Consider the following 56,313-nt stretch of genomic DNA (forward strand, 5'->3'; position numbering starts at 1 on the left):
CCGACCCGAGATCCCCGGCGGCATCCAGGTGTTCACCGCCAGCTTCCCTAGCAGCCACGCCATGCTCTCCGCCGTGACTTACCTGACACTCGGCGCCCTCATGACGCGCGTGGCGGCGGGCGCTCGCCTGAAGGCGTACTTCATGGGGCTGGCCGTCTTCCTCACGGTCGTCGTCGGGCTGAGCCGGGTCTATGTCGGGGTCCACTACGCGACCGACGTGCTGGCAGGCTGGTGCGTGGGGTCGGCCTGGGCGGTCCTGTGCTGGGTCGTGGCCCTCCAGCTTCAGCGACGCGGTCAAGTCGAGAAGCCCGACCATGTCGCGGGCGAGGCCGGCATCGAGGCATAGGACCCCATGCGCCGTTCTTCCTAAACGCATCCTCCGCCTGACTGAAGGGACGGACGCATCCCAGCATTCGTTCAATTAGCAGGACCGCATCGTCCATGCCTGCGGCCAGGCCGTTCGACCATTACGGGCACGACCGAAATGACGCCGTTAAGGGACCCGTAGGGCGGCCCGATCAAGCGGCGCTGGTGGTCTCGGCCCGCCCGGCTTGCCGACTGCCTCCCAAGCTATCAAGGCGGCCCCGAGGCTGATCCAGATATCGGCCATGTTGAAGGTGAACCAATGCACCTCCGCCGGGTGCAGGTCGAGGAAGTCCGTGACGCGGCCGTCCACCCATCGGTCGATGAGGTTTCCCAGTGCACCGCCGGTCATGATGGCGAAACCAACTCCTTCCGACGCTCCGGTCGCGCGGAATGCCAACCGGGCAACGTAGGCCGTCAGCATTCCCTGAAGCGCAAGAAGGACGACCAAGGACGTCGCGTCATGCGCCGGAAGCAGGCTGAAGCTGATGCCATGATTGAACGCGAGCCTGAGGTCGAGCATCGGCAGTACCGCGTGCACGGTTTCGTCGGAAAGCCTGTCGACCGCCAGCGCCTTGGTCCACAGGTCGGTGCCCGCCGCGGTCACAGCGATTACGACGAGGGCGCCGAACCCGGCCCTTTCCCGTATGAGACGCATCGGCTCAAGCCCGGAGCAGGCGAAGGGCGTTGGCCGTCACCAGGACGGTCGCCCCGGTATCCGCCAGGATGGCCGGCCATAGCCCAGTGATGCCTGCGAGCGTCGTCACCAGGAACACGGCCTTGAGCCCCAGCGAGATGGCCACGTTTTGGTGGATGTTGCCGAGCGTCGCCCGGGACAGCGCCACGAGGGCGGCCACGTCCGATACCCGGTCGTTGAGGATGGCCGCGTCAGCCGTCTCCAGTGCCGCGTCTGTGCCGCCGCCCATGGCAATGCCGACGCTGGCGGAGGCGAGCGCGGGGGCGTCGTTGATGCCGTCGCCGACCATAGCGACCGGGCCGACCTCCTTCAACGCGCCGATCTCGGCGAGCTTGTCGGCCGGCAGCAGGTCGGCCCGGACCGATAGTCCCAGGCCCTTGGCGATGGCCTCGCCGGTGCGCCGGTTGTCGCCGGTCAGCATCACGCATTCGACCCCAAGCCGGCGCAGGGCCGCGACGCCGGCGGCCGCATCCTGTCTGGGCTCGTCCCGGACCGCCACGACGCCGAGCGCCTCTCCGTCCCGAACCACGACGACGGCGGTCTTGCCGGCTTCCTCAAGGGCCTGCACCGTCGCTTCCGCTTCCGGCGAGAGGCTGGCCAGCGTCGCGGCGTGGCGCGGGGATGCCACCGCGACCGTGCGACCGGCGACCGTGGCCTGGACGGCCTTGCCGGGAACCGCACGGGCATCGCGTACGGGGCGCAGGGGGATGGCGTCGGCCTCCGTACGTTCGAGGATCGCACGAGCGATGGGGTGGCTCGATCCGGCCTCCACCGTCGCCGCGAGCCCGAGCAGGGTGCGATCCGTCATGTCCGGGGCAAATGGGAGGACGTCGGTGACCCTTGGACGCCCTGCCGTGAGCGTCCCCGTCTTGTCGAAGGCGACGGTGCGGACCCGGCCGATGGTCTCCAAAGCCGCGCCGCCCTTAACCAGGAGCCCGCGACGCGCCCCAGCGGCCAGCCCCGAGGCGATGGCAGCGGGGGTCGAGAGCACGAGGGCGCACGGACAGGCGATCAGTAGGAGCGCCAGCCCACGATAGATCCAGGTGCCCCAGTCGGCCCCTAGCAGGAGGGGTGGACCGAGGGCCGCCAGCGTGGCGAAGGCGAACGCCAGGGGGGTGTAGACGGCGCTGAAACGGTCGATGAACCGGGCGGTCGGAGACTTCGACGCCTGCGCTTCCTCCACCATGTGCAGGATGCGCGCGACGGTGTTGTCGGACGGCATCCGGGTCACCCTGACCTGCAGAGCGCCGTCCGCGTTGACGCTGCCGGCGTAGACCGCGTCCCCGATTTCCTTCGGTCGGGGCACGGACTCTCCCGTGATGGGGGACTCGTCGAGGCTAGACGAGCCGTCCGTGACCTCCCCGTCGGCGGGCACGCGGTCGCCGGGGCGGACCAGCACGGTCTGGCCGATCACCAGGGAAGCGGCCGGCACCTCGCGCACGACGCCGTCCTCCTCGATCAAACGCGCCGTCTTCGGCACCAGGCCCACGAGCGCCTTGATGCCGGCGCGGGATCGGCCGGCCGCGAAGCCTTCGAGCATCTCGCCGACGGTGAACAGCAGGACCACGACCGCGGCTTCCTCGGCGGCATGGATGGCCAGAGCTCCGACGGTCGCGACCGACATCAGCATCTCGATGGAGAACGGCGAGCCGTTGCGCGCGGCGGCGATGGCCCGGCGTCCGTAGAAGGCGAGCCCAAGGAGCGCGCCGGGCCAGTAGGCGTACTCACCGGCTAGGCCCGGTTGGACCTGATCGAGGAGGAAGCCGGCAGCGAACAGGCCGGCGATGGCCGGAGCCAGCAGGCCCTTGCGACTGCGCCAGACGGACGGCTCCGCCTCCTCGTCCTCAATGGCGGGGATGTCCGCTCCGGTGACGTGCGCACGGGCGAGGTCGGCGGCCGTGGGCAGGGTGGCGACGCCGTAGCCGAGACCAGTGATCCGCTCCTCCAGGTCCGCTCGGGGTGTGGCAGCCTCGTCGAGCACAAGGTCGAGGACCTGGGCCGTGTAGTTAACCCGCACGCCCCCGACGCCGGGCAGGCGCGTCACGGCCGTCTCGATCTTGGTCGCGCAGCTCGGGCAGTCCATGCCCTTAACGCGGTAGCGCAGTGCGGTACCGGCGGGGACCGCACCCATGGTTCCTGGCCCTGACATGGCAAGCTCCGTCGACCTGGGCCTCGTGCCGACGGGTCGGAGAACCTACATGCGCCCTGTAGCAACTACAGGGTCAAGGCCATGGCGCACACATCCTCCATGACCATCGGCGATTTGGCGGCGGCGACGAACACCAGCGTTGAGACAATCCGCTGGTACGAGAAGGTCAACCTTTTGCCGGCGCCGGCGCGGTCGGCGGGCAATTACCGCCTCTACGGTACCGAGCACCTGCGTCGTCTGGGCTTCATCAGACGTGGACGGGACCTTGGCTTCACGCTGGACCAGGTCAGGGAGCTTCTCGCTTTAGCCGACGACCGCAAGCGTTCCTGCACCGAAGTCGATACCATCGCCCGCGCGCACCTGGCGGAGGTCGAGCGCAAACTCTCCGACCTAACCCGGCTTGCCCACGAACTGCGCGACGTTATTGGTCAATGCGGATGCGGGTCGGTCGCCGACTGCCGCATCATCGAGGCGTTGTCCCCCCACGGGGAGCTGTCCTAAGGATGCCTGAGGTTCGTTGGGGTCAGGTGGAAATGCGGCTCCCCACCGATGTGGCAGAGGCAGTAAAGAAGGTACACGCAGGCCGGGACGCCCAGCATCACGAGCCAGAACGTATGCCGGGCCGCTTTACGGACATGCGTCCTGACGTGGCGTCTGCGACGCCCACCCTTAGCGCCCCAGTGAGCCGTGGCTCGACCTAACTTCTTACTCATCCGGCCCTCCTACTCGGCGGCCCGGAGGTGCGGTTGGACCGGCATGGGCCGATCCTTCCTTACGACGATCTTCCCTGCGAACTTGGCGTAGAGGGCCGGCAGGACGACGAGGGTCAGCAGGGTCGCCGAGATAAGGCCGCCGATGACGACGGTCGCCAGCGGACGCTGGATCTCGGCACCGGTCTCGGTCGCCAGCGCCATCGGCACGAACCCGAGGGACGCCACTAGGGCGGTCATTGCCACCGGACGAAGCCGGGTCATGGCGCCCTCCAGGATAGCCTCACGCTGCGGACGCCCATCGGCGATGAGCTGCTTGATGTAGGTCAGCATCACGAGGCCGTTGAGCACCGCCACCCCGGACAGGGCGATAAAGCCAACGGCCGCGGGCACCGAGAACGGCATGCCCCGCAGCCATAGGGCCGCGATGCCACCGGTGAGCGCCAGGGGCACGGCGCTGAACACCAGGAGAGCGTCCCGGGCCGAGTTCAGGGCCGAGAACAGCAGCAGGAAGATCAGGAAGAAGCAGACCGGCACCACCACCATCAGGCGCTGGCGCGCCGAGGCCAGGTTCTCAAACTGGCCACCCCAAGTGACGTAGTAGCCGGCCGGGAGCGAGACCCCAGACGCCACCTTGGCCTGGGCCTCGGCCACGAGCGAGCCGATGTCGCGGCCGCGCACGTTGGCAGTGACTACGACTCGGCGCCGGCCGTTCTCGCGCGAGATCTGGTTGGGGCCCTCTGTTACCGAGAAGCTGGCGACCTGCTTCAGCAGTACGGAGGATGCTCGACCGTTGAGCCCGGGAAGCAGCGGGATCGGGATGTTCTCTAGGGCCTCACGATCCTCTCGCACCTTGTCGTTCAGGCGCACCACGATGGGGAAGCGCCGGTCGCCCTCGAACACCATTCCGGCCTCGCGGCCGCCAATAGCCGCGCCGACGACCTCCTGGATGGCCGATGTGCTCAGGCCGAGGCGTGCGGCCTCGGTCTTGTTGATCTTGATTTCTAGGAACGGCAAGCCAGCAGTCTGCTCGACCTTGACGTCGTCGGCGCCCTCGGTCCCGCGCAGGATCGTAGCGACCTGGTTTGCGGCCTTGAGCATCGGCTCGAACTCCTCGCCGAACACCTTAACCGCAAGGTCGCCGCGGGTGCCGGCCAGCAGCTCATTGAAGCGAAGCTGGATCGGCTGGGAGAACTCGTAGACGTTGCCAGCGAGCGCCCCGAGGGCCTTTTCGATCTGCTCCTGCAACTCGGCCTTGGACAGGTCCGGGTCGGGCCATTCCTCCTGCGGCTTCAGGATGACGAAGGTGTCGGACGAGCTCGGCGGCATCGGGTCAGAGGCGACCTCCGCGGTGCCGGTCTTCGAGAAGACGTAGGCGACCTGGGGGAATCGGCTGATGGCCTGCTCCACCTTCAACTGCATCGCCTGCGACTGCGTCAGGGAGGTCGACGGGATGCGTTGGGCGTTTAGCGCGATGCTCTTCTCGTCAAGTTGCGGAATGAACTCCTGCCCCAGCCCCTTGAACAGGAAGCCGGCGCCGACAAGGAGTACGAGCGCGGCCGCGACGAACAGCATGGGCACGCGTAGGGCGGCCCCGAGGACCGGACGGTAGGCAGCCTTGATCGCCCGGACGAAGAGGTTGTCGGTCTCGGTGACCCGGCCAGTGATGACGATGGCGATCATCGCCGGCACGAAGGTGAGCGACAGGACGAAGGCCGCGACCAGAGCGATGATGACGGTGAGCGCCATCGGCTCGAACATCTTGCCCTCGACCCCGGTGAAAGTCAGGAGCGGCACGTAGACGAGGATGATGATGGCCTGCCCGTAGAGGCTCGGCTTGATCATCTCCTCGGCCGAGGCCCGTACGGTAGCGAGGCGCTCCTCCAGTTCGAGCTTGCGCCCGAGCTCCGCCTGTCTCTCGGCGAGGTGGCGCAGGGCGTTCTCGGTGATGATGACGGCCCCATCGACGATGAGGCCGAAGTCGAGGGCACCGAGGCTCATCAGGTTAGCGCTGATGCGGCCCTGGACCATGCCGGTCATGGTCATCAGCATCGCCACCGGGATGACCAGCGCCGTGACGATGGCTGCGCGGATGTTGCCCAGCAATAGGAACAGGACGACGACGACGAGGGCGGCGCCCTCGGCTAGGTTCTTCGCCACCGTCCGGATGGTGGCCTCGACGAGGACGGTGCGATTGAGGACCGTCTGGACCTCGATACCCGGCGGGAGCGTGCGCCGGATCTCGGTCATGCGTGCATCGACGGCGGCGGCCACGGTGCGGCTGTTCTCGCCGATGAGCATCAGTGCGGTGCCGATGACAACTTCCTGCCCGTCCTCGCTGCCCGAGCCGGTGCGCAGGTCGCGCCCGATACGGACCTCAGCGATGTCGGAGATACGCACCGGCACGCCGCCGCGCGTGGTCACGACGACCGAACCGATGTCCTCCATGGTCTCCAGGCGGCCAGCGGCGCGCACGACGTAGCCCTCGCCGTTGTCCTCCAGGTAGCGCGCACCCTGGTTGGCGTTGTTGGCTTCCAGCGCACGGCCGATGTCGGCGAATGACAGGTCGAGGGCGGTCAGCCTCATTGGATCGGGCTGGACATGGTACTGCTTCTCGAAGCCGCCGATGCCGTCGACGCCGGCCACGCCCCGCACGGTCTTCACCTGGGGACGGATGATCCAGTCCTGGACCGTGCGCAGATAGGCTGTGCGTTCGAGCTCTGTCCTCAGCCTCTGGCCCTCGGGGGTAAGATAGCTTTCGTCCGACTGCCAGCCGGGCTTACCGACGGGCGAGACCTTGCGCTCCCCGGGCTTCGCGTAGTGCACCGACCACATGTAGATCTCGCCGAGCCCGGTCGAGATTGGCCCCATGCGCGGCTCAACCCCGGACGGCATCGCCGCCTCAGCCTCCTGAAGGCGCTCAGCAACCTGTTGGCGGGCGAAGTAGATGTCCGTCGTCTCGGAGAAGACGGCAGTGACCTGGGAGAACCCGTTTCGTGAGAGCGAGCGGGTGTATTCCAGCCCCTTGATGCCCGCGAGTGCCGTCTCGACCTGATACGTGATGATTTTTTCGATATCGACCGGCGACAACGAGGGCGCCGTGGTGTTGATCTGGACTTGGTTGTTGGTGATGTCTGGCACCGCGTCGATGGGGAGCTTGGTCAGCGAGAACACACCGAACCCTGCCGCCAGCAGCGACAGAAGCACCACGAGCCAGCGCTGGTGGACAGAGAAGTCAAGGATCTTCGAGATCATGATGGCCGCCCTCAGTGCGCGTGGTCGGCTTCGGCCTTGCCGAGCTCGGCCTTCAGGACAAAGGAGTTGGCCACAGCGACCTCTTCCCCGGGATTGAGGCCGGTAAGGATCTCGAAGGCGTCATCGTCGGCCCTGCCGAGAGTCACGTCCCGGCGCTCGAAGCCCTCCGGGGTCCGCACGAAGGCGACCTTCTCGCCGCCGATGGTCTGGATGGCGGACTTGGGCAGCCGCACCTTGACCTTGTCCTGGGCGATCTCGACCTCGGTGGTGACGAAGGTGCCGGGCCGCCAGGCCATGTCCTTGTTCGGCAGGGCGACGATGACCCGAGCCGAGCGCGTCTCCGGGTTGAGGATGGGACTGACGAACACCACCTTGCCCTCGCCGCGGGCGGCGGCGTCGCCGACGATGGTCACCTTGGCACCCTCGCGGACCTTCGAGAGTTCGGTGGTCGGAACCGCGAGCTCGATCCACACCGAGGACAGGTCGGCGACCGTGTAGACGTCGGCCGGGTCGCCTTCCTTGCCCACGGCGGTGCCGACGTCGACCTTGCGCTCGACCACCCGCCCGGCGAGGGGTGACTTCAATTCGTAGCGGCGTAGGCTCGACAGGTTCGGCGTGGTCTCGTCCTTCCTGGCGGACGTCGCCACCTCGGCGGCGTTCAGGCCAAGGGCCGACAGCTTCTGGCGCGCGAGATCGACCCTGAGCGTCGCCTCCGAGTAGGCGGCCTTCGCGTTCAGGAATGCCGATTCCGCGGAGATCCGCTTGTCCCAGAGGGCCTGCTGGCGGTCGAAGTTCGTCTTCTCCAGGTCAGCCTTGACCGTCGCGGTGAGGAAGTCGCTCTTGGCCTCGGCGACCTCGCGGCTGTCGAGTACGGCCACGACCTCGCCCTTGGCGACCTCCTCGCCGAGGCGCTTGCGCATTTCGGACACGGTGCCGACGACCCGCACGGGAACGCGTGCGATCCGGTCGGCGTCCTGCGCGATGGTGCCGGGCACCAGCAAATGGCGCGAGAGAATCCCGCCCTCGACCATCGCCAGCTCGATGTCCTGCTCGGCGGCCTGCTCGGCCGTCATCTTGATCTTGCCCTCGCCCTCCTCGTCGTGGCCGTTCGCCTCGCCCTCGGCGTGCTTGTGGCCACCGGCTTCGGGCTTGGCCTCTCCCTCGGAGTGCTTGTGCTCGCCGGAAGGCTTGGGCTCGCCGTCGGCATGCTCGTGGCCATGGTCGCCGTGACCGTGCCCATCGTCGGCTGCGGGTGTCACCGGCCTGGTAACGGCCGCATTGGTTGGGGGCGTCGCCCGGGCGTTCGTGAGGCCGGCGGCCGCGAGGGCGCCCTGCACGACCTCGGACACACGGGGGAAGGCACCGCCGATGACGATGCCGATGGCCAGGAAAGCCACGGAAAGGAATGCACGCATGGGAATGGGCCGGGTTCCGACCGGGACGTCGCACGGCCGCTTAGGCGGCGGGAAACGGTCCCGTACTGGGTATTTCGCGAATTAGAGGCAGCCGTGACCCGTGTGGGGCCGGCCGGGACGCGCCACGGACGTGGCGGCGTCGCCTCAGGCGCGAGGCGGCCTGGGTTGGCGGTCGGGCGAGACCGATCCGATGGGTGTGGTCACGGTCGCGTAGGAGGCACGCCCCGTCCCGCGGGGCGGTAGGGCCGGCGTCCCGTCGACGCTGAGTGCCTGATGGCAGCCGCAGGTGGCATGGCAGGCGGGGCAGGCATCGGAGTGATCGACGGCGGCTGCCAGGGTTGGTGCGGACACGGACAGTTCGTGACCAACGGACCGGTGGGCCTCGGCGGAATGGATCGCGCCCGGGACGACGAGCGCCAGGACCAAGACGAGCGAGAGCACTCGCACGGTGGTCGCCCACCAGCAGCGCATCGTCTCGTAGGCCCTGATCCGAGGTCCCGTGGTCATGGTCGCCTTATGAACGATTCAGGGCCACCCGTACATGCCGGATGGCCCTTTGGCAGGGTCGAACCTTAATAGTCGTCGTGGTGATGGTGGTGGTGCCGGCGCTCGCCGTAGTACCGACGTTCCCCATAGCCTGAAACAGCCGTTCATGGAAGCGTGGATGAAGATATCCGGGACGCCGTGAAACAGGTTCACGAGATCCCGGATCGGCAGAACTCAGTGACGCTCGATGATCGTCGTGCGACGCTCGCCGCCGTGATGGTCATCGTGGTGGTCGTCATGGTGGTGATGCTCGCGCACGACCTCGCGGTGTTCATGGCGGTCCCCGTGATGCCCCTCGCCGTGGCGCTCACCATGACCGTCGCCATGGACCCTGACGCCGCCCGGGCCGACATCGATGTGCTGCGCAAGGGCCGCGACCGGCGAAAAGGCCAGGGTCACGATGGCGGCGATGGCTCCGAACTTGGTCTTCATGTTGAGGCTCCCTCTCTCGAATACTGCGCAGGAACGTACGGATCGAGAAAACCGATCCGAATGCTCCCGGTGAAATTCGGGAATATTTGGCAAGGGAGTTCGTGCGACGCGGGATCGTGTGCGCGAAACGACGATCCTGCAGGGCGGCACCCACGCGGGTTACGGCATGGAAGCGCAACAGCTCTTCGTGGTCGGGCGGAGACTGGAAGGACCACGGGAGGGGTGCCCGCCCCGGCACGAGGCCGAGGCGGGCGGTTCACGGCACCGAGGAGGGCACTACCGTACCGTGAAGCCGTCGGGCGGGAGCGGACCGGTCATCCCCCGCCAAGGGCGTAGCCTATGCCGACGGCAAGGAAGGCGAAGACGACCAGGAGGGGAAGCGTACGCATCGGTGCATCCTCCCGGCCTTCCGAGGTCAGCGTCGTCCGCTCACTTCTTGCCGTGGGAGTGACCGTGGGCGTGCCCATCCTTGTCGGAATGGACGGGCTTGCCGTCCTTGCCGACCTCGCGGGCCTCGCTCTCGCGCGGGTCGTCGCGATGGGCCGGGCCACCGGCCACGCCGCCGGTGTTCGGCACGGAGCGCTCGGGATTGTTCGCGTTCCCATGCCCGTCCTCGGCGGCGTAGGCGGGAGCCGAGAGGCCTGCTAGTAGGCCGAGGGTGAGAAGGGCGGCGATGGTACGCTTCATAATTCTGATCCCTGGGGTTCGGCAGCCGGTGCGGCCGCTTCGAGACCTGAGATAGCGACCCTGTTTTACACCCGGACGCCTGGTTCGTGACGAAGTGTGTCAGCGACCGGCGCGCGGCAGGGAGATCCGGACCCGAAGGCCGCCTCCCGACCGATTGGATAGGGCGATGCCGCCTCCCTCCGCCTCGACGATCCGGCGCGCGATGGTCAGGCCGAGGCCGGTGCCGCCGGTGTTGCGGTTCCGCGACGCTTCGAGGCGGGTGAACGGCTCGAAGGCGCGGGCGACCTCTTCAGGCGGGATGCCTGGACCATCGTCCTCGACGGTGAGCACCAGCTCTTCCGGCTCCACGTCGAGCGAAATAAAGGCGCGGGTCCCGTAACGCACGGCGTTGTCGACGACGTTGTCGAGCGCGCGTCGCAGCGCAACTGGGCGCACCGTCGCGAGTGCGCGGCCAGGGCCCGCATAGGCGACCTCGCGGCCAGCGTCCGAGGACGTGTCGGCGATGCTCATGAGGACGCTCGCGACGTTGGCAACCTGGCGCGGCTCCGGGTCCGCGTCGCCCCGAAGGTACGCCAGGGTCGAATCGACCATCGCCTGCATGTCGTCGAGGTCCGAGCCCATCGCCCGGATCTCGCCGCCCTCGGGCAGCCCGTCGAGGCGGAGGCGAAGCCGCGCGATGGGGGTGCGCAGGTCGTGGGAGACGGCCGCCAGGGCCTGGGTCCGTTCCGTCACCAGCCGATGGATGCGGTCCTGCATCGCGTTGAGGGCCCGGGCGATATCGCGGGTCTCGTCGGGGCCGGCTTCCCTCACGGGGACCACCTTTCCGTGCCCGATTTCGGCCGTAGCGCGGGTGAGGTCGCGCAACGGTCCCGCGATCCGGTGCATCAGAACGACGGCGGCGACACCGACGAGGATGGCCATCGCCGTCGCGAGGTAGGCCCACGATCCGAGCCGTGCGAGGCCGGGTGCATGGGCCGAGCGGAAGGTCAAAAAACTCCCGTCCGCCAGGGCGAGCGCACCGCCCAGGTCCTCCTGATGAAGGGCCTCGTGGCCACTGTCCATCGCGAGTGCGAGACCGGGTTCGAGGCTCGGCTCCGACGCGATCATCCGGGACCTGAGCGACCACATCGCCGGGTCGCCGGCCCTGTCAGGGAGCAGGGTCGAGGTCGGCGACCATCCCAGCTCGAAATGCGCGGACGACAGGGCCTTCGCCTCGGCGTCGCGTTCGGTCTGTGGGCGGCGGAGCACCGCCTCGCGCGCCAGGGTAAGCTGGTTGGCGACCTGCCGCGCGAACGCATCGTCCGCCGCGGCGGTCGCGGATTGCCGATAGAGAAGCAGTGCCCCGCCGTGGACGGCGAGGATGGCCAGGAGCAGGACTGCGACCGTTCGGGCTTCCAGGCTGCGGGCCAAGGGTGCCAGGCGTCTCAAGCGCGCTCAACCTTCGAGGCGAGCATGTAGCCGGCCCCGCGCACGGTCTTGATGACCGGAGGCAGGCCCTCGGGCGGTTCGAGCTTGCGCCGCAGGCGGCTCACCAGGGTGTCGACGCTGCGATCCGTGGGGGACCCGAGCCTGGCACGGGACAGTTCGAGGATCATCTCCCGGCCCAGCACGCGCCCCGGGTGTTCGAGGAAGACGAGGAGGAGGTCGTACTCGGCGCCGGAGAGGTCGACGGCCGCCCCCTCGGGATCGACGAGCGAGCGGCTGCGCATGTCGAGCCTCCAGCCTGAGAAGGAGAGCACCTCGGATACCGGGGACGAGGGCGACGAGGGTGCCATGGAGGCGCGGCGCAAGACGGCACGGACACGGGCCAGGAGCTCGGGCCGGCCGAAGGGCTTGGCCACGTAGTCGTCGGCCCCAAGTTCCAACCCAAGCACCCGGTCGGCCTCCTCGTTGCGGGCGCTGACCATGATCACCGGCACCGTGCTCCTCGCGCGCAACGCCCGGAGCAGGTCAAGGCCCGAGGCCCCGGGCAGCATCACGTCAAGCAGGACGAGGTCGACGCCACCGGCAGGCAGGAGGCGCCAGAATTCAATGGCGCTTCTGCAACCGGTGACACGATAGCCCGCCTCGCGGAGAAGGCGGGTGACCAGCAGACGCAGGCCGTCGTCATCCTCGACGAGGAGGACGTGTTCCGAACCATCGGAACCCGCGTTGCCCCCGTTTTCGTGGATCAACGATTCCTCCGTCCTGCAATGGGCGTCACCGTTCCGTCCGCGGGGGCATTCATACACCCGATGCCGGTCAAACGACGTGGGCGGGTGCGAGGATGCAGGCGGTGTCGCTGCTGGTCTCCACCTGCAGGGTGGTGTGGCCGATGCCGAACCGTTCCTTGATGCCGACGGCCGTTTTCATGAGGAACTCGTCGTCGGGCCGGCCGCCAGGCATTAGGAGATGGGCGGTAAGGCATGTCTCCGTGGTGCTCATCGCCCAGATATGCAGGTCGTGGAGTGACGCGACCCCCGGAAGTCCTTCGAGGTGGCTGCGGACGGCGTCGGGGTCGATGCCCGGCGGGACGGCGGCGAGGGATAGCGTGAGGCTGTCGCGCAGGAGGCCCCAGGTGCTCCAGACGATAATGAAGACGATGGCGAGGCTGACGACGGGATCGAGCCAGGTCCATCCGGTGTAGAGGATCACGAGGCCGGCAATGACCACCCCGGCCGAGACGGCGGCGTCGGCGACCATGTGCAGGAACGCGCCCTTGATATTGATGTCCCCCTTGGCACCAGAGGCGAACAGCCAGGCGGTGATGCCGTTCACCAGGATGCCGACCGCCGCGACGATCATCACGGTCTTGCCGGCGACCGGGGCGGGCTCGCCGAAGCGCTGGATCGCCTCCCAGGCGATGGCGCCAACGGCCACCAGCAGGAACACCGCGTTGAACAGGGCCGCCAGGATCGAGGAGCCCTTCATCCCGTAGGTGTACCGCGCGCTCGGGGCGCGCTTGGCCAGCACCGTCGCGATCCACGCCACGACGAGACCGAGCACGTCCGAGAGGTTGTGTCCGGCATCGGCCAGCAGGGCCATCGAGTTCGCCAGCACCCCATAAGTGGCCTCGATGGCGACGAAGCCCACATTGAGGGCGATGCCAATTGCGAACGCCTTCCCGAAGCTCGCCGGGGCGTGGGAATGCCCGGGATGGTCATGGGTCGCATGGGCCTCATGGTCATGCGACCCGTGGTCGTGACCGGCGTGTGCGTCGTTCGTCGTCATGGTCGTCCTGTAGCGGTCTTCGACATTCAACGGGTTTGACCGGGGCTCACTTGGCCGGTGCGGGGAGCGTCGCGACGGCGTCTCTCTGGTGCTCGGTCCAGGCCTGCTGAAGAATTTGGATTGAGGAAGTCACGAAGATCTCGGCCATCACCGCCGCCACGATCAGGTCGGGCCACGCCATGACGGCACCCTTTAACCTTAGAGCCGCGACGACGATCATGAGTAAAGGTCCGCCCTCCGCTAGGTAGGCTTGCACTCGATTTGCGCGCCGTGAATTTTGGGGAGGCTCCTACGTGGCGGGCAGGAGGCTTTTTTTGGAACGTCGGTCGCATCGCCGCAGCCGGCAGTTGGTGATGATGGTGAAGGGGGACGGCGACCGAGGTCTGTAAGTCGTCTGGATGTGCCCGCACGAATGGCGGAAGGGTATGGTGCTGCATCCTCGGCGGGGGCGGTTAAGGGCCAGTTTCAAAGAGCCGTGTGCCCACACTATGGAATCGTCAGAACCGCCTGTCGACGCCAACATACACCCTTTATTGACGTCGGCGGCTGACCTGGGCGCATACTGATGTAGCCAGGGTCATCGATCTCAGCCGCTTGTTCTGCCAGATCGTCCCGAGCCACTGTTTCTAGCAGCCGTCGATAAAATCAGATGTCACAGGGTTCGATCACTGGCTGGATGAAGCGCAAACCTGCGGTGTCTGCATGGCGGAGAGCGTCGCTGCCGGCATCACTTAGCACGGAGACGCCATTCTGTCCGCGCTGATACCGCTTTGGAGCAGCAGGCAGGTTGAAGGCACATCACCTTTCTCACCTGAAGGGATTCGAGATCAACCGCCCTACCGAGCAAGCCAACCGACACCGCCTATATCGAGTTGTTCAACGGCCGCCCACGGGGAGAATGTCTGAACGCCTAGTGGTTCCTGTCGTTGACGGATTAGCGCGAAAGCATCGACGAATGGTGGCGCCAATATAACAAAAATCAACCTCACACGACCTCAGATAGCTTAACGCCAAATAATTCGGTGTCAATCATTTACATCTCGATTAATTTTATCCAGATCAGAAGAGGAACAGAGCTAATCTAAAGTTATGTCGGTCTATAGTTGCACTTTTTCCACCATATTGAGACAAGCCGTTCTAACCCTTGTTTGCCAACCTAACTACGTGCCCCCACCAGGGCGCCGCCGCCTGCGACTAGATGACAAGGTTAGCACCTCATAAAGAAAACAATAGATTTTTACACGTTACCTGACATAAGCTCTTTAGATGCATCTGATACATAGGGCGAAGTTTCATCCAGGTCATGGAGGCGCCGGAAAAGCATAACTAGGCCCAAATTCGGGCCAGGAGGACCCCTGGGCATGGGAAGTGAGCCCGCAGTGCAACGGCCGCGCGACCGCTTTACCGACGACCTGTTCAACCCCGACGGGCTAAGTTACGCCAATGTCGAAGAACAGATCAAAGCCGAGAAAGAGGCAGCCCGGCAGGCCGCAAAGGCTAGGAAGCTTGAGCGTGCACGCGAAGTCTACGCGCGCAATCGTCTGATCCGCCTCGCGGCGGCGGCGGCGGCCGACTGAAAAGAGCAAGCCCGGCAAGCTGTAAAGCTCGCCGGGCTTTTTCCATGCCTGCAGGGCGGCGGCATCGCCTGTCTTGTCACGACTTAGCGACCATCGAACGCTTCAACGGCCGGTTTATGAGCTGTCGAAATCACCCCCCCCTTGGGGTCCCTTCCTTGGGCGGCTTGCTCGATTCGTATTTCCCCGATGGTGTTCATGGGTAAGCCGTGGAGATTGATGGACCTCCCATGGGAGCCCTCAAGGATCATGGCATCATCCCATATTTATTTGCATACCCCGCCAAGGCTCCTGGATGACCGCCAGGGCATACCCGAACACCCTGGGTCTCAGAGTGAAGGCAGACTGAAACTCATGGGCGTGTCATGGGAGAAAACGGACTTCGTATGGGCAAGACATGGGAGGAGGTAGGGTAAGTCTCGCGTTAACCTCAGGCGTTAAGGCTAGGCCCCTGTGAACACTGGTTAAATGCCTAAGCTGGGGGCACGTTTCGAATGTGCGGGCTCGCAGAGGTGCCGGGCCGCGCACGGTCGACACCATGCGGATAAAATGCCCCCCCGAACCAATCGCCCCCCCCAGGGGCATGACTTCCCCTTGGACTTCCATTGGAGGACCAAGCCTGCCTTCATCGCCGCCGCCGGCGTCAGCCTGATAGGCCACCCCCGGGCCCTTGAGGCCCGGAACTCTATAATGACGAGCCTCGTCCGCGCCGCCCTCGCGGGCCAGGGCGGCTGGGTCTCATACTCGCGGTCAAAAAGGTTCTACGAGCCCCTGTCCCGGTACGAAGGGACCGCGTACACGTACGACCGGGTCAAGGCGGCGGTGCAGGAGCTCCTGGACCTCGGCTTGATCGAAGAAGAGCGTGCGCTCCCCGGGCCCGCCTCGCACGGCTGGCAGTCACGCATGCGGGCTACCGACCGGCTCATCGCCGCCTTCAACGACTGCCCTTTCGAGCATGTCGGGCCAAGGGAGGTCATCGAGCTCCGGGACGTCGACGGCGAGCGCATGGCGTACACTGACACGGACAACACCCGGCGCCTGCGCAAGGTCATGGAAGCCCGCAACGAGGCCGCCAGCGCCATCCGCATCGAGATGCCCGAGGGCGACGGATGGCTCCACACGCCGGGGCACGTCCGCGCCCGGTCCGAGAAGACCGGCGGCTGGGTTGGCCTTCGCCCCACGCCAGCGCCCATCATGGTCCGGATCTACGGCCGCGGCCGGTGGGACATGCACGGGCGCCTGTACGGCTGGTGGCAGCAGCTCCCCCAGGCCCGACGCATCGAGCTCCTCATCAATGGCGAGGTGGCGTTCGAGGAAGACTGGAGCGCCTGTCACCCTAGGCTCCTCTACGCCATGGCCGGGAAAGTCCCCGTCGGCGAAATCTACGACGTGGACGGGTACGACCCGAGGCACGTCAAAGCGGCGCTCCTCACCGTCATGAACACGAGGACGACCTACGGCGGCATCCTGTCTCTCATGAAGCGGGAAGAGGACAGCCCAGGCGAGTGGCCGCACTCCCTCGACTACACGAAGGGCTTGATGAAAGCGGTCACGCACCGGCACGAGCCCATCGCCCATTTCCTCGGGGCCGACATGGGGGTCCGCCTGATGCACATCGAGAGCGAGATGTGCGTCGAGGTCCTCAAGAAGTCCGAGAAGGAGAACATACCGGCGCTGCCGGTGCACGATTCTTTCGTGACGCAGGCCTCGAAGGGGCCCCGAGTGACCGCCATCATGGCCGACGTCATGGATGCGACGTGCGCCGAGATAAACCCCTGTCAGACCTCAAGAAAGAGGGGATTCACCCCACATATGGGAGCGCGGGGTGCGCGGGCGGTTGGTTCCGGGTGTTGCGTGGGTTCTTCCGCCTCCGCGTCTCCTGAGGTCGTCAAGACTGAGGCGGTCTCCGTTCCTGTCTCGCCCGTGGCTTCTCCTACCCCTCGGCCCTTGCGCTGGGACCCGGCGGAGAGGCTTGAGGCGATGATCGCGTACCAGATCAAGACCGAGAGGATCTTGATGTCTGAGGAGCGGTGTGAGGGGATTTTCGAGGCATGGGAGCGGCGAGAGGCTAACGCTCGTGCAATCGCGAAATCGGTATGTGCGTACGAGAACGAAGCCGGAATTCGTGCCTTCCCGACGCACATCGTCCCCGACCGTATCGGTCCCAAGACAGCCTCCCTCAAGCGGGGGCGTAGCCCGAGGAAAGCTGGTTCCACGGTCAGGGGCCGGAGGCCTCGGGGATGCCTCAGTGAGGTCAGGGCGTAGCCTTCAGGATAGCCTCAGGGATAGGGGCCGGAGGCCTTAGGAGAGCCTCGTAGGATAGGGGCGTAGCCTCTAGGGTCACCCTATACCTTGCGGGGGCCGGAGGCCTCAGGAGAGCTTCCCAAGCTGTCAGGGGGGTAGCCAACCGAGATGACATTTTCCTTGTCAGGACCGTAGGTTACGTCGCTTCTCCCCTTGTACAATTCGTCTGAATTCGCTATCTTTTAGCTGTCTCCGCATGGGACGGGCGTTGCACCTCAACCCCCGAAACCCCGTCCCCCGCACCACGGAGGACGGGGTTTCTCGTTGTGGCTTGCCAGGGTCGAGCGCACCCTATGAGCATGTCCGCCGGCATCCCCTTGAACCCATCCCTCCCTGCCTCGAAGGCGACCCGTCGTGATGCGGACCGGGCGAGGAAACGCGCCGCCCGTCAGGCCCTTCGCGAGGCAGGCGCGCCTGACCCTCGCCAACTCGATGCGGCTATCGTCGACGCCCTTCGGGACGTTCTCCTGGCCTGCGCCAACGCGGTCGGGAACCGACCGGGGGAGCCCCTGGTGGCTAGCGTCGTGGATGCCAGGGAGGTCCTCCGCCTCGCCCTACGGGGTCTCCGGGGACGCGATAGCGGTGGCGTGCCCCTTCAGACGGAGGCGATACGTGCGGCCTTGGTGGCTCGTCTCGCGCCCCCTCAAGACGGGTCAGGGGCGTAGCCCAAGGGCATCCCTATGCCCAAGGGATGATCCGCACTCCGTCCCTCACCCCTGCACGATTTCATGCAGGGGCATGCCCGTTGGCGGTTTCGATGCCCTGCGTACCCGGAGGCCTCGGAGGGCCTGGGATCGTCCGTTGCACGGCCCCGGGGCAGGATCCCATTCGTGCGCTGGTCCGCACTGCCTCGCCCTCCCTGACCCCTCCTAAGGGGGGGCGACGGGAGGGCATCCCTTCCCGAGAACCCCGCGACAAAGGGCCAGATAGGGGGGGGTGGAGTGGGTCCCTCCTGGAGGGTTCGAAAGCAGGAGTCGCGGGTCCGAAGGCTGGCCCGGCACACACCAGAAATTTTTGGGTACGCACCCCGCGTACCGCCTGGATGATCAGAGGGTTACGGGTGCGCACCGACGTCCGTCTCAGGTACGCAGAGATCCAGTTCGCAGCCGTGCGTACCTTGCGCGGCTACGACCGCAACGCGCGTACGCACTCGGACACCCAAATCTCCCAGATCGGAGCCGCCATCGAGCGCTTCGGGTTCACGCAGCCTCTCCTCGTGGACGAGCACGACGTGGTCATCGCTGGGCACGGGCGCCTCGCCGCGGCCATGCGCATCGGGATGGACGAGGTACCCGTGATCCGCGTCACCGGCCTGTCCGAGGCGAAGCGCGCGGCCCTGGTGCTGGCCGACAACCGGATCGCCCTCAACGCCGGATGGGACGAGACCATGCTCGCGAAGGAGCTCCAGTCCCTCCAGGAGAGCATCGACGCTGGCGAGCTTGAATTCGAGTTGGGTGACCTCGGGTTCGGGGAGCAGGAGCTCAGGGATTACGCGGAGATCCTGGCGCCGCCACCGGAGGCCGAGGAGGCCCGGGACATCCAGGTGACGGACTAGCCCAGCGTGTGCCGGGCGGGTGAGACATGGATGTTGGGTCCCCACCGGTTCACCATCGCCGGGGCCAGTGCCAACGACCTCAGGGCCGCGGACACCCTCATCCTGGCCTGGGAGAGGCAGAACAAGGGAGAGGCCTCCCTCGCCGGCGGAGGCGTGACCTTCAAGGCGAAGGCCACCTCGCTGGGCATCGAGTTCAAGCGCCAGGACACCAAGGCCCAGAAGGCCCGGATGAAGGCTGACTGACCATGGCCGCCGGGGTCTCAGGACGCGCACTGGCCAAGGTCCTCGGGATATCCGAGGGGGCTGTGCGCAAGCTCAAGGACACCCGCCTCGTGGGCGCCAAGCTCCCGGGCGGCCTGTTCGATCCGGACAAGGCTAAAGCCTTGTACTCGGCCAACGTCGACCGGGCCATGCAGCGGGAGCGGCCTGGTGCCCAGACGGCCGTCGCGGCCCATGCGTCCGACGCGGAGCCCTCGGCATCAATGCCGGCCCCCGCCGCAGCGGGTCCAGACGTGACCAAGGCCCGGGCGTTCTGGACGTTCGAGAAGGCGAAGCGCGAACAGATCAAGCGGAAGAAGGACGAGGCGTCGTCCATCGAGAGGGCCCCGACCCTGGCCCTCGTCACGACCCTTGCCCGCGCATTCCGGGACGGGCTGTTCGGGTTCATCGACCGGCACTACGCCGAGATGGCGGCCGAGCTCGGGGTCGACCCTCACGTGCTCTACGAGGTCCTGACCCGGTACCTCCGGAGATACGTCGAGACGTCCATCGACCGCATCAAGGTGGCGCTCAAGTGAGGCTCGCCACCTGCTCCCTAGCGGTGGCGGCCGGCGCCATTCGCCTCCTGGATCCCGATGCCGTCGTCTCCGTCTTCTCCCCGGGGTCGGACCCCCCAGGCCATGGCCTCGCGGCCTCACCTGCGACTGTGCTTCCGTGACGTCGAGGCCCCGTCCCCGGGGGCACGGGATGCGTTCACCGAGCTTCAGGTTGCCGTGTTCCTAGACTTCGTTGCCAGGTCTCACGGCAACCTCCTGATCTACTGTCACGACGGCCTGTCCCGATCTCCCGCGCTGGCCATCGTTGCCCTCGCGGCCCGGGGGCGGGATCCCGTCGAGGCGTGCGCCCTGGTTCGTGCCGCGGTGCCGGAGGCCTCCCCGAACCGCCTGGTGCTGGCATTGGCCGGACGGACCCTCGGTGTCGACCTGGTGGCGGCCGCCTCGGGTTTCACCTTCCGCCGCGGCCCCGTGGGCGCCCTCGGTCGCGAGACCGGCCTGCGCAGGGTTCTGAAGTGAACCTGGCCCTCACACAGCCCCTCGCCAGCGAGGACATCGACCTCTCTAGCCTTCTGGGCTTCGACGGGGCCGAGGCCGTCATCGAGGCCTGGTGCACCGGAGCCGCCCCGGACCCGCGCGAGACGGTGTGGGAATGGGCCGACCGCGACGGCAACGTGATCCTGCCAGCCATCTCGGCGGCCGAGGCCGGAGCCTACGACAGCAGCCGCACGCCGTACCTCAGGGAGATCCTGAGCAACCTGCCCCCATGAGCCCGGTCATGACGACCATCCTCATGAAGGGCTCGCAGATCGGGGCCAGCCAAGCGGGCTTGGTCTTCCTCCTCTACTGCATCGCCGTCGGTGGTGGCCCGACCCTCGTCGTGGCCCCGACCATCGCCATGGCCGAGCTCTACTCGAAGCAGCGCCTCGACCCGATCATCGACGGGTGCGCACCGGCCCGGGCCAAAATCCCCCCGAACCGCGGCAAGAACTCGGGCAACACGCTCCGGCTCAAGACCTTCCCGGACGGCATGGTGCGCCTGACGGGTGCCAACTCGGCGAACGCCCTCAAGTCGATGCCAGCGAAGAACGCCATCTACGAGGAACCCGACGAGTTCGTCCCCGACCTGAAGGGACAGGGCAACGCCGTCGAGATGACCCGGCGACGCCTGACGACCTATGGGCGCCGTGCCAAGGAGTTCGCGAACTGCACCCCGACGCTCTCGTCCCGGACCATCATCGAGCCTCTGTTCAAGGGGGGCGACCAGCGGCTCCACCGCATGCCGTGCCCGCATGGTTGTGGGCATCGGACCGTTTTCTCGAAGGAGCTATTCCGGTTCGAGAAGGGGGGAACACGAGGGCGCGCATTTCGTCTGCGAGAACCCCGAGTGCGGCAAGCCTATCATGGAGGCCCGGCACAAGACGGCTATGATGGGCGCCGGGGTATGGGTGCCCCAGGTGGAGAACGCCCCCGAGGGGATGCCCCGGTCCTACTACCTGCCGGCCTTCTACTCGCCCGTGGGATGGGAATGGGCCGCCATCGCCAAGAAGATCGAGCAGGCCGAGGGTAACTACGAGCTCTCCAAGTCGGTCTGGAACCAGATCTACGGCCTGCCTTGGAGCGACGTCACCGAGACCCCGAACGCCGAGACGATCTGGGCCCGCCGCTCGGGGTACGTCTCGCGTCAGGTCCCGGCCGGGGTCTACTTCCTGTGCGCCGGCATCGACGTCGGCATCGACCACATCGAGATCGGTGTCTGGGGGTTCGGGAAGAAGAACCGCCGCTGGCTCATCGAGCACGTGCGCCTGCGCGGCCGCTACACCGACCCGGAGCTATGGGCCCGGGCGAAGGCTTTCCTCTATCGCCGCTACCTGCACCCGTCCGGGGCCGTGCTGTCCATCCGCAGGGCGGGGGTGGATCGTGGCAAGTGGCCCGACGTCGTCATGCCCTGGGCCATGCGACAGGACCCGGACTGGATCACTGCGTCCCGCGGCTCGGAGAAGATCGACGCCCCCGTCCTGAAGGAGAGCAAGTGGAGGCTCCAGTCGGCGGACGGCACGTGGTCCTCCGAGGAGGGCGTCAAATACTGGACGCTGGGCGTCGGGCATCTGAAATTGGAGCTCATGGGGCAACTCAACCTGCCTCGCCCGGCGCCGGGCGAGGACACCCCCCCGGGATATGTCGAGCTTCCGCAGGACACCGATCTCGCCTTCGTCGAGCAGCTTGTCTCGGAGGAATACGTCGAGATCAAATTCAAGGTCCGGGGCCGGCCGAAGATGGCTTGGCGCCCGATTGGTGACGCCCGTCACGAGGCCCTGGATACCTGCAACATCGCGCGTGCGATGGCGGAGCTCATCGGGTGGTCGACCTGGTCCGATGTCGAATACGGCCGTGAGGACCGCGCCCTCGCGAAGGCCGCCGACGAGATGCGCCTCTTGATGGGGAACCTCGCCCGCGAGCGCCATGCGGCCGGCGATACCCGCCCGGTCGCCGAGGAGGACGTCATGAGCAACATCGTCAGACCCATGATCTACGGTGGCACCGAGGACGCCGAGCCGGCGGGGGCGGATGTGCGCATCCGGGTCATCCAACGCGCTCCGAAGGCGGATGAGCCCCCCCTCAGATTCCGATTTCACCCAATCCCGAGCCCGCGAAGGAAGAGGATCCATTCGCCGGCATCGCATCCTCATGGGGAGGCTGGAGCGAGGAGGAGGGCTCCGGCGGGGGTGCCGGAATTGTCGGTTGCACGCCCGACAGCGACCCATTGCCCATGCCCGCAATGACGCGGACCGCACGGGACCAGGATGGCGACCTCTGACAGATGGCCTTCATCGTGAAAGGAGTGGGTCGGTCGAGGTGGATGGGGAGTGCTTCGGTCACGTGAAGCCGGGCAGCCTTGGCGATCAAGTTCACGCTGTCCACGAGCGCCGCTCGGATGTCGGCAGGGCCGAGCTCGTCCTTCTCGGGTGGGTCGGTTTTGACGGTGATCTGGAACATGCCGGCATCGTCCGACCCCGCCGTGAAACCGACGAGCCATCCCCAAAATCGGGTGCCCGCGGCCCCTTGGATTTTCGATGCATTGTCTAGGAGTAACGGGTAGGTGCGCCCCTTATCGCCTGAGCAATCCTCGGACACGTCCGCGGTCATCGTAGCCCAGGGAAACGGTAACTCTGGCGTGACGATCGCCTTGCCAGGGCGATCTGGAGCTGAATCTATGAGGGCCTGGACGCAGGGGGATCGACGATGAGCCGGCAGACCGACAACCTCCACCACGGCATGCATGGCGGGATGCTGGCTGTCGGCGTCGCTCTCGTGGCGGGCCAGCGTGCGCGTCGTGAAGCGCAGGCATGGGCTCAGGCAGACGCGGATGCCGAGACCGCGGTCCATCGCTTGGGGCAGGCTCTCCTCGCGTCCCGCCGTCGGGAAGCCGAGCTCTCCCGAGATCTCGCCGCGGCTCAGGCGGAAATCCGCGCCCTCCGCCTCGCCCGCCGGCTGTAAGAAATCTGACGTAGGGGGGGTTGTGCCTTTCCCCTGCGGACCGAATCTGGACCATTTGCGGACCACGAAAAAAGGGCCCGCCGGATGACCGGCGGGCCCTTTCGCATTCGGGGAGAGGGGGTGTCAGGCCACCTTTCTACGGCGGCCACGCTCCAGAGCGAGGCTGACCAAATTGGCGATCTCAATGTCCTCAGGATGGTCGGAAAGCGGACGCGTCCACGTCCATTTTGCGGATGTGTCCGCATTTGGCGCGGATGTGTCCGCAACGGGTGCCGGGGTCGTCTCACGACGGGCGTCCCGGGTGAGGGAGGGCAGGCCCTCGATGAGGTCGCCTGAAACGTGAGCCTCCGCCTCGTGCGGGAGGGCGGCAGCCAGCGTCACGAGCTCGGCATGCGACAGGCCCCGAGCCCATGCCAGGATGGGCTCGGGGAGGGTGGACGTGTCCGCCGCTGGCCCCCCGGCGACGAGGTGCCGGGCGTAGGAAACGAGAGGCACGCCAACCTGGTGGCGGGGAGCGGGGCCCCATGCCGGGGACGGGGCAACCGCGGGCGCGGGGGCATCGAGGTACGCCGCGGCCGCATCGGTGGCGGGCAGGACGGGGGTCGTGACACCCGTTGCGGACCGGACCGCACGGAGGACCCAGCGGCCACTCTCGAAGATGAGGGCGAAGACGGTGGCGATGGCGGCTGCGGCGAGGGCGGCGATACGGGCGAGGAAGCTCATGGGCGGTGGTCCTGTGCTGGGGGGTGACGATCTCGATTGTCCGGGTCGCCTCGCAATCGACAAATCAGGCCGGCGCGAAGAGGCTCTCGACGACCGCCCGCGGCAGCTGCTTATGGTGGACGCGGAGAAGCCGGAGAGCGTGACTCGCCTGCGCCACGTCGAGCTCCGGCAAGGCGGCGAGGACGTGCCCATCGAGCGTCGTGCTCTTGCTCCAGCCGATGTCATTTTGGACCATGGCCCGGTCTTGATCGTCCGCGGTGATCAGTCGGACAGCTGCCAGGGCGGCCTCCCGAACCGCGGGCAGGGCGGCCAGATTCTGCTCGGGTGGATGCAGCAGGGCGACCTTGTCCTCGGACCTCAGCACGTTTGCCGCGGCGCGCTTGACCATCGCCAGAAGTCGCATTGCATCCGCGACGTCGAGGTCCGGACGCTGGAGGAGCCCCTGCGCCTCGTCGACGTCAATCCGGCGTGCCCAGGACCATCCGCGCTCCTTGAGTGACCGCGTCGCCTCGTCCCGTGCCCGTGCAACGAGATCGGCGATCCGTTGCGCCTCCGCGGCCGCCGCTGCGGCCCGGGTCGCCTCCCTGGCGGCGACCCGGGCCGGGATGCCGTCGATTGCGATTTGGACGGCGTCCATGTCGTGATCGGGCGCCTGCCAGAACGAAACGTCTCGCCCCTCACACGTGATGCCGAGTGCTGAGAAATCAGTCACGCCCGCGGCCATCGCTTCTTGGCATTCAGGCGTCCGGACGGCTCGGCTGCGGTACCGCAGGCCAACACGCGTGTAGTGCAGCTGCCCGGACTGCCACTCCAGTCCCCACCAAGCGGGCGGCTGCACGTAAGGGGGGGGCGGCGTCGTATGGGCCATGAGCGATCCTCGAATCTGCGGATCTGAGTAATGTAGCAATCCTATTTCGTATCACAACCGAAACCCATCAGGGTCTTTCGACAACACCGGACCACGATTTCGACAACGATTTGAACAACAGCCTGTTGTTGAAACTGTTGTTCAAATGGCAAGAAGCCTGAAACTATCGCTCTGGTTGTATAACATCAAAGGCATAATTTGGGAGACCCTGGAAATTCTCGTATGGGTTGCGATATAATATTCTCGGCGGATTCGCGGAGGATGGGATGGATGGTCGAGTTGACGGAGGGGGACGTCCGAACGTTGCTTCGCGGGGCATGCCGCCGGGCCGGCTCGCAGGACGCTTGGGCACGTCGGACGGGGCTCTCGCCGCAGCACGTGTCAGACGTGCTACTGGGGCGGAGGGAGCCGGCTGGGCAGGTACTGAGAGCTCTAGGGCTCTCGCGACGGGTGAGGTACGTCGAGACGGCCTCAGAGGGCCCAAGCGATTTTGCCGGATCCCAAGATCGAGGTGCGAGGAGTACCTCGATCTCGGGATGACCTACCGCCAGATCGCCGCGCGCGAGGGGTGGGATGAGAAGACCATCGCCACCCACTGCCGCGGCCTCGGGCTCACATCTCAGCCGCGCCAGCCGGTTGTCACGCTGCCAGACGTCGAGAGCGCGCGTGAGGGCCGGGAGACTGTCCGAGAGGTCGCGGACCGGCTCGGCGTGACGATCCAAGCAGTGCATCAGTGCGCGTACCGTCACGGCACGAGGATCCCCCGTCGCCCCTCCCGGATCACATATGAAGTGATGCGAGAGATCGTCCTCTCTCGTGCCCCGATTTCGCATGCTGCCGAGGGTCTGGGTGTCACGCGCGAAACGCTCTACCGCCGCGCCGGGCAACTTGGTCTGCCCGGCGACCGCCGCGGCCGGACGCTGCTCCGCCGCCGGGAGGGGGGGGTCTGATGTGCGATCTCATCGAGAACCTGCAGGGACTCGGGTTCGCCCAAGTCCGGGCCCGCCTGACGCAGGCACGGGCCGCCGCGCGGGCCCTGATCGACGACCCAGAGATCCCGGAGATCCGGCGCGAGCATCTCGCGGTTGCGCTGGATGACGCAGATGCCCGCCTGCTCGACATGGCCCGCAACATCCTGTTCCACCTCGCCGGCGAGATCGAGGCCGCGGGCGAGCCCGTCGAGGAACGCGTTGACCTGGACGCAAACAGGTCACCCGAGGAGCGTGCGGTGGTCGTGGGGATCCTCGACGATCTCCTTGCCGAGGATGGCCCGTCCCCCGATCCGGTCGCGTCCGGGATGCCTCGGCCTCTGCCGCCGCCGCCGCTTCCGCCGGGAGCCCGGGGCGCACCCACCAGAATCTAGACGCCGCATTTCGAGGCCTGGGCGCCCGGCTAGGGGCGCATTTCCCGCAGCCCTTTCACCGACAGGACCACGCATCATGCGTATCAAGACCTTCGACCACCGGCCCGTGCAGGCCATCATTCGCGGCTCGCTCGACCGCTGCTTCGACAACCGCTCGAACGAGTACCGGGCCGCCGTCATCATGGAAGGCTTGTTTGAAGCCGGCTTCGAGATCGTCCCGAAAGCCAGGCCTGCGGCCGCTGCGTTCAATTCTCTTGGGGCGATGCCCGTGAAGGTGGTCGTATTCGAGGAGCCCGACGACGTTTCTGAGGCCCCAACCCTTGCCCCCAGGGATGTCCACACCCTGCCGGGCGGCCGCAAGGCCTCTGTCATGACGCTCAACGAGAAGCGCATCCTCCAGGCTATTGCCCAGGAGAGCTGGGCAAGGCTCTCGACCCGCGAGTTCGAGACGTACAAGCAGTGCCTCAGTGATTGGTCGGAGGGCGAAGCATCGGGTCCCCGCAGCGGCTACCACGAGGCGCTCGCTCTCATCCGTGCCGGTGAGACGTCCGCGGTCGCCATCGCTGCGGCCCTGGGGGGTGACGGGCGGACGGGTGAGGAGGGGGACGTTTGGGCACTCTACGATGCCCGTCACCGCACCCGGGCACGCTACGATTACAAGGCCGACCCCGACCTGCAGCGGCCCATCAACGCCGCCCAGGGTTAGTCATCTATGACCCTGGGCGCTCGCATTTGAGCGCCCAGGGAGCCGCCTTGGTTCAGAGCTTGATCGTAAAACTGGCATGCTCTGAAGCGGAACGCAAACGCACATGCCCAAGACTAATATGTATCCGTATGTTTACGACCCGAGTTACACAAAATACATTTCCAGATATTGGACGCCACCAAGGGTTCAGAAGAAAGCGGAGTGGCAAAACGCTTGCCGAAACGCGTTCTCGGGCCTCGATATCGCGGACCGCGAGTTCGTCCGTGCATCTGCTTTTATATTATCTGATAAAGACGATTCTTGGACCAAGGGTCGCCTGAGACATCGATTCAATCGTCTGCGAGTACGTATAACTACATTGAGAAGTGAATTTGTACGTTTGTATCCTATGACATTCTACCATGGTATACAGAACTGTCCATGGCGGGAGCGGCATTCACTGACACGCCCGCTGGAAGGGCCGGAGCGGCGCCTGAATTTAATTTGCAGGCTCGCACTCCCCGGTTTGTCGAGATGGCTCGGCCGGCCTCTGCGGTACGTCATTGAAAGCGGCAGGCATCACATGCCCGGCGACGCGTGTGTGTGGCCCGACATCATTTGCATCGTCCCCGGCCCGGGGTTCCTTACCGTCATTGTCCGCCGGGGCCTGCATCACCCCCCGCCGTCGAGCACGATCTATCCGATGTCGGCCGTCGGTCCCCAGGAGGGCAGTGACGGCGTATGGCTCGCAAGGGGTTCCTGGATCTCGAAACGACATCGCGACCGGCCGCCGACGGAGGGCTGGTTTGCCTGGTCATACGTGCCCGGTCCGAGCGGTGAAATCGAATTTCTCGTGCAGGGCGGCAGTGCGAAAGTGGCGCTCCGTCGATTTTGGGCGATCTACGATGCGACTGTGGTCGTGCCCACCTGGCATGGCAAGACGCCAGCGGACAGGCACCTGGCCTGGCTCCCTCCCGAGCCAGCCCCCCTCGACCTGACCGCCGAGGACGAGGAGGCCCTGGAGGGGCTAGAGGGCATCTGTGTGTAGCTGTCACCGTGTGAGGACGCGTTCCTCCGGCTGCGTGTCACTCGCGGCCATGCGTTCGAGGATCTGGCTGAGGGTCACCGGGCGGTACGACCACACGTCGACCCCGACATCCTGTGACTGGGTCGTGCCGGGCAAGAGCCCATGCGTGTGCCCGAAGAGGTGGAGCGACCCCCGATAGGCACGCGGCCACGAACGCATGGGGTAGTGGCAGAGCACGACGTGGCGGTCCTCGACGGAGATCTCCCTGATCCCGTCGTGCTGCTCCGCCCAACCGAGCTTGCGATTCTTGCGGTCATGATTCCCGGCGATGAGGATCTTGCGGCCGTTCAATCTCCGGAAAATCTTGCCGGCATACTCGGGCGTCGAGAGCGCGAAATCGCCGAGATGGTAGACCGTGTCCCCGGGCTGGACGGTCGAGTTCCAGGCCTCGATGAGCATCGCATCGTGCTCCTCTATACTGGCGAACCCAGGGCGCAGACCATGAAGAATTGAGGCATGCCCGAAATGGGTGTCCGCAGTGATGAAGTTGGCCATGACGGCCTCCATAAAATGGAGGCCGGCGCGCGCGCTCAGGTCCTCCTCAGGTGACGGGAAGGGGGGCGAATGCCCGGGTTTTTCGCGACATGGGGGAGGCCTCGGGGGCGGGGTGAATCTGGACGATCGCAGCTCGCCGAGAGGTGGGCAAGCGCGACGTTTGCGCAGGGTAAAGAAATCCCTGGCCTCAATTTGGGATCGACTCCCGGCCTCGTTTGTTCTTCATTCGTTCTCATGAGCGAATCGATGGAGACAGTCGTGGACGAGATGGAACGCGCCTATCTGGATGCCTGCGACGGTGACGCGCGGGATGCCCTGCGCCGGGCCCTGGGCGATGCCCTCCAGGAGCTCGCGGCCGTGGACCGACAGGTCAGCCGGGGTTTCGTGCGGGCGGGCAAGCCAGCGGATCTCGCCCGCAAGCTGGGACCTGAACGACGCGCCCGGCAGGGTCAGGGGGCGGTTGGCTGAGCCCTCCCGGGGCCTCGCTTCGTGCGTTCCCTCGTGACCGGTGCCGGCAGCGCGGCCAGCGCGGCCCGCTCGTTCTCGTAGGCCTCCAGCACCGCATCGACCCACAGGGCCATGCCCTCCGACTTGAGGGGTATCCGTTGGCTCCGGTCGTAGTGAAGGCGCGTGACGGCGGAGCGGCGGTCGCGCTCGTCCTCGGTCACTCCGGCCTCGTGGTCCAGGATCGCGGACGCGGCCCCGCCCAGGCGATGGTCCGAGAGGAACGTCGTGATCGCCCGGCGGACGTCATGCAGCGTCCAAGGCCGGATGCCGTGGATCCCGAAATAATCGACCAGCGGCCGCGCGGTGACCGTCGACCCCGTCACCTTCTTCCCCCGCAGCCGGTAGAGGAGCGCGTTCAGGGCACCCTGGCCGACATGGCCGTCCCCCCGGATCGACGGGAAAAGCCAGCGATTCGTCTCACGGTCGGGATCCTCGGCAAGCACCCGGTCGATCACGTACCAGGCGCCCGGGGGGAGGGGGAGCACAAACGGGCGATCTTCCTTCATGACCCCGGCGCTCCATGTCACGGCGCGCCAACCCGGTCCCGGCACGCCGGCGTCCTCGGGGATGGGGGCAACGTCCAACCGTGCGGTCTCCGCGACGGCGCCCGTGCGCTGGCCCGTGAGGACAGTGAACCACAGCATCGCTAGAGTGCCCGGCGCGGTCGCGTGTTCCGTCTGACCGAGTGTCCGGTATCTCTCCGCGACGGCCAGGGTCCGGGCGAGCTCGTCGATCTCGGGCGCGTGCCTGCGCTTGCCCGGCTTGTATCGGATCGTCCACTGGTCTCGCCAGAGCGGCCACTTCTCAGTCGCCTTCGCCATGCCGGACACGCCGCTATGGTTCGACCAGGCCCAGTCGAGCATCTCCCGTCCCTGGCGTACGGCCCGGGCGGCCGCGCTGCGCGAGTTCGCGGCGATGATCTCGTTCCGGATACCCTGCAGGTCGGTGGCCGTGACCTCACGGACGGGGCGGCGGGCGATCCGGTCGAATGCCTTGTGGCGCAGGTACGAAGCGTATGCGGGGAAGTACCCAGGGTCGAGGTCCGGCCGCTTCTCCTCAAGGAACAGATCGACGAGGTCCCGCCATTCCCACGGGCCGTGCCGCCGCCGGTCCTCGTCGCTCTGCCGTTCTACCTCCACCGGCCAAGCCGCGTCCGCCGAGGTCTCGTGGTCGCCGCCGGTCGTGACCATGGCATGCGCGTAGACGGCGACGTCCTGCCGGGGGTCCCGCCCATCCTTCACGTCCAGCCGGGCCCGGGCGGCCGCCTCACGCGCCGCGGCGACCGAGACGGAAGCCATGTCCCCGAGGCGGAGGGTCGACATGCGGAGCTTGAGGATCCAGTTGCCGGCCGCCGGCGTCACGCGGAGCACGAGCCCCGGGAAGGCGTCGTCGCAGAAGTCGATCCCGCGGCCGGGGACGGTCCCGCTATCGATCATCCGGCGCGCCTTCTTCAGGTGCTCCGCCGTCAGCCGCGCCCGCTCCCGTGCGTATGTCCCCCGCGATGCCGCCATGTCCGTCTCCGTGGATACCGCATGGATACCGCACGTCCGAAACGCGGCCGCAAGAGTCCCCGGGAACGGTCCACCGGGAAAAGCCATGCAGGATTAACGGTTTGCGCGGGAAGCGCCGGGGAGGTGGCGAGGCGGAAAGCCCGGGGGATCGTCCTTCCAAGCTGAATACCCGGGTTCGATTCCCGGTACCCGCTCCAATGCCCTGTCCTTAAAAACTCAATACCCCTTCCGACGGAGCGGAGGCATCGTATCCGCTCTCGAACAGGCGTTTGGTTTTAGTTCATCCGCGCTCCTGGCGCTGAGGGAGTGATTGAGGGCTGATAGGTGGAGTTGCACCGGCTCATAGCCGTTGATCACGCCGCATGGAGCACCCGCTGCTGCAGGAGGTCGAAGCCGGCACGTCCGTACATCCGCCGCTTGATCAGCTTGAGGTGGTTGACCTGACCTTCGACGGCCCGTTGCTCCAGGGCTGTGTGATCACCGCCCGTACGGCATCCGAATCCTGGCGCAGGCCGGTAGCGAAGCCGTGCAATCCCGTTTCGGCTGCCGCGTCCAGCCAGGGTTCCAGCCCTGCCGGATCATCCTGCCGCAGCAGATCGGTGAAGGCTCGCACGTGGGTGGCCGTGATCCGAACCTCCGGAGCCGCCTCACACAGTGCGTCGATGAAGGCACGCTCCTCATGGCTCAGCTTGGTCGGATCGCCTGCCAACAGGCGCGTGGTCCGGCGCATCGAGGGCGTGCGACGCAATCGGGAGCGATCCGGTGTGGTCTCTCGCTTTTGAGCGATCCAGCGTCGAACGATATCGACACCGCCACCGAAGCCCCGCGCCCGCAGCTCCCGATGCAAGGCGGCGCCGCTGCGGAGCCCCTCCTATCAGCGGGCTTCGGCAAAGCCGCGATGCCGGTCAAGCTGGCTCGATCCCGGCGCTCGGCGATACGGGACGAACGTGCCGGCGCGCAGATAGCTGCGCACAGTGTTGCAGGTCAGCCCGGTCCGGTGCGCGATCTGCAGGATCGGCGGACCCTCCGCATGAAGACGCAGGACATCGTCGAAGCGCCTGCGGCGGTTCTCGCTCCGTTGCATGAGAGGCGGCGTGGGATGGGCAGGGCTGGCATGATGCCGGAGCGAGACCGAAGCTCGGCAGCCTTCTGGATCTGCGTCTGGTGACGCACGACGACGGAACGGAAGGCTTCGGAGGCGTTGAATGGACCCGAGAAGAGGCATAGCCGCATGTGGGACAGACCGCCTGCGCAGCGGTGGGCCTGGCAAGAAGCAACAGCCCTGACGGATCGAGGGTCAGTTCATCGACGTGCAGCTCATCGGGCACTATCGGCAGCGACGAGTTCGAGATCGGCATCCGACGCCTCCTCGGTCAGGCTGAGGACCAACGTTCGAAAGCACGGTTCGACTCCATCAGTACCAGAAGTGCGGATGAACCTTGATTTTTCCCAGCCACAAAGAGCGTGACGTTCAGGACTGACCTTGCCTCCTGATTGCCCCCGCTCATAACCAGAGTTCATTCTGGTTCTGGTCCTGCCGGGATCGGGTTGCAAACGCGTATGGAGTGAGCCCGCCGAGGCTCGTGTGAGAGCGACATGTGTTGTAGTCCACCTGCTACGCCTCGATGATGGTCCGGGCCGCCGGCAGGCTCCGGAACAGGTGCTCGTTCTGGCACTCGTCGCGCAGGCGCCCGTTCAAGCTTTCGACGAAGCCGTTCTGCTGCGGCTTGCCAGGCGCGATGTAGTGCCACTCGACAGCACGCTCCTTCCGCCAGCGCAGAATCGCGTGCGAGGCCAGCTCGGTGCCGCTGTGCGAGAGGATCATTAGCGGCTTACCCCGGCTTTCGATGATCCGGTCGAGTTCGCGCGCGACCCGCCGTCCAGACAGCGATGTGTCGACGACCAGCGCCAGACACTCGCGCGTGCGGTCGTCGACCACGACGAGGATGCGCAAGCGCCGCCCGTCGTCGAGCGTGTCAGAGCCGAAGTCGAGGCTCCAGCCTGTTCGGCTCCTGGGGCACGGCGGCCGGGGCCCGCGTTCCCAGTGCGCGCTTGCGCACCGACTGCCGCTACTCCCGATAAAGACGGAAGAGCTTCTTGTGGTTCAGCGTGAGGCCTTCCCGCCGCAGCAGGATGAGTAAGCGCCGATAGCCGAACCGGCGGCGTCGCCAGCCAGGCTGCACCGGTCGCCGCCTTTCAAAGCAGCGTACCCGGGCGCAGCAATGCCTGGGCGTTGCTGCTCATTCCTCCGCTCGTCCTATGGATCGAGACCAAACATCTAGTAGATTGCACTGACTCAGACGGATGGTTCAGGGGCTCGGTTGAGGGCATCGAAGATGGCGGCGGCGGGCTTTGTCCAGACGAAGGGACGGGCGCTGCGGTTGTGCTCGGCGATGTAGCGTTTGATGGCAGCCTGCAGGTCGACGATGCCGGTGAAGGTGCCCCTTTGCAGGCGGCGGCGCGTCAGCGCGGAGAAGAAGCCCTCCACCGCATTGAGCCAAGAGGCTGAGGTCGGTGTGAAGTGGAAGGTCCATCGGGGGTGGCGGTTGAGCCAAGCGCGAACCTTCGGGTGCTTGTGGCTGCCGTAGTTGTCGAGCACCACGTGGATCACCTTGCCCGCGGGGACTGCGGCCTCGACGGCATTCAGGAAGCGGATGAATTCACCGTGGCGATGGCGCTGCATGCAGCGGCCGAGGACGTTGCCTTCCAGGACGTCGAGGGCGGCAAACAAGGTCGTCGTACCGTGGCGGGTGTAGTCATGCGTCTGAGCGGCAGGATGTCCGGGACCGATGGGCCGATCGGGACGGGTTCGCTCCAGGGCCTGGATCTGGGACTTTTCATCGATGGACAGCACGACGGCGTGGGCGGGCGGATCCATGTAGAGACCGACCACATCCTCGACCTTTTCGGCGAAGCCCGGGTCGTGCGAGCGCTTGAAGGTACGCACCCGATGCGGCTGCAGGCGGTGCTCTTGCCAGATCCGCTGCACGGAGCGGAGTGAGATGCCGGTCCGCGCAGCGACGGCGCGGCCGGTCCAGTGAGTGACTTCGTCCGGCGGTTCCGAACAGGTCAGCGCCAGCACCTTCGCCACTGTGCGCGTGGAATGCGGTGGGGTGCCGGGTGGGCGGGTCTTGTCGCGCAGCAGGCCCTCGACGCCCTCCTCGGCAAAGCGCTGCTGCCAGCGCCAGACAGCGGGTCGGCTGACGCCAGCCTGCCGCGCCACGTCCTGCACGCTCAACCGTTCGGACGACAGCAGGACGATGCGCGCCCGCAGGATGTGCTTGAGAGGGCGGGATCGATCTCCGGCGATCGTGGCAAGCGCCGACTGGGTGGCGTTGTCGAGGAGCACGCAGACGGTCTGAGCCATCGCCCAGACTCGCATGCATCACGCCCTGCGTGAATCCTCTGACCGCGTCAGTGCACTAGTGAGCGTCTCATTGCCTCTCTCCATCCTGCTGATGCTGCGCCGTGCCTGTCCACTGAATCCGAATCTGACAGCGGCATTGGGCGGCCTCGCCGCCGCCGCGGCTGCCCTCTTGGTGCCGTTTCATCCTCACGATGCCACTGCGACGGATTTAGCCGTGCATCTGGTGGCCTTCCTCATCGTCGTCGGCCTGAACACGAGTTTTAGCGGCCGCCTTCTCAACGGAACGGCCGGGTCCGGAAGCGAGGGCGGTCCCGTCAGCCCGAAGGCAGAGGCTGGTCGATGATTCGGCGGAGGCGACTGCGTTCGAGAGAAAGGCAGCAGATTGGACGATTAGAGCCGTCTTAATCATACTTCCTTACCGTCTGAAGGATCGGACCTTCCGTCCGTCGGCGACACGCATGACCGTGATATCTCCCTCTGCGCAAATCGGCACGCCGACCTACAGCCTCGTCGTTCCCTTGTTCAACGAGGAGGCTGTCCTGCCGCTGCTGCTGCATCGCCTCGACCAGCTTCTCAACAAACTCGATGGGCCAGCGGAGGTGATCCTCGTCGACGATGGCAGCACCGACACGACCGGGATCGTAGCCGCCGGTCGTGCCAAGGACGATCCGCGTTATCGTTACCTCGCTCTGTCGCGTAATTTCGGCCATCAGATCGCCATTACTGCAGGCATGGAACGTGCCTCCGGCGCCGCCGTAGTGGTGATGGATGCCGATCTGCAGGACCCGCCGGAGGTCGTCCTCGATCTCGCCGCCAAATGGCGCGAAGGCTACGAGATCGTCTACGCCAAGCGCCTGAGCCGGGAGGGTGAAAGCCGCTTCAAGCGCTGGACTGCCGGGTTATTCTATCGCCTCATCCGCGCGCTGACGGCCATAGACATCCCGGCCGATGTCGGCGATTTCCGCCTCGTCGATCGCAAGGCGCTCGATGCCTTTCTCGCCATGCCCGAGCGAAACCGTTTCGTGCGCGGAATGTTCAGCTGGATGGGCTTCCGCCAGATCGCAGTGCCGTTCCACCGCCTATCGCGTACGGCTGGTCAAACCAAGTACGGCTGGTCGAAGATGCTGCGACTCGCTTTCGACGGCATTGTCGGCTTCTCGGACGTGCCACTTCGCTTCGCCCTCTGGGCGGGGACCGGCGTCTCCCTCGGCGCACTTGCTTACGGTCTCTATATCGCCCTGCGAGCGCTTCACGACCCGACCCTCGTCACAGGCTGGGCCTCGATCATCGTCCTCGTCTCGTTCCTCGCCGGCATGAACTTGCTGATGACCGGCATCGTCGGACTCTATGTCGGCCGGATCCACACCGAGGTGAAGCAGCGTCCGCTCTACGTCGTCGGCCGGGCCGTCGGCTTTCCTGAGGGCGAGAAAGCGGCAAAGTCGAGGATTGCAGCATGACGAACGCGTTCGACGCGTACCGCACAAGTTACGAATCAGTCGTCGAGGAATCGATCGCCTTTTCCGGTCTAGAGCACGGCTTCTTCGTGACCGCGAAGGCCGATCTGCTCGCAGACGTGTTCGGCCGGCACTTCGGTGCCTCCCGCCCGACGCTTCTTGATGTGGGCTGCGGCGTCGGCCTCCTACATCGTCGCCTTACTGGCATCGCCTCACGGGTGAGCGGCACCGATCCCTCGCCCGAATCCCTGGCCCGTGCGGGGAGCGAGAACCCCGACAACCTCTACCGCCTTCAGGAAGGCAGCACATTGCCTTTCGAAAATGGGGCATTCGACGCGACGCTCGCCGTCTGCGTCTTCCATCACGTCCCCGTCATCGAGCGTTCCGGCTTGTTGGCCAACATGCGGCGCGTGACCCGCCGTGGCGGTCTCGTGGCAATAATTGAGCACAATCCCTGGAACCCTCTGACGCGGCTCGCGGTGTCACGCTGCCCCTTCGATCACGACGCCGTGCTGCTCGGTGCCCACGAGACCCGCACGCTGCTAGCGGAACAAGGGCTACGGAACATTCGGAGCCGATACTTCCTGGCCTTCCCGTTCCGGCGGCCCTGGGTCCAGAGTGTCGAGAAGGCGATCGGCTGGGTGCCGCTCGGAGCGCAGTTCGTGGTCTCCGGGACCGTGTAACGACGTAGTCTGCGGGCGTAGGAGGGCGGTAGCGAATCTTCATCGACCAAGACGTCAAGGTCCAGATGGATATCGATCGTGTCGACAAGCGGACCGGAGACACCCTGCTGAGCTACAAGGGCCCGTTCCAATCGATCCCACTCTTCGGCGGCCTCTCGACGGTGATCGCGGTCGCCGTCGAACCACCGACCCCACCCTCCGCATGACCGACAGGTACGTTGAGGGCTATGCCGCTTGGCTCTTGCGGAACTGCCGATAACGACAGGCCGGTCTGCATCGCATCCGGCCTCGATTTGACCTCCGCAGGGATCATCCCTTGATCATCTGACGCCAAGCCTCTATCCGGGCGGCGTCTTTCGCCCGGCTCGACATCTCGATCGCCGCCCAGGGCGACCGCTCATGTGACTTTGTCTTAGGAATGTGACGATGGCCAAAGAGAAATTCGCGCGCACGAAGCCGCATTGCAACATCGGCACGATCGGTCACGTCGACCACGGCAAGACGTCGTTGACGGCGGCGATCACGAAGGTTCTGGCCGAGACGGGCGGAGCGACGTTCACGGCCTACGACCAGATTGACAAGGCGCCTGAGGAGAAGGCCCGCGGCATCACGATCTCGACGGCGCATGTCGAGTACGAGACCGCCAATCGCCACTACGCCCACGTCGATTGCCCGGGTCACGCCGATTACGTGAAGAACATGATCACCGGTGCGGCGCAGATGGACGGCGCGATCCTGGTGGTCTCGGCCGCCGACGGCCCGATGCCCCAGACCCGCGAGCACATCCTGCTCGCCCGTCAGGTCGGCGTGCCGGCGCTGGTGGTGTTCCTCAACAAGGTCGATCTCGTCGACGACGAGGAGCTCCTCGAGCTCGTCGAGATGGAGGTGCGCGAACTGCTCTCCAAGTACGACTTCCCCGGCGACGACATCCCGATCACCAAGGGTTCGGCCAAGGTGGCGCTGGACAACGGCGACAAGGCCGTCGGCCACGACGCGGTCATCGCCCTGATGGCCTCGGTGGATGCCTACATCCCGCAGCCCGAGCGTCCGATCGACAAGCCGTTCCTGATGCCGATCGAGGACGTGTTCTCGATCTCGGGCCGCGGCACCGTGGTGACGGGTCGCGTCGAGCGCGGCATCGTCAAGGTCGGCGAGACCGTGGAGATCGTCGGCATCCGCGACACCCAGACCACCACGGTCACGGGCGTCGAGATGTTCCGCAAGCTGCTCGACCAGGGCCAGGCCGGCGACAATGTCGGCGTGCTCCTGCGCGGCACCAAGCGCGAGGACGTCGAGCGCGGCCAGGTCGTGTGCAAGCCCGGCTCGGTCAAGCCCCACACCAAGTTCAAGGCCGAGGCCTACATCCTCACCAAGGAGGAGGGCGGCCGCCACACCCCGTTCTTCACCAACTACCGCCCGCAGTTCTACTTCCGCACAACGGACGTGACCGGTGTCTGCGTCCTTCCCGAGGGCACCGAGATGGTGATGCCCGGTGACAGCGTCACCATGGACGTCACCCTCATCGTCCCCGTCGCCATGGAAGAAAAGCTGCGCTTCGCCATCCGCGAAGGCGGACGCACCGTCGGCGCCGGCGTCGTCGCCGCCATCAACGATTAAGTTCAGAACGCTCAGTCTCCACCGTTGGTTGTCCACATTGATGCCGGAGGCTCGTCTTGACGAGCCTCCGGCATCATCGTTTCTAAACCATGGGTTGTATGCCGCGAGGCTGTTTCATGGATTCGATACCGCCAGCACGTTTCGTCAGCGCACTTTCTCGACGCCGCGTCATCGGGGGATCCCTGCTACTACTGACGGCATCATTGCCAGCGAACAGCTTTCCCGCCAAAAATTTTCCGTCTCAAAAGCGCGCGTCGCTTCTGACATTTCGAGAAGAAGTCCTCTCTATTCTGCGCGTTGATTATCCCGCCGTGACGGTCACGGTGGACGATGATGATCTGGAGCAGATCATCATCGGCCGCTTCACGCTGTTCCTCGGCAACATTCGCCAAAAAGTCACCGACTTGATCGGCGCAGAGCGTAGGGCCGTCATCGTCAACTACCTCCATCCGCTCGCTACCGCGAAGCCTCTTCCTGCGACGCCGGCGCCGGCAGAGACCTTCCCCAAGGCTTCGGTCCGCCTGCGCATCCAGCTTGTTCCCATCGAGTACCGCGAGCAGGTGCCGACCCTGACCTGCCGCCGCTTCTCCGAGCGTCTCCTCGTTGCCTACGCCCTCGATGAGGAGAAGCGTTACCAGCTCGTGACCCATTCAATCTTCGAGGGATGGGGCGTCGATCAGGCAACCGTCGAGCGGGTCGCCAGACGCAACCTCGAACTCGCCTCGGGCGACATCCAGGTCCACGTCTCGGCGACCGGAAAATCCGGCTATTTCGCGACTCTCGCCAACGAGAGCGGCTATGCCGCGGCCTGTTTGCTCCTGCCCATGGTGATGGACCAGATCCAGGAGGGCCTCGGAACGCAGAGTATCGTCGCCGCAGTCCCCACACGGGATGTTCTTATCGCGTGGTCATCGAACAGTGAGGGTAAAGACCGACTCGCTTCCATCGTGACGATGTACATGCGCAAGGGTCCATACGGCCGAAGCGATGAGCTCTTCTCCTACTCGAAGGACGGTATCCGCCCTCTGAACAGCCACGAGCTCACTGAGCACGGCCGATAGGAAACATCGAATTTCGCTGTCTCGATCTCAGAATCCCTTGCGCCCGGCTCGGCTATGAGGCATGGAACGTGCCGCGTAGGAGTGTAGCTCAACTGGTCAGAGCGCCGGTCTCCAAAACCGGAGGTTGCGGGTTCGAGTCCCTCCACTCCTGCCATTTGCTTCATGCGCAACGACGGATTGATCCTCTCGCGGGAACATCGGTCTGAAGCTTGTCTCTCGCTTTCAGCCGGCTGGCGTACGATGGTCGACAAGACCGGGGAGTTGCGCTAGAGCGTTCGCAATCCGAGATCAGCGAATGTGTTCGGTGCGGGGTTCGACCAGAACCTCCGCATCGGTCCGCTTTCCGGTCTGCACCAATTTTCCTGTTGTTGGCATCAATGGCATCGAACGAAGCAACGAAGAAGGTGGATCCGACGCGTACTCCGCAGCGCGGTTCCGCCACGCCGACGCCGACGCGGGTGACCCCGCCCGCTCGGCCGGCACCCAAGCGCGTCGGCCCATTCGAATTCCTTGCCCAGGTCCGCGATGAGGGCCGCAAGGTCACGTGGCCGACCCGCAAAGAGACCACTGTGACGACCATCATGGTGTTCATTATGGTCGTGGCGGCGAGCATTTTCTTCACTCTCGTCGACCAAGCTCTGCGTTACGTCGTGACCTTGATCCTCGGGGTCGGCGCCTAGAATAATTGAGTCTTCCTGGGCGCGTCGTCGCGACCGGGCAGGCCGACGTCAGGATTTGGTGAGAATCGTGTCGAAACGCTGGTACATCGTCCACGCCTACTCGAACTTCGAGAACAAGGTCGCCCAGTCCATCAAGGATCAGGCGGCGCAGCGCGGGCTGATGGAACTGTTCGACGAAGTAATGGTCCCCACGGAGAAGGTCGTCGAGGTTCGCCGAGGCCGCAAGGTTGATGCAGAACGCAAGTTCTTTCCAGGCTACGTCCTGGTAAAGTGCGATCTCACTGATGAGGTCTACCACCTCATCAAGAACACCCCGAAGGTCACTGGATTCCTTGGCGCTGACAAGTCGAAGCCGGTTCCAATCCCTGACTCGGAAGCCGAGCGAATCAAGGGTCAGGTCGCGGAGGGCGTAGACCGTCCCAAGCCTTCGATCTCTTTCGAGATCGGAGAGACCGTCCGCGTCGCCGATGGCCCCTTCGCTTCCTTCAACGGCACCGTCGAGGAAATCGACGAGAGCCGTTCGCGCCTCAAGGTCGCCGTCTCAATCTTCGGCCGCGCTACTCCAGTGGAACTCGAATACGCTCAGGTCGAAAAAGCCTGATCGTCAGGCGAATGGTGAATGGAGGATGTAGGCAGCCCCTACTCGCTACTCGCCATTCGTCATAATCCGCGGGAGGTCCGCCCGGTTTGCCGCCGGGATCCACGGGCCGCACCGCGACCTGCAACCGCTCGATCCGACCGTGCTCGAGGCAGCCGGGCGGCGGGCTACATTTGGGAGCAGTCCCTATGGCAAAGAAGATCACGGGCTACGTGAAGCTTCAGGTTCCGGCCGGCGCCGCGAACCCGTCGCCGCCCATCGGCCCCGCGCTCGGTCAGCGTGGTCTCAACATCATGGAATTCTGCAAGGCCTTCAATGCGAAGACCTCACAGATCGAGAAGGGCACCCCGATCCCGGTCGTCATCACGGCGTACCAGGACCGCTCCTTCACCTTCGAGATGAAGCAGCCGCCGGTCACCTTCTTCCTGAAGAAGGCCGCCGGCCTGAAAATCGGCAAGAAGCCGGCTTCCGGCTCCAAGACTCCGGGCAAGGGCCCGACGGTGGGCAAGGTCACCGAGGCTCAGCTTCGCGAAATCGCCGAGAAGAAGATGCCCGACCTGAACTGCGACTCGGTTGACGCCGCCGTCGCCATGATCCGTGGCTCCGCGCGAGCCATGGGCCTCGACGTCGTCGCTTAAGGGGGAGGGCACAATGGCACATGAAGGCAAGCGCATCCGCGCCGCCCGCGAGGGCATCGACGCTCTCAAGCTCTATCCGATCGCCGAGGCGATCGCCCTGGTGAAGCAGAAGGCCAGCGCCAAGTTCGACGAGACCGTGGAAATCTCGATGAACCTCGGCGTCGACCCGCGCCATGCCGATCAAATGGTCCGCGGCGTCTGTAACCTGCCGAACGGCTCCGGCCGCACCGTGCGGGTGGCAGTGTTCGCCCGCGGCGCCAAAGCCGACGAGGCCAAGGCCGCGGGTGCCGACATCGTCGGAGCCGAGGACCTGCTCGAGATCGTCCAGAGCGGCAAGATCGAGTTCGATCGCTGCATCGCGACCCCGGACCTGATGCCGCTGGTCGGCCGTCTCGGCAAGGTGCTCGGCCCGCGCGGACTGATGCCGAACCCGAAAGTTGGCACCGTCACCATGGACGTGAAGTCCGCGGTCGCCGGCGCCAAGGGAGGCTCGGTGGAGTTCCGGGTCGAAAAGGCCGGCATCGTCCATGCCGGCATCGGCAAAGTCTCCTTCGACGAGACCAAACTCGTCGAGAACATCAAGGCTTTCGCCGATGCGGTGGCCAAGGCCAAGCCCACTGGCGCAAAGGGCACATACATCCAACGTATCGCCGTGACATCGTCGATGGGTCCGGGTGTGAAGGTCGAGCCGGCCAGCGTGCTGACCGCCTGATCGGCGGCCTTTTCGAGGACGAACATGAGAAAACGCCCGGCCCTGCGGCCGGGCGTTTTCGTTCGTCTACGGTAGGAGCCGGAAGCGGCGGCCCGCAGTCAACGTCGCGGTGAGGCCGCCAAACATTGCAAAGCCGAAGACCCGACCCGATGCGGCACCGACCAGCGCCCGGCCGCCCGGCCAGCCTGCCGTCACGATGATCTCGCCCGAGAATTCGTCCGGCGAGCGGATGGCGAGGATCGTCCCGTCCCGCTCCCTGCGCGCCACGGCGAGGACGTCGGAGAGCCGTGCTCGGTACAGGATCGAGGCGGCCTTCGTACCGGATTGCGAGGCCGTTTATACCGGATCGCGGGGGAGTTGGTACCGGATTGCGAGGCCGCTCGTACCGGATTGCGGGTCTCCAACCGGTGCTTCTCGCGCCTCCCATTCCTGCGGCCGCCGTCGAGCAGCTTCACCAGACACCGGCCAGTGCGGCGAATTTCTCGGGTCCGGCGACGTCGCGGCTCACGGTCTCCACGAGTTCGGTGTGCCAGGCCACGTTCTCCGCACCGGCCACATGGCCCGCTCGTAGAGGCCCGGCGACGCTGACCTCGACGAGCCTCGGATTCGGAGCGGCGAGGTCAGCGTCGCGCCATTCGATGAAAACCGGGGGCTCGTTCGATCCCGACTCTGTTCGGCGGCGGGAATCGCTACATGCCCGAGCGTCGCCAAGGCCAGAGCGATGCGGACGGCAAGAAGGGTTCTGAAGGACACGGTTGCGCTCCGGCGAGGAATGCTCGTCTCGCTGCGGGCGGGAGCGTGCGATCACAGGCCTTTCCACGAGATCGCATCGTCGATCGCAAGCCGCGCACAAAAACTTGATCAAACGATCTTTTTATTTAATCGACCGAGGATAATTCCAATTCATTTCGATTTATTGGTTGTGTTATAGACTATTATCTTCGGAAATCGCATAAATACGCGAGGATCATCTTCGGACCCGGATCGTCCGTGACCTGCATCATGGGCGCCCGGTTCGGCGAGCCGGCGAAACGCGCAAAAACGACGCGTCGAAACCGTCGCGAGGGAGCGCACATTTCGCGCGAGCTGTGCTAGATACCTCGACCATGCGATGCACACTCCCGGTCTCATCCCGCCGACGCATCCTCTGCGTCTTTCCCGCGTACACGCCGTCCTTCGGGACATTCGCCCATGCCTACCCGTTAATGGGCGGCGTGAAGGCTTTCATGCCTCCGCAAGGCCTGCTCCTCATCGCGGCCTACATGCCGGAGGAATGGGAGTATCGGTTCGTCGACGAGAACATCAAACGGGCCGGGCCGGAGGATTTCGCCTGGGCCGATGCGGTGTTCGTATCGGGCATGCACATCCAGGCACCCCAGATCCGGGACATCTACGCCCGGGCGCACGCGGCCGGTAAGGTGACCGCGCTCGGTGGGCCGTCCGTTTCCGGGTCGCCCGAGCAATATCCGGAATTCGACTATCTCCATATCGGCGAGATCGGCGATGCCACCGACGAGCTCGTGGCGATCCTCGACCGCGACGTGTCGATCCCGGCGGGTCAGGTCCGGCTTGAGACCAAGGAGCGCCTGCCGCTCTCCGACTTTCCGGCGCCCGCCTACGAGGCGGCCCCCCTCAAGCGTTACCTCATCGGCTCGCTTCAGTTCTCCTCCGGCTGCCCGTATCGCTGCGAGTTCTGCGACATCCCGCAGCTCTATGGTCGCCAGCCGCGCCTGAAGTCGCCCGAGCAGATGCTCGGCGAGCTCGACGCGATCATCTCCCAGCCCGGCCATCCGGCGGTGGTCTACTTCGTCGACGACAACTTCATCGGCAACCGCAAGGCCACGAAGGACATGCTGCCCCACCTCGTGGAGTGGCAGAAGAAGAATCATTACCCGCTTCAGTTCGCCTGCGAGGCGACGCTGAACATGGCCAAGCAGCCCGACATCCTCGAGCTCATGCGCCAGGCGAACTTCATGACCGTCTTCGTCGGTATCGAGACGCCGGAAGAGGATGCTCTCGCGGGCATCGACAAGAAGCACAATGCCGCCGTGCCCATGTACGAGGCCATCGAGACGCTCAACAGCTACGGGCTCGAAGTCACCTCGGGCATCATCCTCGGCCTCGACACCGAGACGGACGGTTCGGAGCAGAAGCTCATCGACTTCGTCGACAAGTCGGCGGTGCCGGTGCTGACCATGAACCTGCTCCAGGCCCTGCCCAAGACCCCGCTCTGGGATCGGCTGACCCGCGAAGGACGGCTCACGCACGACGCGTCGCTGGAATCCAACGTCCTGTTCAAGCGCCCTCACGACGACGTGGTGGCGAGCTGGCGCCGGGCGATCGCCCATGCCTACGAGCCGGAGAACCTGTTCGCGCGCTTCCGCTATCAGGTGGAACGAACCTACCCGCACCGGATCAAGACGCCGACCAGGGGCAAGCTCACGCGAACGAACTTGCGTCGCGGTCTCGTGCTCGGATTCAACATCGCCCTGCGCGTGGGCATCATGTCGGATTATCGTGGCGTGTTCTGGCGCGCGGCGGGCCATGCCCTCAAGCGCGGACAGATCGAGGCGGTGTTCAACATGGGCTTCGTGGCCCATCACCTGATCCGCTTCACCCGCGAGGCCCTACGCGGCGAGCACAACGCATCGTTCTACGCCGCCAAGGCCGACCAGAAGCGCGACGAGGCACGGACGCCGTGGTGGCAGGCAGCGCGCAAGTTCCTGCCGACCTAGTGGTCGAAATCCGGATTCCTCCGCACTTTCGGTGCTGACGGAGTCGGATCGGGCTTTTGGACGTCGATCCTCACGAGATCGAGGAGGCGTCGGTCTGCAGGGGTCCGATCGCCGCGTCGTCAGAACACGGCGTGGTCTCCGCGCTCGGCGACCGCCTCGCCTCGGACCAGGCGCGCGTAATAGTCGAACAGTGTTTCCGACCCCGTAGAAGGGGTCGCACCCGCATCGTATCGCCCTGTCGCCGGGTCCAGGACGAGCATGGACTCGGTGGCGTAGTAGCGCCCGATGCGCGCGAGCTCGGCCTTGGCCGCCAGTGCCGGCACCAGCCGTCCGAGCGTTGCCAGCACGGCGATGATCACGTCCAGCATCACCACAGGTACATGGGTGAATCGCGGTTCTTGCCCGAGCAGGGCGAAGAGCCGCTCGCCCTGTGCCTTCGGCGTGACCGCTTCGCCCGGTCCGCCGATCGGGAGCACGCGATTGCGCCGGTCTGCGTTGTCGATGCATTCGGCGAGGTAGCTGCCCAGGTCGTCGTCGCTGATCGGCTTGCAGGCGGTCAGCATGCCGTTGCCGAAAACCAGGAATGGCCTGCCGCGTTTTACGCGGTCGATCTGCCCCGAGAGCGATTTGAAGAAGGCCGTCGGCCGTACGATCGTGTAGTCGAGCCCCGATGCGGTCAGCACCTCCTCGTAAGCCAGCTTGGCATGCTGGAAGGCGAGGATCGGCTTCTGGACGCAGATCGCCGAGAGATGGATGACATGCGTCACGCCGGCGGCCCCGCTCGCGTGCAACGCGTTCACATGCGCCTGATAGTCGATCGCCCAGGCGTCGAGGGGCAATCCGGTGCGCGAGGCGAGGCAGGAGACCAGGACGTCGAACGGCTCGCCGCGGAAGCCGTCGTGCACCAGCGATGATGGATCCGTCACGTCGGAGAACCGTGCGGTCGCACCCGAGGGCGGGCGGTCCCGATCTGCCGGCCCTGAAGGATCGCGGATTTCGGCGCTACGCCTGACGAGGCAGACGACCTCATGACCGCGTGACACCAGGGCCCGCACCGTCGCACGACCGATGGTGCCGGTCCCGCCGAGCACGAGAACGCGTCGCGGCCGCACATCGCTCGGTCGATCCGCGCTCACTGTCGCTTCATCCGGACGCTCAGACATCCGTGACAGACAGCGGTCGTTCGGAGTGCTGCGTCAACCAACCTGGAGCGGGCGCCAACATCGAAACTCTGGTTTGATACGGGTACCGACTGAGGTCGACGTGTCGGACTGGCCTGCTGACGGTTCGGTGGACACCATCCTAAGCCTGTTGGCTCGGCTTTCGAACTCGACCGCCCGTGATCGAGGCCGCCCCGCAAGCGGCTCGGGGTTGGAGCGGAAGACGATCACGTCAACCCGAATCGCGTGCCTGCGACGGAATTATCCGCTCGGGGCACTTGGCAGGGCGTTTGCTAGGGCCTATAGACCCCGCTCAACGTTTTTCACACTTTGAAAGGATTCGACCGATCGGTCGATATCCGACATGCGAATTCGTCTGGGCAACCAGGCGATAATGGCCGGAAGGCTTTGAGGGGCGAGAAGCCTCTTTGAGCCTCGTCCGGCCATGTCCTGTCCGAGACTGCAGGCGCCGGGCGACCGGCTTAATCCCCCAGCCTGCACAGACGGGGAAGACCGAATTCAAGACCCTTTCGGCCACGCGATTCGCGGGGCAGTGAGGTATCGGTTTGAACCATCTCGCCCGTGCCGTCCACCGTTCCGGAGGATGTCAGGGGACAGGGCCGTGAAGCGTCGTCCAGGACGTTCCGGCTTCTCGCTGAGCCGAGTTCCGTTCCGGGCGGCATGTGCAACCGGCGGACCCTCCCCTGAGAGGGCCCCGCCAACCGGAGAGAGCCCCAGTGGACAGGACAGCAAAAGCTGATCTCGTCTCGACGCTCAACGGCGTGTTCGCGAACACGTCCGTCGTCGTCGTGGCCCACTACAAAGGCCTCACGGTCGCCGAGATGCAGAAGCTGCGCGCGCAGATGAAGCTGGCCGGTGCCACCGTGAAGGTCACCAAGAACCGCATCGCCAACATCGCTCTCGATGGCACGGACGTCGCCTCCATCAAGCCCCTCCTGAAGGGTCCGACCCTGCTCGCCTATTCGAGCGATCCGGTCGCGGCTGCGAAGGTTGCGGTGGACTTCGCCAAGGGTAACGACAAGCTCGTGATCCTCGGCGGCGCCATGGGAACGACTGCCCTGAACCCGGACGGTGTGAAGGCGCTCGCGTCGCTTCCGTCCCTCGACGAACTGCGCGCCAAGATCGTGGGCCTCATCCAGGCTCCCGCGACCAAGATCGCCCAGGTCGTCAACGCTCCGGCTGCCAAGCTGGCTCGCGTGTTCGGGGCCTATGCCACCAAGGACGAGGCTCAGAGCGAAGCGGCCTGAGGCCGCATCGCTCTTCTCAAACCATCCGTTCAAATCGATTTCTAAAGGAACACCAACATGGCTGATCTTGCCAAGCTCGTCGACGACCTGTCCTCGCTGACCGTTCTCGAAGCCGCCGACCTCGCCAAGCTCCTCGAAGAGAAGTGGGGCGTCTCCGCCGCCGCTGCCGTCGCCGTCGCCGGCCCTGCCGCTGGTCCGGCTGCCGTCGTCGAGGAGCAGACCGAGTTCACGGTTCTCCTCACCGCCGCCGGCGACAAGAAGATCGAGGTCATCAAGGAGGTCCGCGCGATCACCGGCCTCGGCCTCAAGGAAGCCAAGGACCTCGTCGAGGGCGCTCCGAAGGCCGTCAAGGAGTCCGTCAACAAGGAAGAGGCCGAGAAGCTCAAGGCCCAGCTCGAAAAGGCCGGCGCCAAGGTCGAGCTCAAGTAAGTTGCCGATGGGCCGAAACGGGCCCGTCACTTCCGGCCGGTCCCTCCGGGGCTGGCCGGCACCGATGCCCGCGGGTCTCCGACCCGCGGGCTAAGGTCGCTTCAGGCGACCGAGCGGTCCTGGAACGGACCGGCGGCATTCATTTCGGGTGGGCCTGATCCGGCGGGACAGGTCCATCGCCTGGTCGCGGGAGGCATAAAGCCTTCCCCGGGCACCCGGTACGCGGGACGTAGGAGCGAGGTCACCCATGGCCAACACGCTGGTCGGTCGCAAGCGCATTCGCAAATTCTTCGGCAAGATCAAGGAAGTCGCCGAGATGCCGAACCTCATCGAGGTTCAGAAGGCATCCTACGACCAGTTCCTGATGATGGACGAGCCGGAAGGCGGACGGGGCGACGAAGGCCTGCAGACCGTGTTCAAGTCGGTCTTCCCGATCTCCGACTTCTCGGCGACCGCGCTCCTCGAATTCGTGAAATACACGTTCGAGCAGCCGAAATACGACGTCGACGAGTGTCGCCAGCGCGGCATCACCTTCGCGGCTCCCCTCAAGGTGACGCTGCGCCTCATCGTGTTCGATGTGGACCCCGATACCGGCGCGAAGTCGGTCAAGGACATCAAGGAGCAGGACGTCTACATGGGCGACATGCCCCTGATGACGGAGAACGGCACCTTCATCGTCAACGGCACCGAGCGCGTCATCGTCTCGCAGATGCACCGGTCGCCGGGCGTGTTCTTCGACCACGACAAGGGCAAGACCCACTCGTCGGGCAAGCTGCTCTTCGCCGCGCGCATCATCCCCTATCGCGGCTCGTGGCTCGACGTCGAGTTCGACGCCAAGGACATCGTGCATGTCCGTATCGACCGGAAGCGCAAGCTTCCGGCGACGTCGCTGCTGTTCGCCCTCGGTCTCGACGGCGAGGAAATCCTCTCGACCTTCTACAACCGCGTCATCTACGACCGCGACGGCGCCGAATGGCGCGTGCCGTTCGATGCCGACCGTCTGAAGGGCTTCAAGGCCTCCGTCGACCTGGTCGACGCCGATTCCGGCGAGGTCGTGCTCGAAGCCGGCAAGAAGCTCAACGCCCGCAACGCGCGCCAGATCAGCGAGCGCGGCGTGCAGTTCCTCAAGGCCACCGACGAGGATCTGATCGGCCAGTACATCGCCGAGGATCTGGTCAACCCGAAGACCGGCGAGATCTGGGCCGAGGCCGGAGACGAGATTTCCGACAAGCTCCTCAAGAGCCTCGAGGAAGTCGGCGTGTCCGAGCTCCCCGTCCTCGACATCGATCACGTCAATGTCGGTCCCTACATCCGCAACACTCTCGCCGTGGACAAGAACTCGTCCCGCGAGGGCGCGCTGTTCGACATCTACCGCGTCATGCGCCCCGGCGAGCCGCCGACCCTCGACACCGCGGAAGCGATGTTCCACTCGCTGTTCTTCGATTCCGAGCGCTACGACCTCTCGGCCGTCGGCCGCGTGAAGATGAACATGCGCCTCGACCTCGACGCCGAGGACACCGTGCGGACCCTGCGCCGCGAGGACATGCTCGCCGTGGTGAAGGCGCTCGTGGACCTGCGCGACGGCAAGGGCGAGATCGACGACATCGATCACCTCGGCAACCGTCGCGTGCGCTCTGTGGGCGAACTGATGGAGAACCAGTACCGTCTGGGCCTCCTGCGGATGGAGCGCGCCATCAAGGAGCGCATGTCCTCCGTGGATATCGACACCGTGATGCCGCAGGACCTGATCAACGCGAAGCCCGCCGCGGCCGCGGTGCGCGAGTTCTTCGGCTCGTCGCAGCTGTCGCAGTTCATGGACCAGACCAACCCGCTCTCGGAAGTGACGCACAAGCGCCGCCTCTCGGCCCTCGGCCCGGGCGGTCTCACCCGTGAGCGCGCCGGCTTCGAGGTGCGCGACGTGCACCCGACCCATTACGGCCGCATCTGCCCGATCGAGACGCCGGAAGGCCCGAATATCGGACTGATCAACTCGCTCGCCACCTTCGCGCGGGTGAACAAGTACGGCTTCATCGAGACCCCGTTCCGTCGCGTGAAGGACGGGATCGTCACGAAGGAGGTCTCCTACCTCTCGGCCATGGAAGAGGCGAAGTACTACGTCGCCCAGGCCAACGCCCAGATGGACGAGAGCTTCAAGCTCACGGAAGACCTCGTCGTCTGCCGTCGCGCCGGCGACGTCATCGTCGTGCCGCCGGACCGCGTCGACCTCATGGACGTGTCGCCGAAGCAGCTCGTCTCCGTCGCCGCGGCGCTGATCCCGTTCCTCGAGAACGACGACGCCAACCGCGCGCTGATGGGCTCGAACATGCAGCGCCAGGCGGTGCCGCTGGTCCGTGCCGACGCGCCCTTCGTCGGCACCGGCATGGAAGCCGTGGTGGCCCGCGATTCCGGCGCCGCCATCGCGGCCCGCCGCACCGGCATCGTCGATCAGGTGGACGCCACCCGTATCGTCATCCGCGCCACGGAAGAGGCCGACGCCAACAAGCCCGGCGTCGACATCTACCGCCTGCAGAAGTTCCAGCGCTCCAACCAGTCGACCTGCATCACGCAGAAGCCGCTGGTCCGCGTGGGCGAGCAGGTGAAGAAGGGCGAGATCATCGCCGATGGTCCGTCGACGGAGTTCGGCGAGCTGGCGCTCGGCCGGAACGTGCTCGTCGCGTTCATGCCGTGGAACGGCTACAACTTCGAGGACTCGATCCTGCTCTCCGAGCGGATCGTGAAGGATGACGTGTTCACCTCGATCCATATCGAGGAGTTCGAGGTGATGGCCCGAGACACCAAGCTCGGTCCTGAGGAAATCACCCGCGACATCCCCAACGTCTCGGAAGAGGCGCTGAAGAACCTCGACGAGGCCGGCATCGTCTATATCGGTGCCGAGGTCCATGCGGGCGACATCCTCTGCGGCAAGATCACCCCGAAGGGCGAGAGCCCGATGACGCCGGAGGAGAAGCTCCTCCGCGCCATCTTCGGCGAGAAGGCCTCGGACGTCCGCGACACCTCGCTCCGGGTCCCGCCCGGGGTCACCGGTACCATCGTGGAAGTGCGCGTCTTCAACCGCCACGGCGTCGACAAGGACGAGCGCGCCCAGGCGATCGAGCGCGAGGAGATCGAGCGCCTCGCGAAGGATCGCGACGACGAGCAGGCGATCCTCGACCGCAACACCTATGCCCGCCTCGCCGGCGTCCTGATCGGCCAGTCGCCGATCGCCGGCCCGAAGGGCTTCAAGAAGGAGACCACGCTCAGCCGTGAGCTCCTGAACGAGTACCCGCGCTCGCAATGGTGGCAGTTCGCCGTCATCGACGACCGTCTCATGACCGAGATGGAAGCGATGCAGAAGCAGTACGACGAGTCGAAAAAGCGCCTCGAGCAGCGTTTCCTCGACAAGGTCGAGAAGCTGCAGCGCGGCGACGAATTGCCCCCGGGCGTGATGAAGATGGTCAAGGTCTTCGTCGCGGTGAAGCGCAAGATCCAGCCTGGCGACAAGATGGCCGGACGCCACGGCAACAAGGGTGTCGTCTCTCGGATCGTGCCGATCGAGGACATGCCGTTCCTCGAGGACGGGACGCATGCCGACATCGTGCTCAACCCTCTCGGCGTGCCCTCGCGCATGAATGTCGGCCAGATCCTGGAGACCCATCTGGGCTGGGCGGCGGCCGGTCTCGGCCGCAAGGTCGGGCTCGCGGTGGACGCCTATCTCCGCAGCAACGACATCGCGCCCCTCAAGGCGGAGATGGAGGCGATCTACTCGCCGTCGGAGCTCGAAGGCCTGTCCGACGAGGACATGGCGGAGGCCGCCAACAACGTACGCCGCGGCGTGCCGATGGCGACCCCGGTGTTCAACGGCGCCAAGGAAGCCGATATCGAGACGATGCTGGAGATGGCCGGGCTCGACCGCTCGGCGCAGTCGACGCTCTATGACGGACGTACGGGCGAGCCCTTCGACCGCAAGGTGACGATGGGCTACATCTACATGCTGAAGCTCCACCACCTCGTGGACGACAAGATCCACGCCCGGTCGATCGGCCCTTATTCGCTCGTTACCCAGCAGCCGCTGGGCGGAAAGGCGCAGTTCGGCGGTCAGCGCTTCGGCGAGATGGAGGTCTGGGCGCTGGAGGCCTATGGCGCGGCCTACACGCTGCAGGAAATGCTCACGGTGAAGTCGGACGATGTCGCCGGCCGCACCAAGGTCTACGAGGCCATCGTCCGCGGCGACGATACCTTCGAGGCAGGCATCCCCGAGAGCTTCAACGTGCTCGTGAAGGAAATGCGCTCGCTCGGCCTCAACGTGGAACTCACCTCCTCGAAGAAGCTCGCGAACGACCAGCTCGACCCGCCAGCCGAGGCGGCCGAGTAAGACGACGACACGCTCCCGCGCCGGCTGAGGACGAGCCGGCGCGGTTCGAGCGGGGAGGGGAAGCGCCTCTCGACGGACGAAGGCCAGCGGCGACCCGGCCGGTCGCAGCGCCTCATCGATTTCAGCACGTGGTCGGCCCCTCGGCGGAGGGTGCAGCCCGTCAGCTCAGGAGCGGATCATGAACCAAGAGGTCATGAATCTTTTCAATCAGCAGGCTCAGCCCCAGAGCTTCGACCAGATCAAGATTTCGATCTCATCGCCCGAAAAGATCCTCTCGTGGTCCTTCGGCGAGATCAAGAAGCCCGAGACGATCAACTACCGGACGTTCAAGCCCGAGCGCGACGGCTTGTTCTGCGCGCGTATCTTCGGACCGATCAAGGACTACGAGTGCTTGTGCGGCAAGTACAAGCGCATGAAGTACAAGGGCGTCATCTGTGAGAAGTGCGGCGTCGAGGTCACCCTCGCGCGCGTCCGGCGCGATCGCATGGGCCATATCGAGCTCGCGGCGCCCGTCGCCCATATCTGGTTCCTGAAGTCGCTGCCGAGCCGCATCGGCCTGCTTCTCGACATGGCGCTCAAGGATCTCGAGCGCATCCTCTACTTCGAATCCTACTGCGTCATCGAGCCGGGCCTCACCCCCCTGAAGGAGCGTCAGCTCCTGTCGGAGGAAGAGTACCTGCGCGCGCAGGAGGAGTACGGCGAGGATTCGTTCACGGCGATGATCGGCGCCGAGGCCATCCGGCGCATTCTGCAGGAGCTCGACCTCGACGGGATCGCGAACTCGCTCCGCGAGGAAATCGCCACGACGACCTCCGAGCTGAAGCCCAAGAAGCTGCTCAAGCGCCTGAAGATCATCGAGGCCTTCCAGATGTCGGGCAACAAGCCCGAATGGATGATCCTCACCGTGGTTCCGGTGATCCCGCCGGACCTGCGCCCGCTCGTCCCCCTGGACGGCGGTCGCTTCGCCACGTCCGATCTGAACGACCTCTACCGCCGCGTCATCAACCGCAACAACCGCCTGAAGCGGCTGATCGAGCTGCGCGCGCCCGACATCATCATCCGCAACGAGAAGCGCATGCTTCAGGAGGCGGTGGACGCGCTGTTCGACAACGGCCGCCGCGGCCGCGTCATCACGGGCGCCAACAAGCGTCCGCTGAAGTCGCTCGCCGACATGCTGAAGGGCAAGCAGGGCCGCTTCCGCCAGAACCTGCTCGGCAAGCGCGTCGACTATTCCGGCCGCTCGGTCATCGTGGTGGGTCCGGAGCTGAAGCTGCATCAGTGCGGCCTGCCCAAGAAGATGGCCCTGGAGCTGTTCAAGCCGTTCATCTACGCGCGCCTCGACGCCAAGGGTTTCTCGGCCACCGTCAAGCAGGCGAAGAAGCTCGTCGAGAAGGAGAAGCCCGAAGTCTGGGATATCCTCGACGAGGTGATCCGCGAGCATCCGGTGATGCTCAACCGCGCACCGACGCTGCACCGCCTCGGCATCCAGGCCTTCGAGCCGAAGCTGATCGAGGGTAAGGCGATCCAGCTGCACCCGCTGGTCTGCGCCGCGTTCAACGCCGATTTCGACGGCGACCAGATGGCCGTGCACGTCCCCCTGAGCCTCGAGGCTCAGCTGGAGGCGCGCGTCCTGATGATGTCGACCAACAACATCCTGCACCCGGCCAACGGCCAGCCGATCATCGTGCCGTCGCAGGATATCGTGCTCGGTCTCTACTACCTGTCGATCGTCGCCGAGGGCGCCATCGGCGCCTTCGACCCGACTAACAAGAAGAACCCGATGCAGGGCGTCTTCGGTACCATCGGCGAGTTGGAGCACGCTCTGGCGGCCAAGACCGTCAAGCTGCACTCGAAGATCCGCTGGCGGTGGAACGGCATCGGCCCCGATGGCGAGCCGCTGACCCAGACCTACGACACGACGCCCGGCCGCGTGATCCTGTCCACGGCCCTGCCGCTTCACAAGAAGGTCCCCTACGACGTCGTCAACAAGCTGATGACGAAGAAGGAGATCTCCGCGATGATCGACACCGTCTACCGCCACTGCGGTCAGAAGGAGTCGGTGATCTTCTGTGACCGGATCATGGCGCTCGGCTTCAACCACGCGTTCAAGGCGGGCATTTCGTTCGGCAAGGACGACATGGTCGTGCCGGACAACAAGTGGCCGATCGTGGACGACACCCGCGCCCTGGTGAAGGACTACGAGCAGCAGTACAACGACGGCCTGATCACCCAGGGCGAGAAGTACAACAAGGTGGTGGATGCCTGGGCCAAGTGCTCGGACAAGCTCGCCGCCGAGATGATGCTGCGCATCTCCACCGTGCAGAAGGACGAGAACGGCGCCGACAAGCAGATCAACTCGATCTACATGATGAGCCATTCCGGCGCCCGTGGTTCGCCAGCGCAGATGAAGCAGCTCGCCGCGATGCGCGGACTCATGGCCAAGCCCTCGGGCGAGATCATCGAGACCCCGATCATCTCGAACTTCAAGGAAGGCCTGGACGTTCTCGAGTACTTCAACTCTACACACGGAGCTCGTAAGGGCCTCGCCGACACTGCCTTGAAGACGGCGAATTCCGGCTACCTGACCCGCCGTCTCGTCGACGTGGCGCAGGATGCCGTCATCCGCGAAGTCGATTGCGGCACCACCAACGGCATCAAGATGCGCGCCATCGTCGATGCCGGCCAGGTCGTGGCCCCGCTCTCGATCCGCATCCTCGGCCGCGCTACGGCCGAAGATCTCGTGGCTCAGGACGGCACGGTCATCGTCAAGACCAACGAGACGATCGAGGAGAAGCACCTGCCCGCCATCCAGGCGGCCGGCATCCAGGAGGTCAAGATCCGCTCGGTGCTCGTCTGCGCCACCAAGAGCGGCGTCTGCGCCACCTGCTACGGGCGCGATCTCGCCCGCGGCACGCCCGTCAACATGGGCGAGGCCGTCGGCGTCATCGCGGCGCAGTCCATCGGCGAGCCCGGCACCCAGCTCACCATGCGCACCTTCCACATCGGCGGTGCGGCACAGATCGCGGATTCGTCCTTCATCGAATCGAGTTTCGAGGGCACGATCAAGATCCGCAACCGGGCCCTCGCCCGCAACACCGACGGCGATCTCATCGCCACGGGCCGCAACGTGGCCGTGGTGATCGTGGGAACCGACGGTGCCGAGCGTGCTGTCCACCGTCTGCAATACGGCGCGCGACTGCGGGTCGACGAAGGTGACAAGGTCAAGCGCGGCCAGCGTATCGCCGAATGGGACCCCTACACCCGTCCGATCATCACCGAGACCGACGGCATCGTGGCCTACGAGGACCTGATCGACGGCCAGTCGATCACGGAGACCACCGACGAGTCGACCGGCATCGCCAAGCGCGTCGTCATCGACTGGCGCGGCACGGCCCGCACCGCCGATCTCAAGCCGGCGATGCTGGTGCTCGACAAGGACGGCAAGCCGATGAAGCTGCCGCGCGGCTCCGACGCGCGCTACTTCCTGCCGGTCGATGCCATCATCGGCTACGATCCGGGCGGCACGGTGAAGGCCGGCGACATCCTCGCCCGCGTCTCCACCGACTCGGCCAAGACCCGCGACATCACCGGCGGTCTGCCGCGTGTCGCGGAGCTGTTCGAGGCGCGTCGTCCGAAGGATGCGGCCATCATCGCGGAGAAGTCGGGCACGATCCAGTTCGGGCGCGACTACAAGAACAAGCGTCGCCTGACGCTGACCCCGCATGACGGCTCGGACGCGGTCGAGTACCTGATCCCGAAGGGCAAGCACATCCACCTCCAGGACGGGGACGTGGTCGAGCTCGGCGACTACATCGTCGACGGCAACCCGGCGCCGCACGACATCCTGGCGATCAAGGGCGTGGAGGAGCTCGCTGCCTACCTCGTCAACGAGATCCAGGAGGTCTACCGGCTCCAGGGTGTGTCCATCAACGACAAGCACATCGAGGTGATCGTCCGGCAGATGCTGCAGAAGGTGGAGATCACCGACGGGGGCGATTCGGAGATCCTGACAGGCGATCAGATCGACCGGACGGAGCTCGCGGACATCAACGAGAAGCTGCTCGCGGAAGGCAAGAAGCCGGTGGTCGGCGTGCCGGTGCTGCTCGGCATCACCAAGGCGTCGCTGCAGACGAAGTCGTTCATCTCGGCGGCCTCGTTCCAGGAGACCACCCGCGTCCTCACCGAGGCGGCGGTCAACGGGAAGATCGACTACCTCGAAGGCCTCAAGGAGAACGTCATCGTCGGCTCCCTCATCCCGGCCGGTACCGGCTCCATGGCCGCAGACATCCGCGCCGTGGCACGCCGCCGCGACGCCATGATCCTGCAGCAGAAAGCGGCCGAGAGCGGTGCGCAGCCGCTGAGCGAGCTTCCGCCGGCAGCCGAGTAGGCTTCCTGCTACATACCGAACGATACCAAAGGGGCGGCCAGCGATGGCCGCCCTTTTTTCGTCTTCCGTCCTTCACAGCGTTCGATCGCCTCGCGATGACGGGGCCTCAATGCTTCACCTTGCATTGTCGATTCTCGGCTGCCACGTGGATTCTCGGCTTCGGCCGGGCGCCGTTACGAGAGGTACCGGCTCGCCACCGGCCGCCTCGGACCCAATCGGGTCACGGACGGCGCGATAATCAGGCGTTAACCCGCGATCCGGCGCAAGTTTATCGCTCGCGAGGATTGACGTTCCGGCTCTCCGCGCATAGAAGCACGCCACTCCGGCACAACAGCAGGGCATAGCGAGTCGGGCCTCACGGGCTCAACGATACTCGCCTTTCCAGCTCCGGTACTCACATCGACTGGCATTCTTGTCAGATCAGTAGGTACGAGCGCGCCGAAGGGCGTGATCCTCTGCCGAACGCGCGCCACGGGTCCTCACCGATCCATGGCGCATATTCGTTTTGCGGATCTTCTCCCGGAGATCCGTGGCAGCCCGGAGACGGACTGTTTCGTGAAGTCGAACATGGGGCCGCGTCTCAGCGGTCCGGATGAAGAGGGCAGAGTATGCCGACGATCAACCAGCTGATCGCGCAGCCGCGTAAGGCGCAGAAGAGCCGCAACAAGGTGCCGGCGCTCGACGCCTGCCCGCAGAAGCGTGGCGTTTGCACCCGCGTCTACACGACGACTCCGAAGAAGCCGAA

Annotated in this window: 52 protein-coding genes, 1 tRNA gene and 2 pseudogenes (2 of these 55 cut by a window edge); 34 read left to right on the plus strand and 21 right to left on the minus strand. The window is 65.5% G+C overall.

Translation table 11 applies throughout. The annotated features are described in order from the left end of the window. Positions 1-346 carry the 3' portion of a phosphatase PAP2 family protein gene (locus ACFQ4G_RS05270; protein WP_018044291.1) on the plus strand. Its footprint begins 401 nt before the window's first position, so the window shows 346 of its 747 coding nt (coding positions 402-747); the start codon falls outside the window, past its left edge; the stop codon is at positions 344-346. A 147-nt stretch (positions 347-493) separates the two neighbouring features. Here ACFQ4G_RS05270 and lspA read toward each other — a convergent pair whose 3' ends face one another. Together lspA and ACFQ4G_RS05280 are read right to left on the minus strand one after the other, a co-directional pair. Then, positions 494-1,021, minus strand: coding sequence for a signal peptidase II (gene lspA / locus ACFQ4G_RS05275; protein WP_018044290.1), 528 nt, complete (start codon positions 1,019-1,021; stop codon positions 494-496). 4 nt (positions 1,022-1,025) lie between these two features. Next, positions 1,026-3,191: a heavy metal translocating P-type ATPase gene (locus ACFQ4G_RS05280; protein WP_238206035.1), complete on the minus strand. Its 2,166-nt coding sequence runs from the start codon at positions 3,189-3,191 to the stop codon at positions 1,026-1,028. A gap of 117 nt (positions 3,192-3,308) precedes the next feature. Here ACFQ4G_RS05280 and ACFQ4G_RS05285 point away from each other — a divergent pair, with 117 nt between their 5' ends. Next, positions 3,309-3,710, plus strand: coding sequence for a MerR family transcriptional regulator (locus ACFQ4G_RS05285; protein WP_026176009.1), 402 nt, complete (start codon positions 3,309-3,311; stop codon positions 3,708-3,710). 221 nt (positions 3,711-3,931) lie between these two features. On the opposite strand, the gene ACFQ4G_RS05290 is transcribed toward ACFQ4G_RS05285, so the two are convergent. The 9 genes from ACFQ4G_RS05290 to ACFQ4G_RS05330 form a co-directional block, all read right to left on the minus strand. Further along, positions 3,932-7,174, minus strand: coding sequence for an efflux RND transporter permease subunit (locus tag ACFQ4G_RS05290; RefSeq protein WP_018044287.1), 3,243 nt, complete (start codon positions 7,172-7,174; stop codon positions 3,932-3,934). A gap of 11 nt (positions 7,175-7,185) precedes the next feature. Continuing rightward, positions 7,186-8,589, minus strand: coding sequence for an efflux RND transporter periplasmic adaptor subunit (locus ACFQ4G_RS05295; RefSeq protein WP_018044286.1), 1,404 nt, complete (start codon positions 8,587-8,589; stop codon positions 7,186-7,188). A 144-nt stretch (positions 8,590-8,733) separates the two neighbouring features. Beyond that, positions 8,734-9,096, minus strand: a complete 363-nt coding sequence (locus ACFQ4G_RS05300; protein ID WP_238206019.1) for a hypothetical protein — start codon at positions 9,094-9,096, stop codon at positions 8,734-8,736. Positions 9,097-9,309: 213 nt separating this feature from the next. Next, positions 9,310-9,567 (minus strand): hypothetical protein, encoded by a 258-nt coding sequence (locus ACFQ4G_RS05305; RefSeq protein WP_018044283.1) that lies wholly within the window; start codon positions 9,565-9,567, stop codon positions 9,310-9,312. 429 nt (positions 9,568-9,996) lie between these two features. Then, positions 9,997-10,254: a hypothetical protein gene (locus ACFQ4G_RS05310; RefSeq protein WP_018044282.1), complete on the minus strand. Its 258-nt coding sequence runs from the start codon at positions 10,252-10,254 to the stop codon at positions 9,997-9,999. Positions 10,255-10,353: 99 nt separating this feature from the next. Beyond that, the gene (locus tag ACFQ4G_RS05315; RefSeq protein WP_026176008.1) at positions 10,354-11,682 is read right to left on the minus strand and encodes an ATP-binding protein; all 1,329 of its coding nucleotides are present in this window, start codon (positions 11,680-11,682) and stop codon (positions 10,354-10,356) included. Beyond that, positions 11,679-12,428: a response regulator transcription factor gene (locus ACFQ4G_RS05320; RefSeq protein ID WP_018044280.1), complete on the minus strand. Its 750-nt coding sequence runs from the start codon at positions 12,426-12,428 to the stop codon at positions 11,679-11,681. The genes ACFQ4G_RS05315 and ACFQ4G_RS05320 overlap by 4 nt, the downstream gene beginning before the upstream one ends. Positions 12,429-12,495: 67 nt before the next feature. Continuing rightward, positions 12,496-13,464 (minus strand): cation diffusion facilitator family transporter, encoded by a 969-nt coding sequence (locus ACFQ4G_RS05325; RefSeq protein ID WP_018044279.1) that lies wholly within the window; start codon positions 13,462-13,464, stop codon positions 12,496-12,498. A gap of 46 nt (positions 13,465-13,510) precedes the next feature. Beyond that, positions 13,511-13,684 carry a hypothetical protein gene (locus ACFQ4G_RS05330; RefSeq protein ID WP_018044278.1) on the minus strand — a complete coding sequence of 58 codons (174 nt, stop codon included), beginning with the start codon at positions 13,682-13,684 and terminating at the stop codon, positions 13,511-13,513. 1,141 nt (positions 13,685-14,825) lie between these two features. Between ACFQ4G_RS05330 and ACFQ4G_RS05335 the strand changes: the two genes are divergently transcribed. The 10 genes from ACFQ4G_RS05335 to ACFQ4G_RS05380 all read left to right on the plus strand — a co-directional run bounded on the left by ACFQ4G_RS05335 (position 14,826) and on the right by ACFQ4G_RS05380 (position 23,168). Further along, the gene (locus tag ACFQ4G_RS05335; RefSeq protein ID WP_082479311.1) at positions 14,826-15,041 is read left to right on the plus strand and encodes a hypothetical protein; all 216 of its coding nucleotides are present in this window, start codon (positions 14,826-14,828) and stop codon (positions 15,039-15,041) included. Positions 15,042-15,728: 687 nt separating this feature from the next. Then, positions 15,729-17,303 (plus strand): hypothetical protein, encoded by a 1,575-nt coding sequence (locus ACFQ4G_RS05340; protein WP_238206020.1) that lies wholly within the window; start codon positions 15,729-15,731, stop codon positions 17,301-17,303. Between the two features lie 1,147 nt (positions 17,304-18,450). After that, positions 18,451-18,897 (plus strand): ParB/Srx family N-terminal domain-containing protein, encoded by a 447-nt coding sequence (locus ACFQ4G_RS05345; protein WP_162239286.1) that lies wholly within the window; start codon positions 18,451-18,453, stop codon positions 18,895-18,897. Positions 18,898-18,927: 30 nt separating this feature from the next. Further along, positions 18,928-19,140 (plus strand): hypothetical protein, encoded by a 213-nt coding sequence (locus tag ACFQ4G_RS05350; RefSeq protein ID WP_056306594.1) that lies wholly within the window; start codon positions 18,928-18,930, stop codon positions 19,138-19,140. Between the two features lie 2 nt (positions 19,141-19,142). After that, a complete protein-coding gene (locus ACFQ4G_RS05355) occupies positions 19,143-19,694 on the plus strand; it encodes a hypothetical protein (protein ID WP_056306593.1) in 552 nt (183 codons plus the stop codon). A 102-nt stretch (positions 19,695-19,796) separates the two neighbouring features. Then, the gene (locus ACFQ4G_RS05360) at positions 19,797-20,189 is read left to right on the plus strand and encodes a hypothetical protein (protein WP_056306592.1); all 393 of its coding nucleotides are present in this window, start codon (positions 19,797-19,799) and stop codon (positions 20,187-20,189) included. Further along, on the plus strand, positions 20,186-20,440 hold the full coding sequence (locus ACFQ4G_RS05365) for a hypothetical protein (RefSeq protein ID WP_056306591.1): 255 nt from the start codon (positions 20,186-20,188) through the stop codon (positions 20,438-20,440). The genes ACFQ4G_RS05360 and ACFQ4G_RS05365 overlap by 4 nt, the downstream gene beginning before the upstream one ends. An 8-nt stretch (positions 20,441-20,448) precedes the next feature. Next, positions 20,449-21,240, plus strand: a complete 792-nt coding sequence (locus ACFQ4G_RS05370; protein WP_162239285.1) for a phage terminase large subunit family protein — start codon at positions 20,449-20,451, stop codon at positions 21,238-21,240. After that, the gene (locus ACFQ4G_RS05375; protein ID WP_200927326.1) at positions 21,149-22,453 is read left to right on the plus strand and encodes a terminase gpA endonuclease subunit; all 1,305 of its coding nucleotides are present in this window, start codon (positions 21,149-21,151) and stop codon (positions 22,451-22,453) included. The genes ACFQ4G_RS05370 and ACFQ4G_RS05375 overlap by 92 nt, the downstream gene beginning before the upstream one ends. A 460-nt stretch (positions 22,454-22,913) precedes the next feature. Further along, positions 22,914-23,168 carry a hypothetical protein gene (locus tag ACFQ4G_RS05380; RefSeq protein ID WP_056306588.1) on the plus strand — a complete coding sequence of 85 codons (255 nt, stop codon included), beginning with the start codon at positions 22,914-22,916 and terminating at the stop codon, positions 23,166-23,168. 123 nt (positions 23,169-23,291) lie between these two features. Here the strand turns inward: ACFQ4G_RS05380 and ACFQ4G_RS05385 are convergent, their stop codons facing one another. After that, positions 23,292-23,891, minus strand: coding sequence for a hypothetical protein (locus tag ACFQ4G_RS05385; RefSeq protein ID WP_056306587.1), 600 nt, complete (start codon positions 23,889-23,891; stop codon positions 23,292-23,294). A gap of 64 nt (positions 23,892-23,955) precedes the next feature. Continuing rightward, the gene (locus tag ACFQ4G_RS05390) at positions 23,956-24,615 is read right to left on the minus strand and encodes a hypothetical protein (protein ID WP_379039837.1); all 660 of its coding nucleotides are present in this window, start codon (positions 24,613-24,615) and stop codon (positions 23,956-23,958) included. Between the two features lie 680 nt (positions 24,616-25,295). Here ACFQ4G_RS05390 and ACFQ4G_RS05395 point away from each other — a divergent pair. The 4 genes from ACFQ4G_RS05395 to ACFQ4G_RS05410 all read left to right on the plus strand — a co-directional run bounded on the left by ACFQ4G_RS05395 (position 25,296) and on the right by ACFQ4G_RS05410 (position 27,855). Further along, on the plus strand, positions 25,296-25,709 hold the full coding sequence (locus tag ACFQ4G_RS05395) for a hypothetical protein (protein ID WP_056306585.1): 414 nt from the start codon (positions 25,296-25,298) through the stop codon (positions 25,707-25,709). Further along, entirely contained in the window at positions 25,709-26,122 is a 414-nt protein-coding gene (locus ACFQ4G_RS05400; protein ID WP_056306584.1) for a hypothetical protein, read from the plus strand. Before ACFQ4G_RS05395 ends, ACFQ4G_RS05400 begins: the two co-directional genes overlap by 1 nt. Positions 26,123-26,198: 76 nt before the next feature. Beyond that, entirely contained in the window at positions 26,199-26,828 is a 630-nt protein-coding gene (locus tag ACFQ4G_RS05405) for a hypothetical protein (RefSeq protein ID WP_018044273.1), read from the plus strand. Between the two features lie 562 nt (positions 26,829-27,390). Beyond that, positions 27,391-27,855, plus strand: a complete 465-nt coding sequence (locus ACFQ4G_RS05410; RefSeq protein ID WP_018044272.1) for a hypothetical protein — start codon at positions 27,391-27,393, stop codon at positions 27,853-27,855. A 3-nt stretch (positions 27,856-27,858) separates the two neighbouring features. Here the strand turns inward: ACFQ4G_RS05410 and ACFQ4G_RS05415 are convergent, their stop codons facing one another. Beyond that, on the minus strand, positions 27,859-28,401 hold the full coding sequence (locus ACFQ4G_RS05415) for a metallophosphoesterase family protein (RefSeq protein WP_018044271.1): 543 nt from the start codon (positions 28,399-28,401) through the stop codon (positions 27,859-27,861). Between the two features lie 234 nt (positions 28,402-28,635). Here ACFQ4G_RS05415 and ACFQ4G_RS05420 point away from each other — a divergent pair, with 234 nt between their 5' ends. Further along, entirely contained in the window at positions 28,636-28,857 is a 222-nt protein-coding gene (locus ACFQ4G_RS05420; RefSeq protein ID WP_238206022.1) for a hypothetical protein, read from the plus strand. On the opposite strand, the gene ACFQ4G_RS05425 is transcribed toward ACFQ4G_RS05420, so the two are convergent. The 5 genes and pseudogenes from ACFQ4G_RS05425 to ACFQ4G_RS05445 all read right to left on the minus strand — a co-directional run bounded on the left by ACFQ4G_RS05425 (position 28,839) and on the right by ACFQ4G_RS05445 (position 33,774). Further along, on the minus strand, positions 28,839-30,407 hold the full coding sequence (locus tag ACFQ4G_RS05425) for an integrase arm-type DNA-binding domain-containing protein (protein ID WP_056306583.1): 1,569 nt from the start codon (positions 30,405-30,407) through the stop codon (positions 28,839-28,841). The two genes, ACFQ4G_RS05420 and ACFQ4G_RS05425, sit on opposite strands and share 19 nt — an antisense overlap. Positions 30,408-30,760: 353 nt before the next feature. Next, a pseudogene (locus tag ACFQ4G_RS22025) lies at positions 30,761-30,939 on the minus strand (transposase); the annotation flags it as partial. A 342-nt stretch (positions 30,940-31,281) separates the two neighbouring features. Next, positions 31,282-31,491 (minus strand): hypothetical protein, encoded by a 210-nt coding sequence (locus ACFQ4G_RS05435; protein WP_379039841.1) that lies wholly within the window; start codon positions 31,489-31,491, stop codon positions 31,282-31,284. 420 nt (positions 31,492-31,911) lie between these two features. After that, positions 31,912-32,572: pseudogene (locus ACFQ4G_RS05440) on the minus strand (IS3 family transposase); the annotation flags it as partial. A gap of 131 nt (positions 32,573-32,703) precedes the next feature. After that, positions 32,704-33,774, minus strand: coding sequence for an IS630 family transposase (locus ACFQ4G_RS05445; protein WP_238206024.1), 1,071 nt, complete (start codon positions 33,772-33,774; stop codon positions 32,704-32,706). A gap of 70 nt (positions 33,775-33,844) precedes the next feature. On the opposite strand from ACFQ4G_RS05445, the gene ACFQ4G_RS05450 reads away from it, so the two are divergent. The 11 genes from ACFQ4G_RS05450 to rplA all read left to right on the plus strand — a co-directional run bounded on the left by ACFQ4G_RS05450 (position 33,845) and on the right by rplA (position 41,217). Beyond that, a complete protein-coding gene (locus ACFQ4G_RS05450) occupies positions 33,845-34,117 on the plus strand; it encodes a DUF1109 domain-containing protein (protein ID WP_379039843.1) in 273 nt (90 codons plus the stop codon). Positions 34,118-34,232: 115 nt separating this feature from the next. Continuing rightward, entirely contained in the window at positions 34,233-35,231 is a 999-nt protein-coding gene (locus ACFQ4G_RS05455; RefSeq protein WP_238206027.1) for a glycosyltransferase family 2 protein, read from the plus strand. Next, positions 35,228-35,911 carry a class I SAM-dependent methyltransferase gene (locus tag ACFQ4G_RS05460; RefSeq protein ID WP_238206029.1) on the plus strand — a complete coding sequence of 228 codons (684 nt, stop codon included), beginning with the start codon at positions 35,228-35,230 and terminating at the stop codon, positions 35,909-35,911. The genes ACFQ4G_RS05455 and ACFQ4G_RS05460 overlap by 4 nt, the downstream gene beginning before the upstream one ends. A gap of 65 nt (positions 35,912-35,976) precedes the next feature. Next, entirely contained in the window at positions 35,977-36,117 is a 141-nt protein-coding gene (locus tag ACFQ4G_RS05465) for a hypothetical protein (RefSeq protein ID WP_238206031.1), read from the plus strand. A gap of 220 nt (positions 36,118-36,337) precedes the next feature. Further along, a complete protein-coding gene (gene tuf, locus ACFQ4G_RS05470) occupies positions 36,338-37,528 on the plus strand; it encodes an elongation factor Tu (RefSeq protein WP_238209109.1) in 1,191 nt (396 codons plus the stop codon). A gap of 116 nt (positions 37,529-37,644) precedes the next feature. Beyond that, positions 37,645-38,589, plus strand: a complete 945-nt coding sequence (locus ACFQ4G_RS05475) for a DUF1444 family protein (RefSeq protein ID WP_238208795.1) — start codon at positions 37,645-37,647, stop codon at positions 38,587-38,589. 77 nt (positions 38,590-38,666) lie between these two features. Continuing rightward, positions 38,667-38,743 (plus strand) — tRNA-Trp (locus ACFQ4G_RS05480). 223 nt (positions 38,744-38,966) lie between these two features. Next, the gene (gene secE, locus ACFQ4G_RS05485) at positions 38,967-39,269 is read left to right on the plus strand and encodes a preprotein translocase subunit SecE (protein WP_238208796.1); all 303 of its coding nucleotides are present in this window, start codon (positions 38,967-38,969) and stop codon (positions 39,267-39,269) included. A gap of 67 nt (positions 39,270-39,336) precedes the next feature. Further along, complete coding sequence (gene nusG, locus ACFQ4G_RS05490) at positions 39,337-39,870, plus strand: transcription termination/antitermination protein NusG (protein ID WP_238208797.1); 534 nt, start codon at positions 39,337-39,339, stop codon at positions 39,868-39,870. A gap of 185 nt (positions 39,871-40,055) precedes the next feature. Further along, entirely contained in the window at positions 40,056-40,505 is a 450-nt protein-coding gene (rplK, locus tag ACFQ4G_RS05495) for a 50S ribosomal protein L11 (RefSeq protein WP_018044245.1), read from the plus strand. 13 nt (positions 40,506-40,518) lie between these two features. Next, positions 40,519-41,217 (plus strand): 50S ribosomal protein L1, encoded by a 699-nt coding sequence (gene rplA / locus ACFQ4G_RS05500; protein WP_238208798.1) that lies wholly within the window; start codon positions 40,519-40,521, stop codon positions 41,215-41,217. A gap of 66 nt (positions 41,218-41,283) precedes the next feature. Here rplA and ACFQ4G_RS05505 read toward each other — a convergent pair whose 3' ends face one another. After that, positions 41,284-41,484 carry a hypothetical protein gene (locus ACFQ4G_RS05505; RefSeq protein WP_238208799.1) on the minus strand — a complete coding sequence of 67 codons (201 nt, stop codon included), beginning with the start codon at positions 41,482-41,484 and terminating at the stop codon, positions 41,284-41,286. Between the two features lie 839 nt (positions 41,485-42,323). Between ACFQ4G_RS05505 and ACFQ4G_RS05510 the strand changes: the two genes are divergently transcribed. Beyond that, entirely contained in the window at positions 42,324-43,952 is a 1,629-nt protein-coding gene (locus ACFQ4G_RS05510) for a B12-binding domain-containing radical SAM protein (protein WP_238208800.1), read from the plus strand. Between the two features lie 119 nt (positions 43,953-44,071). Here ACFQ4G_RS05510 and ACFQ4G_RS05515 read toward each other — a convergent pair whose 3' ends face one another. Then, positions 44,072-45,043, minus strand: a complete 972-nt coding sequence (locus ACFQ4G_RS05515) for an NAD(P)H-binding protein (protein ID WP_379039881.1) — start codon at positions 45,041-45,043, stop codon at positions 44,072-44,074. A gap of 806 nt (positions 45,044-45,849) precedes the next feature. Here ACFQ4G_RS05515 and rplJ point away from each other — a divergent pair. The 5 genes from rplJ to rpsL all read left to right on the plus strand — a co-directional run. Further along, a complete protein-coding gene (gene rplJ, locus ACFQ4G_RS05520; RefSeq protein ID WP_238208802.1) occupies positions 45,850-46,380 on the plus strand; it encodes a 50S ribosomal protein L10 in 531 nt (176 codons plus the stop codon). A gap of 57 nt (positions 46,381-46,437) precedes the next feature. Continuing rightward, entirely contained in the window at positions 46,438-46,809 is a 372-nt protein-coding gene (gene rplL, locus ACFQ4G_RS05525; RefSeq protein WP_018044238.1) for a 50S ribosomal protein L7/L12, read from the plus strand. A 247-nt stretch (positions 46,810-47,056) separates the two neighbouring features. Continuing rightward, positions 47,057-51,181: a DNA-directed RNA polymerase subunit beta gene (rpoB, locus tag ACFQ4G_RS05530; protein WP_238208803.1), complete on the plus strand. Its 4,125-nt coding sequence runs from the start codon at positions 47,057-47,059 to the stop codon at positions 51,179-51,181. Between the two features lie 178 nt (positions 51,182-51,359). Continuing rightward, a complete protein-coding gene (gene rpoC / locus ACFQ4G_RS05535; protein WP_238208804.1) occupies positions 51,360-55,568 on the plus strand; it encodes a DNA-directed RNA polymerase subunit beta' in 4,209 nt (1,402 codons plus the stop codon). A gap of 608 nt (positions 55,569-56,176) precedes the next feature. Then, positions 56,177-56,313, plus strand: partial view of a 30S ribosomal protein S12 gene (gene rpsL / locus ACFQ4G_RS05540; protein ID WP_018044234.1) — the beginning only. It continues 235 nt past the right edge of the window; only the first 137 of its 372 coding nucleotides appear in the window; its start codon is at positions 56,177-56,179; its stop codon lies beyond the right edge, outside the window.

The sequence above is a fragment of the Methylobacterium marchantiae genome (genome assembly GCF_042679825.1).
Classification (GTDB): Bacteria; Pseudomonadota; Alphaproteobacteria; order Rhizobiales; family Beijerinckiaceae; genus Methylobacterium; species Methylobacterium marchantiae.

Bases quoted from the DNA above. Each gene is read 5' to 3' on its own strand.
- rpoB (WP_238208803.1), top strand. From the start codon at position 47,057: ATGGCCAACACGCTGGTCGGTCGCAAGCGCATTCGCAAATTCTTCGGC.
- ACFQ4G_RS05455 (WP_238206027.1), top strand. From the start codon at position 34,233: ATGACCGTGATATCTCCCTCTGCGCAAATCGGCACGCCGACCTACAGC.
- ACFQ4G_RS05400 (WP_056306584.1), top strand. From the start codon at position 25,709: ATGTGCGATCTCATCGAGAACCTGCAGGGACTCGGGTTCGCCCAAGTC.
- ACFQ4G_RS05445 (WP_238206024.1), bottom strand. From the start codon at position 33,774: ATGGCTCAGACCGTCTGCGTGCTCCTCGACAACGCCACCCAGTCGGCG.
- ACFQ4G_RS05385 (WP_056306587.1), bottom strand. From the start codon at position 23,891: ATGAGCTTCCTCGCCCGTATCGCCGCCCTCGCCGCAGCCGCCATCGCC.
- ACFQ4G_RS05330 (WP_018044278.1), bottom strand. From the start codon at position 13,684: ATGATCGTCGTCGCGGCTCTAAGGTTAAAGGGTGCCGTCATGGCGTGG.
- rplA (WP_238208798.1), top strand. From the start codon at position 40,519: ATGGCACATGAAGGCAAGCGCATCCGCGCCGCCCGCGAGGGCATCGAC.
- ACFQ4G_RS05475 (WP_238208795.1), top strand. From the start codon at position 37,645: ATGGATTCGATACCGCCAGCACGTTTCGTCAGCGCACTTTCTCGACGC.
- ACFQ4G_RS05305 (WP_018044283.1), bottom strand. From the start codon at position 9,567: ATGAAGACCAAGTTCGGAGCCATCGCCGCCATCGTGACCCTGGCCTTT.
- ACFQ4G_RS05390 (WP_379039837.1), bottom strand. From the start codon at position 24,615: ATGGCCGCGGGCGTGACTGATTTCTCAGCACTCGGCATCACGTGTGAG.
- ACFQ4G_RS05395 (WP_056306585.1), top strand. From the start codon at position 25,296: ATGACCTACCGCCAGATCGCCGCGCGCGAGGGGTGGGATGAGAAGACC.
- ACFQ4G_RS05360 (WP_056306592.1), top strand. From the start codon at position 19,797: ATGGCCTCGCGGCCTCACCTGCGACTGTGCTTCCGTGACGTCGAGGCC.
- ACFQ4G_RS05435 (WP_379039841.1), bottom strand. From the start codon at position 31,491: ATGCAACGGAGCGAGAACCGCCGCAGGCGCTTCGACGATGTCCTGCGT.
- ACFQ4G_RS05335 (WP_082479311.1), top strand. From the start codon at position 14,826: ATGGGAAGTGAGCCCGCAGTGCAACGGCCGCGCGACCGCTTTACCGAC.
- ACFQ4G_RS05340 (WP_238206020.1), top strand. From the start codon at position 15,729: ATGACGAGCCTCGTCCGCGCCGCCCTCGCGGGCCAGGGCGGCTGGGTC.
- ACFQ4G_RS05460 (WP_238206029.1), top strand. From the start codon at position 35,228: ATGACGAACGCGTTCGACGCGTACCGCACAAGTTACGAATCAGTCGTC.
- ACFQ4G_RS05290 (WP_018044287.1), bottom strand. From the start codon at position 7,174: ATGATCTCGAAGATCCTTGACTTCTCTGTCCACCAGCGCTGGCTCGTG.
- rplK (WP_018044245.1), top strand. From the start codon at position 40,056: ATGGCAAAGAAGATCACGGGCTACGTGAAGCTTCAGGTTCCGGCCGGC.
- tuf (WP_238209109.1), top strand. From the start codon at position 36,338: ATGGCCAAAGAGAAATTCGCGCGCACGAAGCCGCATTGCAACATCGGC.
- ACFQ4G_RS05350 (WP_056306594.1), top strand. From the start codon at position 18,928: ATGTTGGGTCCCCACCGGTTCACCATCGCCGGGGCCAGTGCCAACGAC.
- ACFQ4G_RS05355 (WP_056306593.1), top strand. From the start codon at position 19,143: ATGGCCGCCGGGGTCTCAGGACGCGCACTGGCCAAGGTCCTCGGGATA.
- ACFQ4G_RS05465 (WP_238206031.1), top strand. From the start codon at position 35,977: ATGGATATCGATCGTGTCGACAAGCGGACCGGAGACACCCTGCTGAGC.
- ACFQ4G_RS05510 (WP_238208800.1), top strand. From the start codon at position 42,324: ATGCGATGCACACTCCCGGTCTCATCCCGCCGACGCATCCTCTGCGTC.
- ACFQ4G_RS05280 (WP_238206035.1), bottom strand. From the start codon at position 3,191: ATGGGTGCGGTCCCCGCCGGTACCGCACTGCGCTACCGCGTTAAGGGC.
- ACFQ4G_RS05380 (WP_056306588.1), top strand. From the start codon at position 22,914: ATGAGCCGGCAGACCGACAACCTCCACCACGGCATGCATGGCGGGATG.
- rpoC (WP_238208804.1), top strand. From the start codon at position 51,360: ATGAACCAAGAGGTCATGAATCTTTTCAATCAGCAGGCTCAGCCCCAG.
- secE (WP_238208796.1), top strand. From the start codon at position 38,967: ATGGCATCGAACGAAGCAACGAAGAAGGTGGATCCGACGCGTACTCCG.
- ACFQ4G_RS05420 (WP_238206022.1), top strand. From the start codon at position 28,636: ATGGAGACAGTCGTGGACGAGATGGAACGCGCCTATCTGGATGCCTGC.
- ACFQ4G_RS05370 (WP_162239285.1), top strand. From the start codon at position 20,449: ATGACGACCATCCTCATGAAGGGCTCGCAGATCGGGGCCAGCCAAGCG.
- ACFQ4G_RS05410 (WP_018044272.1), top strand. From the start codon at position 27,391: ATGCCCGGCGACGCGTGTGTGTGGCCCGACATCATTTGCATCGTCCCC.
- ACFQ4G_RS05285 (WP_026176009.1), top strand. From the start codon at position 3,309: ATGACCATCGGCGATTTGGCGGCGGCGACGAACACCAGCGTTGAGACA.
- ACFQ4G_RS05310 (WP_018044282.1), bottom strand. From the start codon at position 10,254: ATGAAGCGTACCATCGCCGCCCTTCTCACCCTCGGCCTACTAGCAGGC.
- ACFQ4G_RS05415 (WP_018044271.1), bottom strand. From the start codon at position 28,401: ATGGAGGCCGTCATGGCCAACTTCATCACTGCGGACACCCATTTCGGG.
- ACFQ4G_RS05405 (WP_018044273.1), top strand. From the start codon at position 26,199: ATGCGTATCAAGACCTTCGACCACCGGCCCGTGCAGGCCATCATTCGC.
- ACFQ4G_RS05295 (WP_018044286.1), bottom strand. From the start codon at position 8,589: ATGCGTGCATTCCTTTCCGTGGCTTTCCTGGCCATCGGCATCGTCATC.
- rplL (WP_018044238.1), top strand. From the start codon at position 46,438: ATGGCTGATCTTGCCAAGCTCGTCGACGACCTGTCCTCGCTGACCGTT.
- ACFQ4G_RS05425 (WP_056306583.1), bottom strand. From the start codon at position 30,407: ATGGCGGCATCGCGGGGGACATACGCACGGGAGCGGGCGCGGCTGACG.
- ACFQ4G_RS05300 (WP_238206019.1), bottom strand. From the start codon at position 9,096: ATGACCACGGGACCTCGGATCAGGGCCTACGAGACGATGCGCTGCTGG.
- ACFQ4G_RS05325 (WP_018044279.1), bottom strand. From the start codon at position 13,464: ATGACGACGAACGACGCACACGCCGGTCACGACCACGGGTCGCATGAC.
- lspA (WP_018044290.1), bottom strand. From the start codon at position 1,021: ATGCGTCTCATACGGGAAAGGGCCGGGTTCGGCGCCCTCGTCGTAATC.
- ACFQ4G_RS05375 (WP_200927326.1), top strand. From the start codon at position 21,149: ATGCCCCGGTCCTACTACCTGCCGGCCTTCTACTCGCCCGTGGGATGG.